The organism is Lactococcus cremoris subsp. cremoris NBRC 100676 (genome assembly GCF_001591705.1).
Taxonomy (GTDB): domain Bacteria; phylum Bacillota; class Bacilli; order Lactobacillales; family Streptococcaceae; genus Lactococcus; species Lactococcus cremoris.
The window spans coordinates 1-57,671 of sequence record NZ_BCVK01000004.1 but is presented as its reverse complement, the minus strand read 5'-3'; the positions used below and the strand labels follow the sequence as shown (position 1 = coordinate 57,671).

The 57,671-nt window shown below is 36.5% G+C and carries 55 protein-coding genes, 1 tRNA gene, 1 rRNA gene, 1 pseudogene and 1 riboswitch (1 of these 59 running past the window's edge); of the genes and pseudogenes, 48 read left to right on the top strand and 10 right to left on the bottom strand.

Annotated elements, in window-relative coordinates:
* The 3 genes from LLA01S_RS01195 to LLA01S_RS01185 all read left to right on the top strand — a co-directional run.
* Window positions 1–679, top strand: the 3' portion of a protein-coding gene (locus LLA01S_RS01195; RefSeq protein WP_061777703.1) for a helix-turn-helix domain-containing protein. It extends 161 nt beyond the left edge of the window; only the last 679 of its 840 coding nucleotides appear in the window; its start codon lies beyond the left edge, outside the window; its stop codon occupies window positions 677–679.
* Window positions 680–912: 233 nt separating this feature from the next.
* Window positions 913–2,757 carry a class III lanthionine synthetase LanKC N-terminal domain-containing protein gene (locus LLA01S_RS01190; protein WP_014573438.1) on the top strand — a complete coding sequence of 615 codons (1,845 nt, stop codon included), beginning with the start codon at window positions 913–915 and terminating at the stop codon, window positions 2,755–2,757.
* Window positions 2,754–3,974, top strand: coding sequence for an MFS transporter (locus LLA01S_RS01185; protein WP_021164810.1), 1,221 nt, complete (start codon window positions 2,754–2,756; stop codon window positions 3,972–3,974). Before LLA01S_RS01190 ends, LLA01S_RS01185 begins: the two co-directional genes overlap by 4 nt.
* Window positions 3,975–3,998: 24 nt before the next feature.
* Here LLA01S_RS01185 and mnmE read toward each other — a convergent pair whose 3' ends face one another.
* Complete coding sequence (gene mnmE, locus LLA01S_RS01180) at window positions 3,999–5,366, bottom strand: tRNA uridine-5-carboxymethylaminomethyl(34) synthesis GTPase MnmE (protein WP_021164811.1); 1,368 nt, start codon at window positions 5,364–5,366, stop codon at window positions 3,999–4,001.
* Window positions 5,367–5,664: 298 nt separating this feature from the next.
* Between mnmE and LLA01S_RS01175 the strand changes: the two genes are divergently transcribed.
* The gene (locus tag LLA01S_RS01175) at window positions 5,665–6,300 is read left to right on the top strand and encodes a hypothetical protein (RefSeq protein WP_014573435.1); all 636 of its coding nucleotides are present in this window, start codon (window positions 5,665–5,667) and stop codon (window positions 6,298–6,300) included.
* A gap of 230 nt (window positions 6,301–6,530) precedes the next feature.
* Window positions 6,531–7,259 (top strand): pseudouridine synthase, encoded by a 729-nt coding sequence (locus LLA01S_RS01170; protein ID WP_021164812.1) that lies wholly within the window; start codon window positions 6,531–6,533, stop codon window positions 7,257–7,259.
* A gap of 83 nt (window positions 7,260–7,342) precedes the next feature.
* On the opposite strand, the gene LLA01S_RS01165 is transcribed toward LLA01S_RS01170, so the two are convergent.
* Window positions 7,343–7,957 carry a TetR/AcrR family transcriptional regulator gene (locus LLA01S_RS01165; RefSeq protein ID WP_014573433.1) on the bottom strand — a complete coding sequence of 205 codons (615 nt, stop codon included), beginning with the start codon at window positions 7,955–7,957 and terminating at the stop codon, window positions 7,343–7,345.
* A 419-nt stretch (window positions 7,958–8,376) separates the two neighbouring features.
* On the opposite strand from LLA01S_RS01165, the gene LLA01S_RS01160 reads away from it, so the two are divergent.
* From LLA01S_RS01160 to rpiA, 6 genes are all read left to right on the top strand, one after another.
* On the top strand, window positions 8,377–12,678 hold the full coding sequence (locus tag LLA01S_RS01160) for a 2-hydroxyacyl-CoA dehydratase (protein WP_061777708.1): 4,302 nt from the start codon (window positions 8,377–8,379) through the stop codon (window positions 12,676–12,678).
* A 238-nt stretch (window positions 12,679–12,916) separates the two neighbouring features.
* Window positions 12,917–13,120, top strand: coding sequence for a hypothetical protein (locus tag LLA01S_RS01155; protein WP_011677278.1), 204 nt, complete (start codon window positions 12,917–12,919; stop codon window positions 13,118–13,120).
* A gap of 19 nt (window positions 13,121–13,139) precedes the next feature.
* Window positions 13,140–13,577 carry a universal stress protein gene (locus LLA01S_RS01150; RefSeq protein WP_011677277.1) on the top strand — a complete coding sequence of 146 codons (438 nt, stop codon included), beginning with the start codon at window positions 13,140–13,142 and terminating at the stop codon, window positions 13,575–13,577.
* Between the two features lie 62 nt (window positions 13,578–13,639).
* A complete protein-coding gene (locus LLA01S_RS01145) occupies window positions 13,640–14,845 on the top strand; it encodes an MFS transporter (protein WP_061777702.1) in 1,206 nt (401 codons plus the stop codon).
* A gap of 101 nt (window positions 14,846–14,946) precedes the next feature.
* The gene (locus LLA01S_RS01140) at window positions 14,947–15,630 is read left to right on the top strand and encodes a Crp/Fnr family transcriptional regulator (RefSeq protein ID WP_061777701.1); all 684 of its coding nucleotides are present in this window, start codon (window positions 14,947–14,949) and stop codon (window positions 15,628–15,630) included.
* 83 nt (window positions 15,631–15,713) lie between these two features.
* The gene (rpiA, locus tag LLA01S_RS01135) at window positions 15,714–16,388 is read left to right on the top strand and encodes a ribose-5-phosphate isomerase RpiA (RefSeq protein ID WP_011677274.1); all 675 of its coding nucleotides are present in this window, start codon (window positions 15,714–15,716) and stop codon (window positions 16,386–16,388) included.
* Between the two features lie 24 nt (window positions 16,389–16,412).
* Here the strand turns inward: rpiA and LLA01S_RS01130 are convergent, their stop codons facing one another.
* Window positions 16,413–16,853 (bottom strand): NUDIX hydrolase, encoded by a 441-nt coding sequence (locus tag LLA01S_RS01130; RefSeq protein ID WP_014573430.1) that lies wholly within the window; start codon window positions 16,851–16,853, stop codon window positions 16,413–16,415.
* Between the two features lie 291 nt (window positions 16,854–17,144).
* Here LLA01S_RS01130 and mreC point away from each other — a divergent pair, with 291 nt between their 5' ends.
* The 9 genes from mreC to LLA01S_RS01085 all read left to right on the top strand — a co-directional run bounded on the left by mreC (window position 17,145) and on the right by LLA01S_RS01085 (window position 26,698).
* Window positions 17,145–18,020 (top strand): rod shape-determining protein MreC, encoded by an 876-nt coding sequence (gene mreC / locus LLA01S_RS01125; protein WP_061777700.1) that lies wholly within the window; start codon window positions 17,145–17,147, stop codon window positions 18,018–18,020.
* Window positions 18,021–18,098: 78 nt separating this feature from the next.
* Window positions 18,099–18,626 (top strand): rod shape-determining protein MreD, encoded by a 528-nt coding sequence (gene mreD / locus LLA01S_RS01120; protein ID WP_032951382.1) that lies wholly within the window; start codon window positions 18,099–18,101, stop codon window positions 18,624–18,626.
* Window positions 18,627–18,729: 103 nt separating this feature from the next.
* A complete protein-coding gene (locus LLA01S_RS01115; protein WP_061777699.1) occupies window positions 18,730–20,064 on the top strand; it encodes a CHAP domain-containing protein in 1,335 nt (444 codons plus the stop codon).
* 121 nt (window positions 20,065–20,185) lie between these two features.
* A complete protein-coding gene (asnB, locus tag LLA01S_RS01110) occupies window positions 20,186–22,063 on the top strand; it encodes an asparagine synthase (glutamine-hydrolyzing) (protein WP_011677269.1) in 1,878 nt (625 codons plus the stop codon).
* Window positions 22,064–22,074: 11 nt separating this feature from the next.
* Entirely contained in the window at window positions 22,075–23,301 is a 1,227-nt protein-coding gene (locus tag LLA01S_RS01105) for a carboxylate--amine ligase (protein ID WP_011677268.1), read from the top strand.
* A gap of 31 nt (window positions 23,302–23,332) precedes the next feature.
* On the top strand, window positions 23,333–24,055 hold the full coding sequence (locus tag LLA01S_RS01100) for an aspartate/glutamate racemase family protein (protein ID WP_011677267.1): 723 nt from the start codon (window positions 23,333–23,335) through the stop codon (window positions 24,053–24,055).
* Complete coding sequence (locus LLA01S_RS01095; protein WP_061777698.1) at window positions 24,045–24,791, top strand: C39 family peptidase; 747 nt, start codon at window positions 24,045–24,047, stop codon at window positions 24,789–24,791. Before LLA01S_RS01100 ends, LLA01S_RS01095 begins: the two co-directional genes overlap by 11 nt.
* Before the next feature lie 110 nt (window positions 24,792–24,901).
* Window positions 24,902–26,041 carry a molecular chaperone DnaJ gene (gene dnaJ / locus LLA01S_RS01090; RefSeq protein WP_061777697.1) on the top strand — a complete coding sequence of 380 codons (1,140 nt, stop codon included), beginning with the start codon at window positions 24,902–24,904 and terminating at the stop codon, window positions 26,039–26,041.
* A gap of 129 nt (window positions 26,042–26,170) precedes the next feature.
* Entirely contained in the window at window positions 26,171–26,698 is a 528-nt protein-coding gene (locus LLA01S_RS01085; protein ID WP_011677264.1) for a YqeG family HAD IIIA-type phosphatase, read from the top strand.
* Between the two features lie 195 nt (window positions 26,699–26,893).
* On the opposite strand, the gene zwf is transcribed toward LLA01S_RS01085, so the two are convergent.
* Complete coding sequence (gene zwf / locus LLA01S_RS01080; protein ID WP_021212099.1) at window positions 26,894–28,405, bottom strand: glucose-6-phosphate dehydrogenase; 1,512 nt, start codon at window positions 28,403–28,405, stop codon at window positions 26,894–26,896.
* A 119-nt stretch (window positions 28,406–28,524) separates the two neighbouring features.
* Window positions 28,525–28,704: a hypothetical protein gene (locus LLA01S_RS01075; RefSeq protein ID WP_061777696.1), complete on the bottom strand. Its 180-nt coding sequence runs from the start codon at window positions 28,702–28,704 to the stop codon at window positions 28,525–28,527.
* A 183-nt stretch (window positions 28,705–28,887) separates the two neighbouring features.
* On the opposite strand from LLA01S_RS01075, the gene LLA01S_RS01070 reads away from it, so the two are divergent.
* The 14 genes and pseudogenes from LLA01S_RS01070 (at window position 28,888) to glnA (ending at window position 41,889) form a co-directional block, all read left to right on the top strand.
* On the top strand, window positions 28,888–29,739 hold the full coding sequence (locus LLA01S_RS01070) for a sulfite exporter TauE/SafE family protein (RefSeq protein ID WP_011677261.1): 852 nt from the start codon (window positions 28,888–28,890) through the stop codon (window positions 29,737–29,739).
* On the top strand, window positions 29,739–30,116 hold the full coding sequence (locus LLA01S_RS01065) for a DUF1634 domain-containing protein (RefSeq protein WP_011677260.1): 378 nt from the start codon (window positions 29,739–29,741) through the stop codon (window positions 30,114–30,116). Before LLA01S_RS01070 ends, LLA01S_RS01065 begins: the two co-directional genes overlap by 1 nt.
* A 190-nt stretch (window positions 30,117–30,306) precedes the next feature.
* Window positions 30,307–30,389, top strand: a tRNA-Leu gene (locus LLA01S_RS01060).
* 71 nt (window positions 30,390–30,460) lie between these two features.
* Complete coding sequence (locus LLA01S_RS12505) at window positions 30,461–30,667, top strand: hypothetical protein (protein WP_003132002.1); 207 nt, start codon at window positions 30,461–30,463, stop codon at window positions 30,665–30,667.
* 42 nt (window positions 30,668–30,709) lie between these two features.
* Window positions 30,710–31,591, top strand: a pseudogene (locus tag LLA01S_RS01050) (NAD(P)-dependent oxidoreductase).
* Window positions 31,592–31,754: 163 nt separating this feature from the next.
* Window positions 31,755–32,102: a YlbF/YmcA family competence regulator gene (locus tag LLA01S_RS01045; protein WP_011677259.1), complete on the top strand. Its 348-nt coding sequence runs from the start codon at window positions 31,755–31,757 to the stop codon at window positions 32,100–32,102.
* A gap of 115 nt (window positions 32,103–32,217) precedes the next feature.
* On the top strand, window positions 32,218–34,740 hold the full coding sequence (gene mutS / locus LLA01S_RS01040; RefSeq protein WP_021164823.1) for a DNA mismatch repair protein MutS: 2,523 nt from the start codon (window positions 32,218–32,220) through the stop codon (window positions 34,738–34,740).
* A gap of 109 nt (window positions 34,741–34,849) precedes the next feature.
* Window positions 34,850–35,545 carry a hypothetical protein gene (locus LLA01S_RS01035; protein WP_061777695.1) on the top strand — a complete coding sequence of 232 codons (696 nt, stop codon included), beginning with the start codon at window positions 34,850–34,852 and terminating at the stop codon, window positions 35,543–35,545.
* 129 nt (window positions 35,546–35,674) lie between these two features.
* Window positions 35,675–37,645, top strand: a complete 1,971-nt coding sequence (gene mutL / locus LLA01S_RS01030; protein WP_011677256.1) for a DNA mismatch repair endonuclease MutL — start codon at window positions 35,675–35,677, stop codon at window positions 37,643–37,645.
* A gap of 51 nt (window positions 37,646–37,696) precedes the next feature.
* Window positions 37,697–38,290 (top strand): Holliday junction branch migration protein RuvA, encoded by a 594-nt coding sequence (gene ruvA, locus LLA01S_RS01025; RefSeq protein WP_011677255.1) that lies wholly within the window; start codon window positions 37,697–37,699, stop codon window positions 38,288–38,290.
* A gap of 147 nt (window positions 38,291–38,437) precedes the next feature.
* A complete protein-coding gene (ruvB, locus tag LLA01S_RS01020; protein ID WP_061777694.1) occupies window positions 38,438–39,439 on the top strand; it encodes a Holliday junction branch migration DNA helicase RuvB in 1,002 nt (333 codons plus the stop codon).
* A gap of 144 nt (window positions 39,440–39,583) precedes the next feature.
* Complete coding sequence (locus LLA01S_RS01015) at window positions 39,584–40,021, top strand: low molecular weight protein-tyrosine-phosphatase (RefSeq protein WP_061777693.1); 438 nt, start codon at window positions 39,584–39,586, stop codon at window positions 40,019–40,021.
* A 100-nt stretch (window positions 40,022–40,121) separates the two neighbouring features.
* Entirely contained in the window at window positions 40,122–40,487 is a 366-nt protein-coding gene (locus LLA01S_RS01010; RefSeq protein WP_011836114.1) for a MerR family transcriptional regulator, read from the top strand.
* A gap of 61 nt (window positions 40,488–40,548) precedes the next feature.
* Window positions 40,549–41,889, top strand: coding sequence for a type I glutamate--ammonia ligase (gene glnA, locus LLA01S_RS01005; protein WP_061777692.1), 1,341 nt, complete (start codon window positions 40,549–40,551; stop codon window positions 41,887–41,889).
* Window positions 41,890–41,949: 60 nt separating this feature from the next.
* On the opposite strand, the gene LLA01S_RS01000 is transcribed toward glnA, so the two are convergent.
* Window positions 41,950–42,150: a hypothetical protein gene (locus tag LLA01S_RS01000; protein ID WP_021164829.1), complete on the bottom strand. Its 201-nt coding sequence runs from the start codon at window positions 42,148–42,150 to the stop codon at window positions 41,950–41,952.
* 217 nt (window positions 42,151–42,367) lie between these two features.
* Between LLA01S_RS01000 and LLA01S_RS00995 the strand changes: the two genes are divergently transcribed.
* Window positions 42,368–42,817 (top strand): hypothetical protein, encoded by a 450-nt coding sequence (locus tag LLA01S_RS00995; protein ID WP_011677249.1) that lies wholly within the window; start codon window positions 42,368–42,370, stop codon window positions 42,815–42,817.
* A gap of 33 nt (window positions 42,818–42,850) precedes the next feature.
* Here the strand turns inward: LLA01S_RS00995 and LLA01S_RS00990 are convergent, their stop codons facing one another.
* Entirely contained in the window at window positions 42,851–43,123 is a 273-nt protein-coding gene (locus LLA01S_RS00990; RefSeq protein WP_011677248.1) for a chorismate mutase, read from the bottom strand.
* 83 nt (window positions 43,124–43,206) lie between these two features.
* On the opposite strand from LLA01S_RS00990, the gene msrC reads away from it, so the two are divergent.
* From msrC to dnaX, 3 genes are read left to right on the top strand one after another with little or no spacing between them, the layout of a single operon-like run.
* On the top strand, window positions 43,207–43,695 hold the full coding sequence (gene msrC, locus LLA01S_RS00985) for a free L-methionine (R)-S-oxide reductase MsrC (RefSeq protein ID WP_011677247.1): 489 nt from the start codon (window positions 43,207–43,209) through the stop codon (window positions 43,693–43,695).
* A 31-nt stretch (window positions 43,696–43,726) separates the two neighbouring features.
* Complete coding sequence (locus LLA01S_RS00980) at window positions 43,727–44,368, top strand: phosphotransferase (RefSeq protein WP_011677246.1); 642 nt, start codon at window positions 43,727–43,729, stop codon at window positions 44,366–44,368.
* A gap of 45 nt (window positions 44,369–44,413) precedes the next feature.
* Window positions 44,414–46,075, top strand: a complete 1,662-nt coding sequence (gene dnaX / locus LLA01S_RS00975) for a DNA polymerase III subunit gamma/tau (RefSeq protein WP_011677245.1) — start codon at window positions 44,414–44,416, stop codon at window positions 46,073–46,075.
* 33 nt (window positions 46,076–46,108) lie between these two features.
* On the opposite strand, the gene LLA01S_RS00970 is transcribed toward dnaX, so the two are convergent.
* Window positions 46,109–47,575 carry an amino acid permease gene (locus LLA01S_RS00970; RefSeq protein ID WP_021164830.1) on the bottom strand — a complete coding sequence of 489 codons (1,467 nt, stop codon included), beginning with the start codon at window positions 47,573–47,575 and terminating at the stop codon, window positions 46,109–46,111.
* Between the two features lie 157 nt (window positions 47,576–47,732).
* A riboswitch (Lysine riboswitch) is annotated at window positions 47,733–47,914 on the bottom strand.
* Between the two features lie 182 nt (window positions 47,915–48,096).
* On the opposite strand from LLA01S_RS00970, the gene LLA01S_RS00965 reads away from it, so the two are divergent.
* The 5 genes from LLA01S_RS00965 (at window position 48,097) to LLA01S_RS00945 (ending at window position 51,301) form a co-directional block, all read left to right on the top strand.
* A complete protein-coding gene (locus LLA01S_RS00965) occupies window positions 48,097–48,951 on the top strand; it encodes an undecaprenyl-diphosphate phosphatase (RefSeq protein WP_021164831.1) in 855 nt (284 codons plus the stop codon).
* Between the two features lie 193 nt (window positions 48,952–49,144).
* Window positions 49,145–49,438 carry a 30S ribosomal protein S6 gene (rpsF, locus tag LLA01S_RS00960; RefSeq protein ID WP_011677242.1) on the top strand — a complete coding sequence of 98 codons (294 nt, stop codon included), beginning with the start codon at window positions 49,145–49,147 and terminating at the stop codon, window positions 49,436–49,438.
* A gap of 29 nt (window positions 49,439–49,467) precedes the next feature.
* A complete protein-coding gene (locus tag LLA01S_RS00955; RefSeq protein ID WP_011677241.1) occupies window positions 49,468–49,968 on the top strand; it encodes a single-stranded DNA-binding protein in 501 nt (166 codons plus the stop codon).
* Window positions 49,969–50,139: 171 nt separating this feature from the next.
* On the top strand, window positions 50,140–50,385 hold the full coding sequence (gene rpsR, locus LLA01S_RS00950) for a 30S ribosomal protein S18 (RefSeq protein WP_003131952.1): 246 nt from the start codon (window positions 50,140–50,142) through the stop codon (window positions 50,383–50,385).
* A 130-nt stretch (window positions 50,386–50,515) separates the two neighbouring features.
* Entirely contained in the window at window positions 50,516–51,301 is a 786-nt protein-coding gene (locus tag LLA01S_RS00945; RefSeq protein WP_021164832.1) for a metallophosphoesterase, read from the top strand.
* 72 nt (window positions 51,302–51,373) lie between these two features.
* On the opposite strand, the gene LLA01S_RS00940 is transcribed toward LLA01S_RS00945, so the two are convergent.
* Window positions 51,374–51,682, bottom strand: coding sequence for a DUF960 domain-containing protein (locus LLA01S_RS00940; protein ID WP_011836103.1), 309 nt, complete (start codon window positions 51,680–51,682; stop codon window positions 51,374–51,376).
* Window positions 51,683–51,720: 38 nt separating this feature from the next.
* Window positions 51,721–52,569 (bottom strand): MurR/RpiR family transcriptional regulator, encoded by an 849-nt coding sequence (locus tag LLA01S_RS00935; protein ID WP_011677238.1) that lies wholly within the window; start codon window positions 52,567–52,569, stop codon window positions 51,721–51,723.
* Between the two features lie 368 nt (window positions 52,570–52,937).
* On the opposite strand from LLA01S_RS00935, the gene gnd reads away from it, so the two are divergent.
* The 5 genes from gnd to LLA01S_RS00915 form a co-directional block, all read left to right on the top strand.
* Window positions 52,938–53,843 (top strand): phosphogluconate dehydrogenase (NAD(+)-dependent, decarboxylating), encoded by a 906-nt coding sequence (gene gnd, locus LLA01S_RS00930; protein ID WP_011677237.1) that lies wholly within the window; start codon window positions 52,938–52,940, stop codon window positions 53,841–53,843.
* A gap of 266 nt (window positions 53,844–54,109) precedes the next feature.
* Window positions 54,110–55,618, top strand: coding sequence for a gluconokinase (gntK, locus tag LLA01S_RS00925; RefSeq protein WP_061777691.1), 1,509 nt, complete (start codon window positions 54,110–54,112; stop codon window positions 55,616–55,618).
* A 136-nt stretch (window positions 55,619–55,754) separates the two neighbouring features.
* Window positions 55,755–57,023, top strand: coding sequence for a gluconate:H+ symporter (locus tag LLA01S_RS00920; RefSeq protein WP_439709038.1), 1,269 nt, complete (start codon window positions 55,755–55,757; stop codon window positions 57,021–57,023).
* Window positions 56,977–57,162 carry a GntT/GntP/DsdX family permease gene (locus tag LLA01S_RS13625; RefSeq protein ID WP_396420764.1) on the top strand — a complete coding sequence of 62 codons (186 nt, stop codon included), beginning with the start codon at window positions 56,977–56,979 and terminating at the stop codon, window positions 57,160–57,162. Before LLA01S_RS00920 ends, LLA01S_RS13625 begins: the two co-directional genes overlap by 47 nt.
* 315 nt (window positions 57,163–57,477) lie before the next feature.
* A 16S ribosomal RNA gene (locus LLA01S_RS00915) occupies window positions 57,478–57,671 on the top strand; the annotation flags it as partial.

Genomic DNA, 57,671 nt, shown 5'->3' with positions numbered 1-57,671 from the left:
TATTGATATTTCAATCGATGAATTTTCGGCAATTTTAACAAATGATGCTTCATCACTCTTATTTGAGCAAGCTGGAAGGTTAGAACAGGCTGGGAAAATTGATGAATTAGTCAAATTGTATGAAAATGAACGAAAAATATATCGAAAAACGAATGAAAGACAGCATCAATTAAATGCAATTGCACTAAAATCTATGCTGATTAATTATGGGAAAGTTAAAAGTCTGACGACAATTGAACAGGAGATCTTAGAAAATTATTTTTACGAAATAGAAGAATGGAAACCCTCAAATCTTCGATTTTTTGCGATTGCCTTAACGCAACTTGATAATAAATCCATTGTTTTTTATTTGGATAATATTTTAGAGCAAAATAATTTAGATAATAATTTAATTCTGATGATTTTGAGAAATGCAATCTATATTTTGTCGCATAATAATCAAACTGAAAAAGTGAAAAATTATTTAGAGCAGTTTAAGGTCCGGATTCCCCAGATTGGAAATATCGAAATCGGAATTTCATATGCAATACAAGAAGCAGATTTGTATGAAATGTCGGGTAATATTCAAGCCACGATTACCATTTTAAAACGTATTGCAAAAACTTATGAAGCGTTCTTTATGCCAGAAAAAGCAAAAATTTATCGCGAAGAAATAAAAAAATTGCAGCAAAAGTTGTGATTTTTTTATTATATATAGGAAATGATAAAAATCGATATTTTTTTGCAGTAAAATAAATTTATTAAATTAAGGAGGTTTTCAAAATGAAAGAACAAGTGATTGAGCTTAATCTTCTTCCTAAAGAAGTTGAAAATGAAGAAGATGTTAATATTACCTTTTATTGTCCTATTGTGGAAGTTTAATCTAAGTGTACCCGACCTTTTTAGGTTTGGGTTTTATTATAAGGAACAACTATGGGAAAATTTACTTATTTCACAACAGAAAGTTATAAACTTCCAAAATATGGATTTAAAATTCACGTATCTGCGACAATTGAAAGTTATGAAGAAGTTTTTGGATTAGCAACAAATTTTTTGTCAAAACAAGAAGTATTTTATAAATATCTATCAACTCGTGAGGATTTTATCGAAAATATTTCTAAAACTGCAGCTCCAGCAGAAAGTGGAAAATTATTTACCATTTATCCTGAAAATATAAAGGCTACTGAGAGGATTTTAGTGGATTTATCAGAGATTTTAGTCAAATTTGAGGGGGTCTATATCTTAAGCGATAGAAATTTTAATAATTCTAAAACGGTTTTTTATCGATTTGGTTTTTTTCAAAATATAGATGAATGTACAATCGTAAAAAATGGGAAAATTTGGGAAGACTTTCAAAAAACGTATTTTGATTTACCGGCTTGGATATCTGACCCCTTTTATCAAGAAAATAAGGAAATGAATGAAAAAAATAGGTTAAATGATTTAGATTTGACGAAAATTATCCGACAAAATAATGGAGGAAACATTTATTTTGGAACTGTAAAAAATCAAAAAATAATTGTAAAAGAAAGTCGGGCCAATATATTAACTTTTGTGAATTTAAAATCAGAAGAATTACGCGAAAACGAATTTTTTATGAGTGAGCTGTTAAATTCAGCTGATTTTTTACAACCAATTGAAAAATTTTCTGCTTGGATTAATCATTATTATGTTTATAAGTTTATTGATGGACAAACACTTAGAGAATTTCAAAGCAAATTTTCCTTATTTGATAATCTGACTGAGAATAAATTAGTGATTTTTTCAAAAATTATTAAACAATTAATTGAAATTTTGGGAGAAGCACATCATAAAATGGTAATTTTAGATGATATTCACCCCGATAACTTTTTGATTGACAAAGCTTATAAAATTCATTTTATTGATTTAGAATCTGCTCATAAGTTTAATGAATTGGAAAAAGTTACTGCAAAAACAAAAGGATTCTATTTAAAAATTTGGTCAAAATTGACGGAAACGGAAAAAGACCTAAGAAAAGTTGGTCAGCTGATTTTATTTCTAATTGGGCAATTAAATGTGTTCAATCAGCAAGAAAGAAGCCTTGAAGAAACGATTATTTTAGCTGCTAAAATCTTTGAGAGATTTGAAGTTGAAACAAATATTTCTGACTTATTAATTTATTTATTTACTGGAAGTTCTACAAAAAAAGCTTTAGAAATTTCTAAAAAACTTTATTTTTATAAATCAGATATTTTTTTACATATTTCTAAAGAGTACTTGGAAGAACCAAAGAACTTGGTCACATTTATCAAAGAAAATAAATTTGAACATCTAGGACTAAATGGTTTAACTGGTTATTTGTGGAAATTATCAATTTTAGAAAAAAATGAATTAATTAATGAAAAAATTGAATATTTACTTTCACAATTAAGTGATTCATTTTTACATTTATCTGGGAAACATTACTCTCCCTACATATTAAATGGCTCTAGTGGTTTGGCACTCTTTTTGCTGATCTATAATTTTGAAAAATATGAAAAGCAGATTATTAAAATAGCAAATGGAATGAATGTAAAATTTGCAAAATCAATGGATTTTGAGAAAGGGTTATCAGGAATTTCATATTTTTTATTAATACTCTATCAGAAAACTGGAAATAAAAAATATTTGTATTGGGCTGATGAACAGTTAAAAACTTGCGAGTTATTTGTTAAAAATAAAAAGCTATATAATTTTTATACTAAAAGATATGAAGAAAGCTTTTTAAAAGGTTATGAGGGATATAAATTTACCAAAGAGCTAAGGAGAAAACTATGAACTTACTAAGAAAAAATAAAACATTTACTTCCTTGCTGTCTAGCTCGATTTTTTCTATGTTGGGAACGAGTTTATTTAATATTGTTTTTCTGATTTATGCGAGTAGTTTGCCCAATCCAAAAATGATGATTTCGTTGGCCGAAATATGCCTGTTATTACCGGTTTTATTTGCCGCTTACACGGGTTTTTTAGCTGATAAAACAAAAAATAAAGCAAATTTTATGATTCGTGCGAGCTGGATTCAAGCGATATTATTCTTTTTATTGATTTTTTTGATGATGGAGAAAAATTTTATCACTTTTTTTGGCATAGCTGGTGTGAAAATTTTGACCGACCTGATTACCAGCTATAAATCTGGTTTACGCGCACCAATTTTACAAAATAATCTAAACGCAGAGGAGATACAACCAGCTTTTGGGCAAATACAAGGCCTATCATCTATTATAGAAATTATCGGGCAGCCTTTGGGGGTAACAATTTTGGCTCTTTCTCACCAGTCTTTTTCTTTGGTGGTTTTGATTAATGGGATTTTATATTTACTTAGTGGATTCTTTTTATTGATTTTCCGAAAAAATTTGACTTTTAAGACCGTTTATTTTGATGAAAAATTCAAATTTAATATCAAAGAAAGCTTTTCACAAATTCGTGATGTTATCACTGGAAATAATTCATCAAATTTTTTAGTGTTAGTTTTTTCATTAGTTTTTATCAACTTTATTTTGGCGGGTATTGGGCCTTTGACCAGCTTGGCAATGTTAAAATTTAATCCATTTCCCGTCAGTTACGGGACGGCTATCATGATTTTCAACGTTGTTTTGATGCTAGGAATGCTCGCGGGCTCATTTATTATGGGGGATAAACTAAAAGATTGGGAACTTCCCAAATTAATGATTGCTACCTTTTTGATGATTGCACTTTTTGCAGCTTTGGTGACTCATTTTGGTTTGCTTTCTCTGATATTCCTCTTTGCTTTGGCTTACATTTCCGCCAAAGCAAGCCCTAAAGTCAACCGGCTCATTATGGAAAACATTTCTTCGGAAAATTTGGGAAAAATTGGTGGAGGAATTACGACTATTTTTACATTTTCAGTACCATTTGGTGGAGCTATCTTTGTGTTTTTGGCAAATTTAATAGGCGTTGCTCTCACATTTTACATTATTTCTATTTTTGCTCTTCTTGTCTTTTTACTTTTACTATCAGTAATTTTTCGCCAATAAAAAAGAGTTCAATTGAACTCTTTTTTATTTCCCTAAACAAAATTGTGAGAAAAGTTGTGTAATCAATTCATCAGGAGCGGCTTCGCCTGTGATTTCTCCAAGTAATTGCCAACAACGTGTGACATCGACTTGAATCAAATCAACAGGTAAGCCAAGAGCAAGCCCGTTATTTGCTTCCTTGAGTGCTTTTAAAGCTTCTTCAACAAGCGAAATGTGACGAGCATTTGATAAGACGGTTGCGTCTTTGGCTTCAATCTCACCAGCGAAGAAAATTTGATTGATTTTTTCTTCAACAGCAGATAAATTCTCATTTTTAAGGGCTGAAATTCGAATAAAATCACCGGAAATTTGATTAATATCAAGTTTTTCGGGCAAATCAGTTTTGTTAAGTAAAACAATACGATTGGCATTTTTAGATAGCTCTAAAAGTTCCAAATCTTTATCAGTCAATTCCAGTGAGGCGTCCAAAACTAGCAAAACCAAATCAGCTTCGGCTAAGGCCTTTTTAGAACGTTCAACCCCAATCGCTTCGACTAAATCATCTGTTTCACGAATCCCAGCGGTGTCTACTAATTCAAGAGGTACGCCACCAATATTGGCAAACTCGGTAATAACATCACGTGTTGTTCCAGCAATGTCAGTGACAATGGCTTTTTCTTCACGTAATAATTGATTGAGTAAGCTTGATTTTCCAACGTTTGGAAGTCCAATAATGGCCGTTTTTAAGCCTTCGCGCAAAATTTTTCCGCGTTTAGCTGTTGATAAAAGATTTTCCAAAAGCTGTTCAAAATGAGCAGTCTTTTCAAGGAGCATTTGTGAAGTCATAGTTTCTACATCATCATACTCTGGATAATCAATATTGACCTCGACTTGTGCTAAACTTTCGAGAATATCTTGACGAATATTATTAATCATTTTTGAGAGACTTCCGTCAAGTTGTTTTACGGCAATATTCGCTGCTTTATCGGTTTTTGCGCGGATTAAATCCATGACAGACTCAGCTTGTGCCAAGTCAATCCGTCCATTTAAGAAAGCACGCTTGGTAAATTCACCAGGTTCAGCAAGTCTTGCACCATTACGTAAAAGTAATTGCAAGATTTCTTGTGTGACTGCAATCCCACCGTGTGTGTTGATTTCAACAATATCTTCACGAGTGAAAGTTTTAGGCGCACGCATGACTGAAACCATCACTTCGTCAACCAGACGTTCTTCTTCAAAGATGTGGCCGTAATTAATCGTATGGCTAGCAACTTGAGCTAAATTTTTTCCTTTATAGACAGATTGAGCAATTTTCAGGGCATCTGTTCCTGATAAACGAACAATGGCAATTGCTCCTTCACCAAGCGGTGTCGAAATCGCCGCAATCGTATCAAATTCTTGTGTTAATGTCATAAAGACTATTTTAACGCAAAAAGCTTGAATTTCCTAGCCTATTTAATTTATTTTTTTATAAAAAATAAAATTCTATTAAGCTTGAGTTTCCACACATAAAAATGCTGAAAAAGAGATTTCTGCGTTTAGGTTAAGCTGTCCAATTGTGATAGGGTGCTAAAGCGCCTAGTTGACTTACAAAATAAGAGTATAGTGGAACTACAATTCGAGGCAAAATGACTTGCTGAACCAAAAAAATTTACTATTTTTCTTCACCTTTTTTCCCATTTGTGCACACAATCTTGATATAATAGTAGACATGACTTATCAAGTAAAAATTATCTATCCAAAAGAAGAAGCAGCTGAAAACAACAAACTGACTGAACGGACTTTTAATGAGTTTATTGATGGACTCGAATTAGAAGAAGTCATCACGCAATATGAACAATTACTGACCAAGGGCTACTCAATCTCGGTCAATTTTGCTCCCCCTCAACTTGATGATAAAGGAACTGAACCAGATCCTTTTATGATTGCTGGACGCTTAGAGCTCGCGGGAATTCCTTATAAAGCCACTTTAAAATTAAAAGCAAGTGGTGATTATGAATCAATGGTAAAAATCGCTAAAATGATTGAACAGCAAGATTATGATTATGATATCTCAGCTAAATTGCAAATTCGCGAGAATTCATCGGTTGATTTTGAAAAAGAAGGTTCTTGGTTTGACAAAGATTATACCAAATATACCATTTTGCCCAAAGCAAGTAGTCAAGATATTGCTGACTTAAAGACACTCTATGACGCACTTGTTGAAGAGCATCAAAAGGTGACAATCAATATTAAAGCAAAAGTCAAAAAAGATGATGATGACAGTTTTGCAAATCAATTGGCAGCTTATCCACCTGAAACAATGGTTATTTTTAAACTTACAGATGCTGATATTTATGGAGAATAAAAAAAGTTACAGACCAGATTTCTGTCAGTAACTTTTATTTTTACTGACAGAATTTTCGCCAATAAAATAAGGAGTATCAATACTTGTAATAGGCTAAAGTGTGAATTCGCAGACAAAAGTCGCTCAAGTGATTTTTTAGATGCCTTAGTCAGCAAGCTGACAAGGACTACCCTAAGTGGGAAATTATCGTTCCCGCTTCGTTCGGTTATTAGCTATGCTATAATAAAGGCATGAGACTAGATAAATTTTTAGCAGAAAGTGGCCTCGGAAGCCGGAGTGAAGTCAAAGTTTTATTGAAAAAAGGGCGCGTGACCGTTGCTGGTGAAATTCAGCGAGATGGCAGATTTCAAGTGGATAAGAATTCCAGACAGGTGGCTTTTGACGGTCAAATTTTAGATTACCAAGAATATTATTATTACTTATTGAATAAACCGCAAGGAGTCGTATCCGCTACGAAAGATAATGTTTTTAAAACAGTTGTTCAACTTTTATCAGAAAAAGATGTTCGTAAGGATATTTTCCCGGTCGGACGTTTAGATAAAAATACCGAAGGACTTTTGATTTTAAGCAATGATGGGGCTCTTGGCCATGATTTAACTCAACCCAAAAAACACGTTGAAAAAGAATATTTTGCACGAATTGATGGAAAAGTTACTGACGAGATTATCAATAAATTTGCTGAAGGTTTGACTTTGAAAAATGGTGAAAAAGCAAGACCAGGAGAATTATTTGTTGAGAAAACTTACAAAGGCGATAGCCAATCCGGCTGGGTCAGTGAAATTCGAGTTATTATTCATGAAGGAAAATTCCACCAAGTCAAACGGATGTTTGAGGCAGTTGAGATGTATGTCCTTTATCTCAAACGAATTCGGATGGGCAATTTAGCTTTGGATTCAGATTTAGCTCTGGGAGCTTATCGTCCTTTAACAATCGAAGAGATTGAAAACTTAAAAAAATAAAAGTTACTGATGAAAATTCGAAGGTATCCGTAAGCTAAAGTGCAACGGCTATCCTCTGACAGAATTTTTCGTCAGTAACTTTTTTAATTTTCACGATTAATATTAACTCCAAGCACAGTCAGATGACCATTAGAAATTAATTTGATGATGAGATGAGCAAAATCCCGAGCGGACATTTGTGTCGAAGAAGAGACCCACCAATCTAATGTTCCGACCAAAATTGAACTAATATAAGAAATCACGAAGTCATTAGGAACTACAACATCTTTTTCTCTAACTTCCAATTTCTCAAATAACTCAGTATAACGCTCAGATAAAATTTCCAGAAATCTATTTTTCAAACGTTGATCATGTGCTCTGTCAGTAATCATTTGTGCAACCTCTGGTTTATCCTGAACAAATTCGTAAAAGCGACTCAGGACAGTTTCAATTTCCTTGACGTGAACATTATTTCCATCGACCAAATTTTGTTCATCCAAAATACCAGTAAAACTAGCCAAAAATTGGTCAATCAAACTATCATATAAATCTTGTTTGTCAGCATAATGAGCATAAAAAGTTGCTCGATTAATCATGGCTGAATCGGCAATTTCTTGAATTGAAATTTTTTCAAATTTTTTCTTGTGCAACAAAGTAAAAAAAGCCTGACTTATCAATTTTCTTGTTCGTTTTACGCGCAAATCATCTGATTTAACCATAAGAACCATCTTTCCATTATCTAGTGGGCAAAGAAATTATGTAATCTGCTTTGTCTAATTTTTCACATCATGCGATTATCTCCATTATAATCAAAAAAAAGCTTAAAGTCATTTAAGTATTTAGTCAAAACATTTTGTCATTCGATGTCAAAGTCTTTTAACATAATCAACAGCTTGTTTTAAATTGTCGTTTATGTGACAACCACGCCCTTTTTGCTGGTTGATTTTCTTATGACAAATGATAAAATGAACATATAATAAGATAAGCAACAGACCGTTTAAATTACTTTTTATCAAAATTCTGTGCCTAAAAGATAAATTAGATAAAAAATCTAATTTGCCGAAAAATGAATATTAAGGATTTAGAGGACTTGTTCAAGTGATATTTCTCACATAACTAGGAGACCATCTTGACACAAATTTATAAAACAGGGATTGACGTTGGTTCAACCACAGTAAAACTCGTCGTTTTTGACGAAAATTATAAACTCATTTTTTCACGTTACGAGCGCCACTTTTCTGACGTTAAAGCAGCAACCATTAAAGTATTCAATGATTTTATTGCCGAACACGGAGATTTAAATTTAGAATTAGCCATTACCGGTTCAGGAGGAATGGGACTTGCAGAAGTCATTGACGTTCCCTTTGTCCAAGAAGTGATTGCCTCATCCATTACCATCGAAAAATTCATTCCACAAACAGATGTCATGATTGAGCTTGGCGGCGAAGATGCCAAGATGACTTTTTTTGACAATGGGACTCAAGAATTACGGATGAACGGAACTTGTGCCGGTGGGACAGGTGCTTTCATTGACCAAATGGCTGCCCTTTTGAAAGTTGATGCTAATGGTGTCAATGAATTAGCTAAAAACTATGAAAAACTCTATCCAATCGCTTCACGTTGTGGCGTTTTTGCCAAAACTGACGTTCAACCCCTTTTGAACGAAGGAGTGCGTCGTGAAGATATAGCAGCCAGTATTTTCCAAGCTGTTGTCAATCAAACCATTGCCGGATTAGCCAGTGGTCGAAAAATCAAAGGCAATGTTGCCTTTCTTGGCGGACCTCTTTTCTTTATGAGTGAACTGCGCAAACGTTTCATTGAAACGTTGGATTTAAAAGAAGAAAATATTATCTTCCCAGAAAATCCACAACTTTTTGTGGCAATGGGAGCTGCTCTCTACGAAGAAACAAGCCAAAAAACAGCAACCGAACTCATTCATAGTTTGGAAACTGATGATTCTGATAGTTTAATTCCCCAAGATACTATGGATAAACTTTTTGAAAACCAAGCTGAACTTGATGAATTTCGTGCGCGCCATGCCAAAGCAACAGCTAGCTATAAAGAACTCAATGAGCATCACGGCGCGGCCTTTTTAGGAATTGACGCAGGTTCAACCACGACAAAACTTGTCCTTATTGATGACGCGGGAAATATTCTTTATGACCATTATGGATCTAACAACGGAGAACCACTTGAATCAGTTATTAATATTTTAAAAGATGTTTATGCTAAACTTCCAGCGGACGTTTACATTGCCAAATCAACCGTAACCGGTTATGGCGAACACTTGATTAAAGCTGGTCTTCACGTGGATTACGGCGAAGTTGAAACAATGGCTCACTACAAAGCTGCTGATTATTTCAATCCCGGCGTTGATTTCATTCTCGATATCGGCGGCCAAGATATGAAAGCCATGCGAATCCGTGATGGTGCTTTATCTAGTATTCAGCTCAATGAAGCTTGTTCATCAGGTTGTGGTTCCTTCATTGAAACTTTCGCCCATTCGCTCAAACATGACGTTCGTGAATTTTCACAAAAAGCGCTTTTAGCCGAACACCCAGTAAATCTTGGATCACGCTGTACCGTCTTTATGAACTCAAAAGTTAAACAAGTTCAAAAAGAAGGAGCAACAGTTGGTGATATTTCTGCTGGTCTTTCATACAGTGTCATAAAAAATGCCCTCTATAAAGTTATCAAGGTAAAACGTCCCGAAGAACTTGATAAGAAAATCGTTGTTCAAGGCGGAACTTTTTACAATGAAGCCGTATTGCGTGCCTTTGAAAAAATTTCTGAACGTGAAGTTGTCCGTCCAAGTATTGCCGGATTGATGGGAGCTTATGGTTGTGCTTTGATTTCTTTAGACAATGAAGAAACGCACAAAGAATCAGAGCTTTTAAAGCTTGATGAATTAGAAAAATTTACCACTCATAAAGAATTTATGGTCTGTGGACTTTGCGAAAATAACTGTAAAATGACACTGACGGTCTTCAATGATGGCAATAAATTTGTAACCGGGAACCGTTGCGAACGTGGAGCTGAAAAAGCAACAAAAGTTAAAGTCGCTAAAAAAGACAAAAAAGTTAATTTAGTTGATTATAAATATAAAAAACTATTCCGTTACCATAGTTTAAGTAAGAAAAAACAAACTCGTGGAGAGATTGGGATTCCGCGCGTGCTTAACATGTACGAAAATTATCCGCTTTGGCACACGATGCTAACAGACCTTGGCTTCCGTGTTTTTTTGAGCCCACGCTCAGACAAAGAACTCTTTGAAGAGGGAATTGAAACTATTCCGTCTGATACTGTTTGTTACCCAGCAAAAATGAGTCACGGACATATCATGGCTTTGATTAAACAAGGTGTGCCAACTATCTTTTATCCTTCAGTTCTTTTTGAACAAGAAGAACAAAAAAATGCTCAAAATCATTTCAACTGTCCAATTGTCCAATCTTATCCAGAAGTTCTTAAAAATAATATTGACGAAATTCGTGAAGGACAAGTCAATTATCTTCATCCATTTATTAATTTGGCAAATCCTGACGGTGTGGCAGTCAATATCCATAAGTCTTTGACGGCTCAAGGATTTACTGTCAGTCTTGAAGAAGTAAAAGCTGCCGTTCAACATGGTTTTGAAGAAATGGATAAATTCAAAGAAGACTTACGTCTTAAAGCCGAAGATTTACTGATGCAAATCAATTTGAACAATGAAAAAGCCATTGTCCTTGCAGGACGTCCTTATCATTTGGATCCAGAAATCAATCACGGAATTGCTGACATCATTACTCAAGAAGGATTCCATGTGCTGACAGAAGACTCTATCAGTCATTTGGCCGAAGTTTCTGGTCTGCGCGTGGTCAATCAATGGGTTTACCACAGTCGTCTTTATGCAGCCGCAAATGTTGTTTGCAAAAATAAAAATCTAGAACTTGTGCAACTTAATTCCTTTGGTTGTGGTCTTGATGCCGTAACGACAGACCAAGTTGAAGAAATCATGCGTGGACACAACAAGCTTTATACCGTTCTAAAAATTGATGAAGGTTCAAATATGGGAGCCGTTCGGATTCGCTTGCGTAGCCTTAAGGCAGCAGTTTCAGAGCGGACACGTCACAATATTGAAGCAACGACTGAAGTTCATGAATTAGTCCCAGAAACACCAGCATTCACAAAAGAAATGGCTAAAAAACATACCCTGCTCTTGCCAATGTTGTCGCCAATTCACCAAGAAGGACTATTGGATACAGCTTTTGCTGCTGCAGGTTATAATGTAGTTTCTCTGCCAGAAACAAATACTTCTGTAAATAACGGCTTGAAATTTGTTAATAACGATTCTTGTTATCCAGCCATTATTACTATCGGTCAACTTATCGAAGCTCTCCAGTCAGGAGAATATGACCTTGACAATACCTCCGTCATGATGACCCAAACCGGTGGTGGTTGCCGTGCAACTAACTATATTCCTTTGTTGCGTAAAGCTCTGATTGATGCAGGTTTCCCGCAAGTTCCAGTAGTTTCTCTCTCAATGGGAAATCAAGGGACAGAAAAAGGCTTTAAATTCACGGTTCCATTATTGACACGCTTTATGATTGCTGTGCTTTACGGAGATTTGTTTGAACGAGTTGTCTATCGGACACGCCCCTACGAAGCAGTAGAAGGTTCGGTCAATGATTTACATGCAAAATGGCTAGAAAAAGCTCGAAAAAATGTAGAATCAGGGTCAATCTTTGAATTTTATCGCAACATGAAAAAAATCGTTGCAGAATTTGACCAAATTGAACTTCTTGATATTCAAAAGCCACGAGTGGGTGTCGTCGGCGAAATCTTAGTCAAATATAGTAAAACTGCTAATAATGATATTGTTTCCATTATTGAAGAAGAGGGCGGCGAAGCTGTTGTTCTTGATTTAATTGGTTTTATGAATTACAGTTTATACAATCAAATCTGGAAAGCAGATGAGATTGCCTTTAGTAAGAAAAATAAACTCATGGCTAAAACCTTTATTGGAATCATCAATATGCTAGAAAAGCCAATGAATAAAGCTTTGAAGGCATCAAATCGTTTTGATTCAATAGAGTCAATTTATGACGTTGCATCCTCTACTGAAGAAGTGATTTCAATAGGAAATCACACTGGTGAGGGCTGGTTCCTTACTGGTGAAATGATTGAACTTTTGCAAAAAGGAGTGAATAATATTATTTGTCTTCAACCTTTTGGTTGTCTCCCAAATCACATTGTCGGTAAAGGAATGATGAAAGAACTTCGTCGTCAGTATCCAGGGGCTAATCTTGCGCCGATTGATTATGACCCAGGAGTTTCTGCTGTCAATCAATTGAATCGAATTCGTTTAATGATGACCACTGCTAAAAAAAGAATGAACAAAGTTTCTGATTCAGTTGAAAAATCAGAAACAGAGTCCAAATTAGAAACTGCTCAAGCATATTAAAAAGAAAATATAAAAGATACTGACAGTTTTGTCAGTATCTTTTATATTTTCTTTTTCCGAATAGTAACAAATGTTATCAATTCTTGGTATCAATTTTTGGTATCAAAGATTGATATCAAAAATTGTTGTCGCGCTTCGTATCATTTTTGTTTAGAATGATTGAGTAACTTAAAAACATTTGAGAACATCTGACCTTTGTTTCTCAAAAAATATTGTTATTTAAGAAAGGAATTTCAAAATGAAATTTGAATTTAAAGGACTCTCTTCATACGAAGAAAATTCAACACCAAACTATGTCGGCGATACAAAAGTACGTAGCGTCATTCAAGACTTTGTCAACATGGATGAAGCAATCGAATATGTTTCAAATCACCACGGTTTTGTAAAAACCGAAGATGGCAAATTTGCTTTTGAAGTAAGAAACATCTCTGCCATCGGTTAATTAGATAAGGATAGCTAGTATGGAACAAAAATATTCAAGAATTTTAGTTGGTATGGATGGTTCAGCAGAATCACTTAAAGCTTTCGATGAAGCAGTTAGAATAGCTAAACGTAATGATGCTGAACTTATTCTTGCTAATGTTATTGAAAAACGTTCATTTCTTGCTGTGAACACTTACGACACAATTGCCGAAGAACAGCATGAAAATGGGACAAAACTTTTATTGCAACAGTTTGCTAAGGAAGCCCTTGAGGAAGGATTAACTGATGTTAGAACCCTTCTGGAATATGGCTCACCTAAAGTAGCAATGGCAACAAAGATTCCCAAACAAGAGAACGTCGATTTGATTGTTATTGGCGCAACAGGGATTAGTTATATAGAGCGTGTAGTTGTTGGGTCAGTTGCAGCATATATTGTTAATCATGCCAAATGCAACACACTCATCGTTAGAAAATAACATATTTACTTAATTCACTTACAAAAAAGAGCAGAAGCTCTTACTTAGAAATGGAAAAAATCATGGAAAAAGAAAGTATTTTTACACCTACTTTCGTAATCAACACGCTTATTAGTTTTTTATTTTATATTGTTTTTTATGTCTTAACTTCTTCAATAGGAACTTATGCACTTCAACAACTGCATCAATCAACAGTTGTAAGTCTTTCCTTGTCAAGCGTTTTTGTTATCGGGGCCCTTATTGGTCGGGTCTGGACAGGGATTAATATCACACGTATCGGAATGAAACGTTTGCTTTATATTGGTGGAATTATTTTTCTTGTTTTAACCTTTGGCTATTATTTGACAACCAATATTCCCTTACTCTTTTTGATTCGAGTGATTCAAGGAGCTGGTTTTGGGATTGGGGCAACGGCGTCAGGAACAATTGCTGGACACGTTGTGCCAGCTTCACGTCGTGGTGAAGGGATTGGTTATTATGCCTTATCCGTTACCCTTGCAGCTGCAGTTGGTCCAGCATTATCAATCATGATTTATTCTTCACTTGGCTTTGGCTCTTTACTTGGAATTGCTCTTGGTTTGCTAGTTGTTACGTTCATCTTGATTTTCTTTGTTCGTGTCAAAGAATTTTCAGATGCAGAGCGTGCCTATGCTTTAGAACATGAACCCAAAGGGGTTGAGCGTTATATTGAAAAATCAGCTCTTCCTATCTCAATTATTGCATTCTTAGCTGGATTTATTGACTCGGCCATCTTAACGGGAATGGGTTCATTTTCTGCAGACCTCAAGATTCCACTTGCAGGTTCATTATTCTTTACCGTGTATGCAATTTTAATTTTTGTATCACGTCCATTTACTGGTCGTCTATTCGATACTAAAGGTGATAACTGGATCTTTAATCCAACCTTTATTTTCTTTGCTGTTGCCATGCTTCTTGTTGGACTTGCCGGATTCTTTAGCCCAGCCATTGGATTCGTTGTCTTGTTGATTGCTGGGGGAGCTTTCGGACTTGGGTACGGTGGTGTCGCACCATTTGGTCAAGCAATTGCAATTCGGGATTCAAGTAAGGACCGTATTGGTGTCGCAACTTCTACCTTCTTTGGCTTTTTAGACTTAGGGGTTGGTGGAGGACCAATCGTTCTTGGAGCGATTATTCCGATGTTGGGAAATGGGATGATAGGTTTCCGAAACTTATATCTTTATAGTGCGCCAGCAGTTGTAATTGTTTGGATAATATACTATCTTATTCACGGTAAACATCAAAAATAAAGCTCTGAAGTTTGATTTAAATGATTTACATAAAACATGTTATAATAAAGGGGCTACAGCCCTGTATATGGCGAAATAAATGAATAAAAAATAGCGAGTAGATGAGTTTTAAAATGAAAGAAATGGCAAACGTAAACATTGAATATCTAATCAATACACTGGAACAAAAAAAAGTGAGTATTGTAACACGCAAAAAACATAGTTATATCATGTATCAAGGGATTGAATCAGAATATATCTATGTACTCAAAGATGGTGTAGCGAAGATTAGCAATATTTTAAGAGATGGTCGTGAATTTAATATTGCCTATGTTGCGGAGCCAGACTTTGTTTCTTTATTGGAAGAGAAACAAAACGATGGAATTTCAGCATTATTTAATGTACGAATTGAGTCTCCAACAGCCAGTTTTTACAAAATTTCACGCAGTGATTTTTGGAATTGGGTTCGTGAGGATTTGAATTTATTCAGAGTTGTTGATGACTTTTATAAACGAAGACTAGCACTTAATTTAGAAATTCTTCAAAAGATGACAATCAATGGTAAGAAGGGAGCGGTTTGCGCTTGTCTTCACAGTTTGATTGATGATTTCGGAATAAGAAAAAAAGATGGAATTCTGATTGATTTTACTGTCACTAATGAAGATATTGCAGGTTTTTGTGGCATTTCTACACGAAATAGTGTTAACCGTATTCTTCATGATTTAAAGGATGAAAAAGTAATTGGAGTGATTGATAATAAAATTATGATTTATAATCCTCAATACCTTGAAGAATATATTAGTTAATATAAATAAATAAAAAAGCTACTTTAAGTAGCTTTTTTGCTATAATTAAGTCAGCGTGATATCGAAATATTCAAGGAGGTAAAATGGAAAATTTAAAAAAACAAGTTGGGATAAAAGCGGCTGAATTTGTTAAATCAGGAATGGTTGTCGGCTTAGGAACAGGGTCAACAGCAGCCTATTTTGTAGAAGAATTAGGGAGACGAGTTGCTGAAGAACAATTAGAAATTACAGGCGTGACAACTTCTAGTGTGACAAGTGAACAAGCAAAAGCGCTGGGAATTCCTTTAGCTTCAATTGATGAAGTAGATTATGTTGACTTGACTGTTGATGGAGCGGACGAAATTGATTCTCACTTGAATGGTATTAAAGGAGGCGGAGCGGCACTTTTAATGGAAAAAATCGTTGCCACTTACTCAAAAGATTATATTTGGATTGTTGATGAGAGTAAATTATCAGAAAATCTTGGTTCTTTTAAAGTTCCGGTAGAAGTTATTCGTTATGGCTCAGAGCAATTATTTAAAGAGTTTGAAAGAGCTGCTTATGCTCCCACTTGGCGTTTAAATGAGGAAGGGGAGAAATTAATAACAGATATGCAACACTTTATTATTGACCTTCATATTGCAAAAATTGAAAATCCCCAAAAACTTGCTGATGAACTTGATTTAATGGTCGGAGTTGTGGAACATGGTCTCTTTAATGATATGGTGAAAAAAGTGATTGTCGCCGGTTCTGACGGAGTAAAAATAATCAGTCAATAAAAAAATCGTCTTACTGACGATTTTTTATTTTTTCAACCATTCTTGAACTCCCCATTTATGGGAGCCACGTTTGAGTTTGCTGATAGCTGTTTCTGGATCAAACCAACTGATGTGATTGAAATCCTCGAGTGGTTTAGAATCAAAGTGAACATTTTTAGTCTCATAGATATAAGCAGGATTATAAAAATATTTATTTCGATGTGAACTATAAAAATACTCATCAGCTTGGCCTAGGAATTCTCCGATTTCAGCAGTAGCTCCCAATTCTTCCATAAGTTCACGGTGAAGCGCTTTTTCTTGATCTTCTCCAGCTTCAATTTCACCTCCGGGAAGAAAGTAAGCTCCGTTAGGGGCTTGAACAAGGCAAATTTCTTTGTTCTCTCTTGCTACAATTGAGTAGACGCCATATCTTGCTTGATAGTCTTTTCCTTCATTCTTTTCGCCAAAAACTGGAATATGATTCATAAAAATTTTCCCCCCAAATTGATTTACATGATAAAAGTTAAATATTTCATCATGTGAAAACCGCTTACAAAAATTTATTACTACTATTCTATCAAAATTCTGTCAAATTTGATAAAATAAGGTACGAGTAAGAAGAACTTATACAATGATCATAGTGAAAAAAAGATAATTCAAGAAGAGAGATGTTATAAGAGGTGTTTTTGCATTGGGCAAAAAGCGATGTGAAATCACATGGCTTTCGAACCTAAAAGAGAAGGGTTTGAAACATATTACTGAAGGGAACCTAGAATAGTGAAAAAAATTAACTTAAGTAAGCTTATTATTATTGCACTCATTATCATTATTGCAGCGATGTCAGCAATTTTTATTTCAGCCAAAAATTTTAAGTCCAATAAAAATCCGTCAGCAATGACCCAAACAATTAATGACGGGACGAGTTTTGTTGACCGAGTTCTTGTTGCACCAATCCATTTTGTACAAGACAAAGCAAATGAGCTTTCAAACTTGATGGATACTTATCAGCAAAATCAAAGCCTGAAAACACAACTAGCAAAATCAAAAGATGATGATAATAAATTAAGTGGTCTTGAGTCGGAGAATAAAGAATTAAAGAAAGCTCTGAAACTTCAAGAAACACTTACTGACTATCAGACAGTTGCAGCTAATGTCATTACTCGTGAGCCAGCGTCATGGAATGATACACTGGTTATTGATAGCGGAAGCAAGGATGGCTTGAAAAATGGCATGATTGTAATGGCGAATGTTGGTGTTGTCGGGCGCGTTACCCAAGTCAATAAAAGTAGCGCAAAAGTTGCTCTGTTAAGCTCATCTAAAGGAATTGAAAATAAAATTCCTGTCAGAATTGAAAGTGACGGTTCTCCAATTTATGGTATTTTGAGTAGTTATGATTCTCAACAACAAGCCTATGTTATTAAGAATATAGATTCTCAAGGAAAATTCAAAAATGGTGATTCGGTATTTACCAGTGGTTTGGGTACTAACTCAGGCAGTGAGGGTGGAACACCAAGTGGACTTTTGATAGGGACTGTCATTGGCGAAAAGCAAGACAGTGATGGACTTGGCAAAATGGTCTATGTTAAACCCGAAACGAATCTTTATGATATTAGATTTGTCTTTGTTATTAAGAGCAAAATTGACGGTCAGTAATTTAAAAGATGACTTTTTACAGGTTAAACATAAACATCAATTTGTTTAGAAAATAACTAGAATACAAGGAATTAAGTAGTGAGTCGATTTACATTTCAATTTTTTAGTCCAATTATTCTTTTTTTGTTAATGATTTTGGACGGTCAGATTACCCATCTTTTAACGGGGTTAAGCAGTGGGACGTGGGTACCAGTGAGTCATTTATTTTTGATTTTTCTAATGTATAGTGTCACTCAGCACAGACCAAGCTATATCGTTATCTTAGCGGCGATTTTGGGTGCAATCTATGATAGCTATTATTTAGGTATTTACGGAATTGCGACCTTATTGTTCCCACTTATTGCTCTTTTTGTATATAATATACAAATAACTATATTTACTAATCGCTGGACAAGGCTTTTTACAACAATTATTATTGTGACCGCTTTTGAGGTTTTTAGTGCAATCATTATGACAGCTTTCGGATTTGCCCAACTTCAGTTTATCAAATTTGTTGTTTACCAGTTAGCGCCTACACTCTTGCTCAATATTATCTTAGCTGTAGCCTTACAATTCCCTTTAGAAATCTTTTACAGATTAAAGAAAAGTCATGTAAGATACAATTAGAAAGTGTTTTGTAATCATAAAGAAATATTATGGTGGGGCAGGAATAGTATAATATGTTTATTCAACCGAACTTAATGGGAGGAAAAATTAAAAAAGAACAGTTATGAAAAAAAAGATTATCTCAGCTATTTTAATGTCTACAGTGGTACTTTCTGCTGCAGCGCCGTTGTCAGGGGTTTACGCTGACACAAATTCAGATATTGCTAAACAAGATGCGACAATTTCAAGCGCGCAATCTGCTAAAGCACAAGCACAAGCACAAGTTGATAGCTTGCAATCAAAAGTTGACAGCTTACAACAAAAGCAAACAAGTACTAAAGCACAAATCGCTAAAATCGAAAGCGAAGCTAAAGCACTTAATGCTCAAATTGCTACTTTGAACGAAAGTATCAAAGAACGCACAAAGACATTGGAAGCTCAAGCACGTAGTGCTCAAGTTAACAGCTCAGCAACAAATTATATGGATACTGTTGTTAATTCAAAATCTTTGACAGATGTTATTCAAAAAGTAACAGCTATTGCTACTGTTTCTAGTGCCAACAAACAAATGTTGGAACAACAAGAAAAAGAGCAAAAAGAGCTTAGCCAAAAGTCAGAAACTGTTAAAAAGAACTACAACCAGTTCGTTTCTCTTTCACAAAGTTTGGATTCTCAAGCTCAAGAATTGACTTCACAACAAGCTGAACTCAAAGTTGCGACTTTGAACTATCAAGCAACAATTGCAACTGCACAAGATAAAAAACAAGCTTTATTAGATGAAAAAGCGGCTGCAGAAAAAGCAGCTCAAGAAGCAGCTAAAAAACAAGCGGCTTATGAAGCTCAACAAAAAGAAGCAGCACAAGCACAAGCAGCTTCAACAGCAGCAACTGCTAAAGCTGTAGAAGCAGCAACTTCATCAGCTTCTGCTTCATCTAGCCAAGCACAAGCTTCACAATCGAGTTCAAGTACAAGTAGCAATAATACATCATCAAGTTCAAGCAGTTCTACTTCATCAAGTAGCTCTAGCTCTAACAATGATACAACACCAACACCAACACCAACACCAACACCTCCATCTACTGGTGGTAGCGGTATAAATAGTTCACCAATTGGAAATCCTTATGCTGGTGGTGGATGTACTGACTATGTATGGCAATACTTTGCTGCACAAGGAATTTATATCAGAAATATCATGCCTGGTAATGGTGGACAATGGGCTTCTAATGGACCTGCCCAAGGCGTACTCCATGTTGTAGGAGCTGCTCCTGGTGTTATCGTATCAAGCTTCTCAGCTGATTTTGTTGGATATGCAAACTCACCTTACGGTCACGTAGCTATTGTAAAATCAGTTAATTCAGATGGTACAATTACTATCAAAGAAGGCGGATATGGTACAACTTGGTGGGGACATGAACGTACTGTAAGTGCGTCTGGTGTTACTTTCTTGATGCCAAACTAGAAAAAAGTCTTAATAAATAAAAAATAGTGGTTTGATAGTGGGGAATAATTTTCCTTCTGTCAAATCATTTTTTATTATTGTGGTATAATAATAAGGAAAAATGATAAGGGGATAGATACAAATGTGTGGAATTGTCGGCTTTATTGACCGGATGGATCAAAATGATAAATCAAAAACTTTAGAAGAAATGATGGATACAATCGCTCACCGAGGTCCAAGTAGTTCAGGTGAATTTATTGACGAAGGAGCAGCAATTGGTTTTCGTCGCCTGAGTATTATTGACCTTGAGGGTGGAGATCAACCTATCTTTAATGAAGATAAAACTAAACTTATAACCTTTAATGGCGAAATTTATAATTTCCGTGAATTGCGTGAAGACCTTATCTCTAAAGGTCATGATTTTACTACTCATGCTGATACAGAAGTGCTTTTACATGGTTACGAAGAATACGGTGTAGAGCTTCTTCAAAAACTTCGTGGAATGTTTGCTTTCGTGATTTGGGATAGAGAAAAACAAGAATTGTTTGGTGCACGCGATCATTTCGGGATCAAGCCTCTTTACTATACTCAAATGAACGGAACTTTCATGTATGGTTCTGAAATTAAAAGCTTTTTGAAACATCCAAACTTCAAAAAAGAATTAAATAAAGAAGCTTTGAAACCTTATATGACTTTCCAATATTCTGCTCTTGATGAAACTTTCTTTAAAAATGTTTTTCGTATCAAAGAAGGACACTACTTTACATATAAAGATGGGGTTTTAGATATTAAGCCTTATTGGGATATGAAAGTTGATGAAAAAGATATGAGCTTGGAAGAATCAATTGATTTGATTGATAAGACCGTTTTGGGTTCTGTTGATGCTCATAAGTTCGCTGATGTTGAAGTGGGTGCTTTTGTATCAAGTGGTGTAGATTCTAGTTATGTTGCTTCAACGCTTCGTCCTGAACACACTTATTCTATTGGTTTCGGTCAAGGAACTTTCAATGAGTCTAAACAAGCCAAACAATTAACTGATATGATTGGTTTGAATAATACTTCTCGTGAAATTCATGGGGACGAAGCTTTTAAATATTTCCCACAAATTCAATATTATTTAGATGAACCAGATTCAAATCCTTCTTGTGTTCCTCTCTTTTTCCTTGCTGAATTGGCAGCTCGTGATGTACGGGTTGTAATGAGTGGTGAAGGAGCAGATGAGCTCTTTGCTGGTTATGAGTCTTATGGATTTAGTACCAATTCTCGCGCGGTTCGTGTTTTTGCAGAAGGTTTGAAGAAATTACCAAAATCTTTACGTTTCTCAATTGCTCGTGGAATTGAAAATAAACATTTCAAAGGACAAAAGCATCTATATGAATCACTTGCACCAGCTGAGGACTTCTTCATCGGGCAAGCAAAAGTATTTGATGAGTCTGAATCAGTTGAGCTTTTGAAAGAAGAATTTCAAGCGGCTCTAACAGTCAAAGAAATTGTTGGAAAAACTTATAAAAAAGCACCAGAAGGTTCTGAACTTCGTAAAATGCAATATCTTGATATGCACCAATGGATGCCAGGAGATATCTTGCTTAAAGCAGATAAAATGGCTATGGCACATTCACTTGAATTACGTGTCCCATTGTTAGACATTGAATTGATGCACACAGCCGAACAAATTCCTTCTAAATTCCTTTTGAATGAACACAATACAAAATATGCTTTCCGTCAAGCAGCTCGTCGTCATTTGCCAGAAGAATGGTCAAATCGTAAAAAATTGGGATTCCCAGTGCCAATTAAAGACTGGTTAAGGGAAGAGAAGTATTATAAAGTTGTTCGTCAATTGTTTGAACAAGACTTTGTTGCAGAATTTTTCGACCAAGAAAAACTTTTGAAGATGTTGGATGATAACTTTGCAGATAAAAATGATGCTCGTCGTAAACTCTGGACAATTTATTCATTCTTGACTTGGTATGATGTTTACTTCATCAATAATGGTGAAAAACCTGCTGTGGTTAATTTTTAAGGGAGGTTTTTGTGTCACAAACAATTGAATTTCAACCTATTCTGTTAGGTTCTGATATCAACGTATATGGAATGGCTCGTTCATTTCATGAAGAATTTGGGATTACTTCCCTTGCTTTAAGTGCTTCTGGATTGGCACCCACAAAGTATTCGAAAATCGTTGAAGTGCAAACACATGAAAATTTTGACCATGAGGAAACTTTTATCCAAGTTCTTCGTGATTTCGCAAGTAAACATAAGGATGATCATAAAAAATATCTTTTAGTGGCTTGTGGGGATGGCTATGCTTTACTTGCTTCGAAATATCGTGATGAACTTTCCGAATTTTTTGAAGTGCCTTATATTGAGTACTCTCTTTATCAACAATTAGAAAATAAACCTGATTTTTACAATATCTGTGAGCAGTATGGCTTGCCATATCCTAAAACGGTATTGGTTAATCCTGAATCAGAAATAGATTCTCTAGTGGACAGTTTAACTTTCCCTTACCCAATGATTTTAAAACCAGGGAATTCCATTTCTTACTTGGACGTTCATTTTGAAGGACAAAAGAAGGCTTTCACGATTGAATCAAATGAAGAAATGAAGTTAATGCTTCATCGTTGTTATGAAGCCGGTTATCCTGATGAAATGATTATCCAAGACTTTATTCCTGGTGGCGATGAAAATATGCGCGTTTTGAATGCTTATGTAGATAAAAATCATAAGGTAAGAATGATGTGTTTAGGTCATCCTTTGCTTGAAGATCCAAGTCCAAAAGCAATTGGAAACTATGTTGCGATTTTGCCTGATTATAATGAACAAGTCTATCAGCAAATTCAGGAATTTCTTGAGAAAATTGAGTACACAGGCTTTGCGAATTTCGATATGAAGTATGATCCGCGTGATGGTTCTTATAAACTTTTTGAAATTAACTTACGTCAAGGGCGCAGTTCATTTTATGTTACCTTAAATGGGTATAATTTGACCCGTTATTTGGTGGCTGACCGTATTTACAACGAAGCTTTTACTGAAACAGTTTATGGTAAAGGGACTAAGCTTTGGTTGGGAGTTCCTAAAAAAGTATTGCTTAAATATGTGAATCCGAGCTTTAAAGAGGAAATTCGTCGTTTTGTTAGCTCAGGAAACTATGGAACAACTTTATTTTATTCCAAGGATAACTCTCCTAAGCGTTACCTTTTGATGAAGTATGCTTTCCATCGTTATATTGGGGCCTTTAAAACATATTTTCACAAATAAAAATTAAGAATAAGAAGGACAGGGGGATGTGATGGAAAACTTCTTTACAATCTTGGGAGGAATGGGTACTCTTGCTACCGAAAGTTTTATTCATACTTTGAATAAACGAACAGAAGCTCATCGTGATCAGGATTATTTAAATTATATCGTGGTTAACCATGCGACGATTCCTGACCGGACAGAGTATATTAAAAATCCTTCATTAGAAAATCCGGAAGAAAAATTGATTGATGATATAAAAATTCATAGTCAACTTTCACCAAAGTTCTTTGTGGTTCCTTGTAACACTGCTCATTATTATTTTGATGAAATGCAAAAGGCGACAGAGATTCCAATTTTACATATGCCTCGGATTGCGGTTGATAGTATTGGTCGTCACTTTTCGGATGCTAAGAGAGTCGCTGTTTTGGCAACAGAAGGAACGATTTTGACGGGAGTTTATCGTGAGGCCTTGGAAGAACAAGGTTATGAAGCGGTAATTCCAGATGAAGAGTTACAAGAAAAAGTTAATCGATTGATTTATCAAGAAGTCAAGGAAAATAGAAATCTCAACTTTGAACTTTATCATGAAATTTTATCTGATGTTGCTTCTAAAATGAACTGTGAAGTAACGATATTAGGCTGCACAGAACTGTCAGTTTTGTATGATGCTTATGATTTAACAAAAGAATATAATATAATTGATGCACAAGCTGAAACTGTACATCGAACTTTATCCATGATGGGAAAAAATGACCTACTAGATGACAATTAAAAAGAAAAAACTTTTTAAAAAAAATATCGTAATTTTATTCGTTCTTGTGGCTTTGTTAGTTCTTGTGACCTATTTGTTGAATCCAAAAAATCAAGAGGACAAACAATTAAGCCCTGCATCCAAAACATTTTATAAAACGGATAGTCAAGGAAAAGATGATTATGTTTTAATGAAAACAGGAAATATAAATCAGCTTAACATTGGTGCTTACCAGGGGTGTGAAATTGTTTCTTTTTATAATGCTCTGGTTTATCTGGATAAAACGCAAGGGAAAACAGTGACTGATTGGATTGAAGATTTACCTTATGTTGGCTGGGGAGGCGATCCTAACAGTGGTTATGCTGGGAATCCGTGGCCAGCTGATGATGAGATTCCTGATGGAGGATTTCCGACAATTTGGCCAGCCGCTCTGATGAAATTCGCTCAAGATAATAATATTCAGGTGGCTGATTTGTCTGGTCAGAGTCTGGATGCAATTGAACAAGCTGTTCTATCAGAACATTTAGTTGAGATGTGGGTGACAATTGATTTTGATAGTCCTGATATTACTTATGATGAATACTACGGTTATAAGGTCGTGGTTAATACTCATGCAGTAATATTAGATGGCTACAATGAAGCGACAAAAGAGTTTCATGTAACTGACCCAATCAAAGGGAAATACTGGTTAGCTGAATCTACGGTTGCCTCAGTTTACAATGAAACAAATCAATTTGCGATTGAATTTTTAAAATAAAATTAGCACTCTGATAAAAAGAGTGCTAATTTTTTTGCCAAAAGTGGAAAAACGTGGTAAAATAGTGCTATTGAAAAATTGATTTAGTAAAGGAAGTGAGTAATTTAGAAATGAATAATACTGAATATTATGAACGACTGGGTGTTGATAAAAATGCCAGTCAAGATGAAATAAAAAAAGCTTATCGTAAAATGTCCAAAAAATATCACCCCGATTTAAATAAAGAAGAGGGTGCTGAGGATAAGTACAAAGAGGTTCAAGAAGCTTACGAAACGCTTTCTGATGAACAAAAACGAGCAGCCTATGACCAATATGGTGAAGCGGGAGCTAATGGTGGCTTTGGCGGCGGCGGTTTCGGTGGAGCTTCTGGATTCTCAGGCTTTGGCGGAGCTTCTGGCGGTTTCGGTGGTTTTGAGGATATCTTCTCAAGTTTCTTTGGTGGAGGAGGAGCGCAAGTTAATCCAAATGTACCACGTCAGGGTGATGATTTACAATATCGAATCAATTTAAAATTTGAAGAAGCTATTTTCGGTGTTGAAAAGCAAGTGAAGTATAATCGTGAAGAACTCTGTCATACTTGTGATGGCTCAGGAGCGAAAGCTGGAACGCATCCGGAAACTTGTCATAAGTGTGGAGGTCGTGGACAAATTAATGTTGTTCGTGATACACCGCTTGGTCGGATGCAAACTCAAACAACTTGTGATGTCTGTCATGGAACAGGTAAGGAAATTAAAGAAAAATGTACAACTTGTCATGGTTCAGGTCATGAAAAAGTTGCACATACTGTTAAAGTGACTGTACCTGCTGGTGTTGAAACTGGTCAAAAAATGCGTTTACAAGGTCAAGGTGATGCTGGTGTAAATGGTGGCCCTTACGGTGATTTGTATGTTGTCTTCCAAGTAGAAGCTTCAGATAAATTTGAACGCGATGGCGCAGAAATCTACTATAAGATGCCGATGGACTTTGTTCAAGCGGCCTTAGGGGATGAAGTTGAAGTTCCAACTGTACATGGTAATGTGAAATTAAAAATTCCTGCGGGAACACAAACTGGCGCTAATTTCCGTCTAAAAGGAAAAGGAGCTCCAAAACTCCGTGGTTCTGGTAATGGTGATCAATATGTCATTATTAATATTGTCACTCCTAAGAACATGAACCAAGCTCAAAAAGAAGCTCTTCAAGCTTTTGCCAAGGCAAGTGGTATTGAAGTTTCTGGTTCTGGTAAAAAAGGATTCTTTGATAAGTTTAAATAAGAAAAAGTCGCTTGATGCGACTTTTTTCTTCTGTCATTAATTTGATGATTCTGTTTACTGATGATAGAGCTGTCAGTAATTCTAGGGAGGAAAACAGGAATTTCTGTCAGTTTTTGATATAATAAGGGCATGAAAATTGATAATTATAAGCCTGATTATTTAGTGGAAGCTGTCTATCAACTGGATCCGAAACGTCTACAAGCACTAAATGTTCGTGCAGTAATGGTGGATTTGGACAATACTTTAATTGCCTGGGATAATCCTGACGGAACTCCAGAGCTTTTGGCTTGGCTTTCAGAAATGCGTGAGAATGGCTTGAAAGTTGTTGTTGTATCAAATAATAAACAAGCAAGAGTCGCTCGAGCTGTGGAAAAGTTTGGGGTTGATTATATCTGGCGAGCAATGAAGCCTTTTGCCTGGGGGATAAAAAAAGCTTTAAGATTACTTGATGAGCGTCCTGAAAATGTGATTATGGTTGGTGACCAATTAATGACAGATATCAGAGCTGCTCACAGAGCTGGCGTGAGAAGTATTTTGGTGAAACCTTTGGTCGAATCAGATGCTTGGAGTACTCAAGTTAACCGTTGGCGTGAACGACGAGTTTGGAGCAAATTGATAAAACGTGACGGTGAACCTGTGTGGAAAACAAGTCTATAAAAAAATTAAAAGGAATTTTACCTGTGGAAAAATAAATCCACAAGTAAAGTCCTTTTTTTATCCTATTTTACTATTGAAAACATAAAGTTTTCCACAGAATTGTGAAGTCTTTCCACAAATATGTGGAAAACTGTGTAAAAGTTTGTGGAAAACGTAAAAAAACCTATCTTGCTTACTGATAGGATTTTTTATTTATTATTTATCGTAGTAACCACGTTCTTGATACCAGACATCAGGCTGCCAAGCCCATTCATGCCCTTCTTTTTCGAGTAAATCAAAGGCAGCTTTAGGTCCCATAGTACGAGCGGCATAAGTTGGGAGTTCAGAGGTTTCTTTATCCCAAGCTTCGCGAATAACATCAATAAGTTCCCAGGCACGAGCGGCTTCTTCCCAGTGAGAGAAGTTCGTACCATCTCCATTAAGAACATCTAAAAAGAGTTTTTCATACGCTTCAGGAGAATTTCCAAGGAATTCACTGTCGTGACGGAAATTCAAGCGCAAAGGTTCTAAGTGGAAACCTTGACCGGCTGCTTTGCCGTTAACAGAAAGTGAAAAACCTTCTGTTGGTTGAATATAAATAGTTAAAATATTTTGTACAGACTGGTCATCGCAATTGTCAGCAAAAAGATTATCAGGGTCTTTTTTGAATACAATATTAATGCGAGTTCCTTTTTCAGTCATTCTTTTTCCTGAGCGAACATAGAAAGGAACACCTGACCAACGTTCGTTATCAATAACAAACTTCCCTGCGGCGAAAGTTTCAGTTCGGCTATCTGGAGCAACGGAATCTTCTTCACGATAGCCTGAGTAATCTTCGCCATCAAAGCGACCAGCTACATATTGACCACGTACAAAGTTATTTAAAGCTTCCTCTGGAGAATATTGACGCATGGTATTGAGTGCCTTAACTTTTTCTTTGACAATATGGGCTTCATCAAATTTTTGAGGTTTTTCCATCGCAATCAGACTGAGGACCTGTAAAACGTGATTTTGAATCATATCTTTCAAAGCACCAGAAGTTTCGTAATAACCTCCGCGGTCTTCAACGCCGATAAATTCAGCAAAAGTTATTTGGACATTGTCAATGTGCTGATTATTCCAAATAGACTCAAAAATAGGGTTGGCAAATCGTACAGCTGAAACAGCTTGAATCATTTCTTTACCGAGATAGTGGTCAATTCGGAAGATTTGTTCTTCAGTAAAAACTTTAGAGAGGCTGTCATTGAGTGATTTTGCAGTATTGTAACTTGTACCGAATGGTTTTTCGATAACGATTCGTTCAAAACCTTCACCTGTCAAAATATTTTCTGATTTGAGGTGTTCGGCAATAGTGCCAAAGAATTGGGGAGCCATGGCGAGAAAGAAAACTTGATTTCCAGCTGTTTTATATTGTTTACGTAGACTTTCGCCCAAGTCTTTCAAATTAACATAATGTGAACTGTCACTAACGTCATGACTTTGATAGTAAAAATGGCTTGCGAAGTTTTCGGCCTCTGTTTTTGAATTCATCAAATCTTTGATTGATTCTAAAACAACTTCACGATAATAATCATTTGTCCAAGGACGACGGGCTGTTCCAATTACGGCAAAATTTTCAGCCAATTCGCCTTTTTTGAAAAGACGAAAGAGTGAAGGGTAGAGCTTTCTCTTAGCGAGGTCACCAGTTGCTCCAAAAATGGTGAAAAGTGCTTGTTTTTGTTCGGTCATATTTTTTCCTTTTTTAAAAAACAATAATTTATTTACTGACAGAAATAAAAAGCTAGATATCATTAAAATTAGAAATCCTAATTCACTGACAGACTTATTAGAATTTCTGTCAGTAAAATTTAACCATTAGCATTACTTTCGTTGACATAGTCATGAGCATACTGTTCAATATCAGCTTTAAGTTCTGCTTTCATTTCTTGAAACTCAGCCTCACTATATTCACGTTCGGCTACTTTAGCATTATAAAAGCGAATGGCTAACTCCTGACGAAGTCGCGCTTCAAGTTCTTGTCTATTCATTTTAACCTCCAATAAGTTGCCTCAAAAACTCTTGTGAAGCATTAATCTTATAAGAATTATATCATAAATTGGTATTGTAAAAAATAGAATAAGATTTAAATGTTCTTGATAAGCTTCTTAATCAAACGAACAAGCAGCTTTAAAAAGTTTTTGGTAGAATAGGGATGTTAGATTGGAGAACACATGTCTTTATTAGTATTTACTCTGTTGATGTTACTTCTTGGTTTCGTCGCAGGGGTTTTTGGCTCAATTTTGGGTCTTGGGGGTGGAATTATTATCACGCCTGTTATTACGACATTTTTTGGTGTGGATATTAAATACGCCATTGGTGCAAGTATTGTTGCCGTTATTGCAACAAGTTCTGGTGCAGCCATTTCTTATTTGAAAGATGATATGATTAATGTCCGTACGGCTATGTTTTTAGAAATATTTACCACAATTGGTGGTTTAGTTGGTGCAGTCCTAGCTGGATTTTTTGATGCTACGATTTTGAATATCTTATTTGGTTGCCTTTTGATTTTCCAAGGCTACAATATGTGGCGAAAAATGCACAAAGGTGAAGAAGTCGTTCAAAATGTTGAGTCAGATAAAATAGCTGAAAAATTAAAATTAAACTCAAGCTATTATGATAAGCAACTTGGCAAAGAGATTCCTTACCAAGTAGAAAAAGTTCCTGGCGGTGCGGCTGTTATGCTTGGTGCTGGTGTGGCATCGGGACTTTTGGGGATTGGTTCAGGTGTCTTCAAGGTTATGGCGATGGATTCAATGATGAAAATGCCTTTAAAAGCGTCAACAGCGACTTCAAATTTGATGATTGGGGTGACGGCGGCAGCTTCTGCAACGGTTTATTTTTTCAATGGTTATGTTAATCCAAGTTTAGCAGGACCTCTTGCTATAGGGATTGTTGCTGGTGCTGCTTTAGGTTCAAAAATTATGCCTAAATTGCCAGCGAAAACAATTCGTTTGATTTTCATTCCAGTTATTTTAATTATGGCATTGCAAATGTTGCTTAAAGGATTGGGGGTATCATTCTAATGGTAAGTAAAGAATTGACAAAAGAAGAATTACTCAAAATAGAGCGAAATATCGGGAAAATTCTTCGTGTTGGTGTATTCGTGAGTACTACAGTCATTATTATTGGAATTTTGATGTTTCTTTTAAGTGGTCATTCAGGCTACGCTGAAGGAGTTTGGCCAGATAAATTTAAGGAAATTTTAAGTGGTTTAGTTGAATTTAAAGCATTGGCTTGGTTAATGACTGGTTTATTCCTCTTAATTTTGACTCCTGTTTTGCGAGTGGTTGCTTCAATTGTGGCTTTTGCTAAAGAAGGAGATAAACTCTATGTGGCAATTACAACTTTGGTTTTGATTATATTAATTGTTGCAATGTTTGTAGGGCATGGAGGTGCTTAGATAGGGCGTCATAGCGGATTTTCAACTTGCATTTTTTCTATGAAACTGATATTATAGAAAAGTGTTGTGGGGCTTATCTCTTACGGCTCATCAAGGTGAGTTACAAAAAGGATAAGGTCCCCCGAAGGGGAAGTGCCTTTGGAGTAGTCACTTAAGCGACTTACGTAAAAGGACAAGGTTATGACCCGAAGGGGAAGTGGTGGAATGGCAGACACGCATGCTTCAGGTGCATGTGCGAGAAATCGCGTGAGGGTTCAAATCCCTTCTTCCCCATGATTAAGTGGACGGTTGGCTGGAAGCTGGCCGTTTTTTGCTCTTTTGAGCTTTTTAAGAGATGGAAAATTATGACTAGACTAACAAGAGAAGAACTAGAGAAAATCATTGATGAAAATCCTTTACGTTCTTTATCAAGTATTGGCGAAGAAACAGGGAATTCACGAGTGGCTATTGAAAAATGGTTGAAAACTTATCAGTTAGATGAATATCGTAATCGGAAAATCAAACGTTTGCGGGGTGATAAAGCCCGTAAACGTCGTGATTACCAAAACTAAATTAAACAGATTTTAGAAGTCTGATAATTAAAAGGAGAGCTTATGTCAAAAATTGCATTTATTGGTACAGGCGTGATGGGAGCTGCTATGGCAGGTCATCTGATGGACGCTGGGCATGATTTAATTGTCTATAATCGTACAAAATCAAAAACGGATGGTCTTGTAGCGCGTGGGGCAGTTTATGCTGAAAATCAACAAAAGGCCGTATCCCAAGCCGATTTTGTTATTACAATTGTTGGATATCCTAAGGATGTTCGCGAAGTTTATTTTGGTACAGAAGGAATTTTTTAAAATGATTGTTCAGGAAAAATTCTTATCGATATGACCACAACTGAACCGACTTTGGCTCAAGAAATTTATCAAGAAGCCAAAAAAGCTGGTGCCTTTACACTTGATGCTCCTGTTTCTGGTGGCGATTTGGGGGCCAAAAATGCGACATTGACCATTATGGTTGGTAGTGATTTGGCAACTTATCAAAAAGCTTTGCCTTTGTTTGAAAAAATGGGAAAAACAATCACTCATCAAGGTGTGGCTGGGAGTGGTCAACATACCAAAATGGCTAATCAAATTTGTATTGCAGGAACAATGACTGGAATGACAGAGCTTTTAGCTTATGCCCAAAAAGCTGGATTAGATTTGGACAAAGTTTTAAATACTGTTGGAGGAGGTTCAGGTGCCACTTGGTCTTTAGCTAATTATGGTCCTCGTATACTCCGTGAAGATTATAGTGCTGGATTTTTTGTTAAGCATTTCATCAAGGACTTAGGGATTGCACTTGCTGAGGCTGATAAAATGAATCTTGAACTTCCGGCAACTAAAGGGGCAAAGGAACTTTATGAGCAATTAGCTGACAAAGGTTTTGAAAATGATGGAACACAAGCTTTGATTAAACTTTGGTGGCCAGAGGGACATCGCCCAGAATGATAAAGTCAAAATAAAAAAAGCCTGATTATTCAGGCTTTTTTTACAGATATCAAAAAACAGGTTATGGATTGATTGAAAAAATGTTATAATTATCTTATAAAGTCTAAGAGTTTTAATGAAAGAAATAATTAGTAATTAATGAAAATTGAAGGAGGGCTTGAGAATGCACTATGATGATTTAGTGGACTTGCTTGTTAAGAAAATTAAAAATCTCGATTATGTTAAAGAATTTCAACAAGCAGAAGAAGCATTGATGGCAAATCAAGAACTTTTTAAATCACAAGATGAAATGAAAAATTTACAAAAAGAAGCTGTTTTATATCAAAAAATTGGCAAAATACAGGCCTATAAAAAAACATCACAAGCTGCCCAAATGATTGAAAAACGAATCAAACATCACCCCTTAGTTGAGGATTATGCCACAAAATTAGAAGATGTGAATGATTTGGTGCAGTATATCACCGGTGAATTAGAAGAAAAAGTAAATCTTTTGCTAGGAACTGGTGAATAAAAAATGCTGAAGAAAATCTGTCAGTAGAAATGTAATGAAAAAATACTGACAGACTTGCTGACAGATAGGTTAGTATCTTTTGTCAGTATAATTTAGATGGGATAGGAAGAAAAAAATGGCTGAAAAAATTTCACCAGGAATGCAACAATATTTAGACATCAAACAGGATTATCCCGATGCTTTTTTGCTCTTTCGGATGGGTGATTTTTATGAACTTTTCTATGAGGATGCGGTAAATGCCGCTCAAATATTAGAGTTGACCCTGACTTCAAGAAACAAGAATTCCGAAAATCCAATTCCGATGGCTGGGGTGCCCCACCATGCGGCAACTGAATATATTGATAAATTGGTTGACTTAGGCTATAAAGTGGCAGTTGCTGAGCAAATGGAAGACCCGAAAAAAGCGGTAGGAATTGTCAAACGTGCCGTGACACAAGTCATTACACCAGGGACGACAATTGATACTGCAAATTCAGTTGATAATAATTTCTTAGTAGCGATTGATTTTAAAGCTAAACGTTACGCCCTCTCTTATATGGACTTATCAACTGGGGAATTCAAAGTAACGGAACTCAGTGAATTTTCAGCAGTCGTCGGGGAAATTGCCTCGCTCAAAGCGCGTGAGATTGTTGTTGGTTTTCCTTTAGATGAGGCTCAAGTAAAAGTTTTTGAAAGACAAATGAATCTTTTGATTTCAGAACAATTTGAGATTCCTGAAAATTTACTGATAGAATTATCAGGACTGACCGCCTTAGAAAATCAAGCCGCTTCAAAATTATTGGCTTATGTTAAAGAAACGCAAATGCGTGACTTGAGTCACTTACAAGAAGTTGAGCACTATGAAATTAAAGATTTTTTGCAAATGGACTTTGCGACGAAATCTTCTTTAGAGCTGACAGCAAATAAAAGAGAAAACAAAAAACATGGGACCCTTTACTGGTTGCTTGATGAAACAAAAACAGCGATGGGGACGCGCATGTTACGTTCGTGGATTGACCGTCCTTTAGTTTCAAATTCAGCTATTCAAAAAAGAATGGAAATTGTCCAAGTTTTCTTAGACCATTTCTTTGAACGTTCTGATTTAATAGAGGCACTTAAAGGAGTTTACGATTTAGAACGTTTAGCTTCTCGGGTTTCTTTTGGTAAGGCTGTTCCTGTTGACTTTTTGCAGCTGGCTAATTCCTTATCAAATGTGCCTGCCATCAAAAATATTTTGGAAGTTCTTGATGAAACGTCCTTAAATGAGTTAAGAAGCCAATTAGATGAAATTCCGGAATTGTCTGGCTTGATTAATTCTGCCATTAGTGAAAATGCCTCAAGAACGATTACCGAAGGGGGCATTATTAAAAAAGGCTACAATGTTCAATTAGATAAATATCGTGAGGCTCTTGAAAATGGAACTTCGTGGATTGCAAAATTGGAAGCAGATGAAAAAGCAAAAACAGGTATTTCTACACTGCGAATTGATTATAATCGCAAGGATGGTTATTATTTCCATATCACCCAAAGTCAGTTGAATAGTGTACCTGAACATTTTTATCGTAAGGCAACTCTGAAAAATTCTGAGCGTTTTGGTTCTCAGGAATTGACTGAAATTGAAGAAATTATGCTGGAAGCGCGTGAAAAATCATCTTCTCTGGAATATGATTTATTCATGGGACTTCGGGCTGAAACAGAACAGTATATTGGCAGACTTCAAGCTCTAGCCAAAACTATTGCTGAAATTGACTGTCTGCAAAGTCTTTCTGTGGTTGCAGAAAAACAAGGATATATCCGTCCGACGCTTACAGAAGGCTCAAGAATTGTTGAAATCAAAGGGGGACGTCATGCCGTAGTTGAAGCGGTCATGGGAGCTCAAGAATATGTCCCAAATGATATTGAACTGCCTGAACAAACTGATATTCAGCTCATCACAGGTCCGAATATGTCTGGGAAATCGACTTATATGCGTCAGTTTGCTCTGACAGTGATTATGGCTCAGATTGGATCTTTTGTCCCAGCCAAAACAGCTAATTTACCAATTTTTGATGCCATCTTTACACGGATTGGTGCCAGTGATAACTTGATTTCAGGGGAATCAACCTTTATGGTTGAGATGTCTGAGTCCAATCATGCCATTCAAAAGGCGACAAGTCGCTCTTTGATTATCTTTGATGAGCTGGGGAGAGGAACGGCAACTTATGACGGGATGGCTCTCGCTCAAGCGATTATTGAATATGTTCACGAATATATTGGAGCAAAAACACTTTTTGCTACTCATTATCATGAATTGACTGATTTAGACAAAGAACTTGATCATTTAGATAATGTTCATGTTGCAACTTTGGAGCAAAATGGAAATGTAACCTTTTTGCATAAGATTACAGATGGACCAGCCGATAAATCCTATGGGATTCATGTGGCAAAAATCGCTGGCCTGCCACAGACTTTGTTAGAGCGAGCAGATTTGATTTTGCAGAAGTTAGAAAATAAACCTTTACCAGCAAAAAAAATTGCTGACGAACAAGAACAACTCAGTTTATTTGATTTTGCTGAAAATTCTTCTGAAATTATTGAAAAAATAAAAGGACAGAATGTTGATAATATGACTGCAAGAGAAGCCTTGAATTTCTTGTGGGAACTTAAAGATTCACTCTGATTAGGTAACAAGCTTATTTTACAAATAAGTTAAGAAAAAACGCTATAATTGTTTAAAAGAAATTCATTTAAAAATGAATTGAGCGGAGCTAACGAAAAAAGGAGCTAACATGGAAAATGAAAAAGAGATTCAAGGACAAGAAATCAATGAGAGTCCTGAAAGACAAGAAGAGACAGTAGTAGAGGCGAAAACTGAAAATCAGACTTCACAAGAAGAGCCTTCTAAAGCTGAAATTGGAGAAGAAATAATCTCAGAACCAGTGATTGCAGAAGGAGAAGTTTCTGAGCCGGTGATTGAAGAAGCTGTCATTTCAAAACCTCTTCAAGAAGAAAGTGAAACTTCTGATTTTAGTTCAATTGTAAGTCCGGATTTATCTAAACAATCTGCCTACGCTGATATTCCCGTTCAGACTTTATCTGAAGAGGGGGATGAAATTAAGACCAAATGGAACTGGGGAGCTTTCGCTTTAACAATGTGGTTTGGGATTGCCAATCGCGCTTATTTGGGACTTTTGATTCTACTTACTTTGGTACCATGGGTAGGTTGGATTTTTGGGATTGTATGGATGATTGTTTTTGGTTTCCATGGTGAAAAATGGGCACTTGAAAACCGAGATAATAAATATCGTGATGAGGAAGAGTTCCGTAAGGTCATGGACGGTTGGAACCGAGCAGGATTTGTTGCATTCATTATTGGAATTGTATTATTTGTGATTTCAATTTTGATTCTTATTTTCATATTAGTTTTTGCTTTTAACAACTATAATAATTTTGATAATGGTTACCGCGATTTTGGAAACTACTAATTAATGCAAAAATGATAGACAATTTTCATCTTGTCTATCATTTTTTGTCAGTAAAAAATGAAAAGCGAGCCCTTGCTTTTTGTGTTATAATTAGAATTAATTTTATAAAAACAAGAGAGCGAGATTATTGTGGGAAAAATTATTGAACTAAATGAAGCGCTCGCCAATCAAATTGCTGCTGGAGAGGTGGTTGAGCGGCCTGCTAGTGTTGTCAAAGAATTAGTCGAAAACTCAATTGATGCTGGAAGCAGTAAAATTACCGTTAGTGTTGAAGAGGCTGGCCTGCGCTTAATCGAAGTCACAGATAATGGTTTGGGCTTAGAAAAAGAAGATGTGGCTTTGGCTTTGCGTCGTCATGCGACAAGTAAAATCAAAGATTCAGCTGATTTATTTCGAATTAGAACGCTCGGTTTTCGGGGTGAGGCTCTGCCGTCAATCGCTTCTGTCAGTCAGATGACGATTGAAACAAGTAATGCTCAGGAAGAAGCTGGGACAAAACTGATTGCTAAAGGTGGGACGATTGAAACTTTAGAACCACTTGCAAAGCGGTTAGGGACAAAAATTTCTGTTGCGAATCTTTTTTATAATACACCAGCAAGGCTCAAGTATATCAAGTCTTTACAGGCTGAACTTTCTCATATTACAGATATTATCAATCGTTTGAGCCTCGCTCATCCAGAGATTTCTTTTACTTTGGTTAATGAGGGTAAAGAATTTTTGAAAACGGCGGGAAATGGAGACTTGCGTCAAGTGATTGCTGCAATTTATGGCATTGGAACGGCGAAAAAAATGCGTGAGATTAATGGCTCGGACTTAGATTTTGAACTGACAGGTTATGTCAGTTTACCCGAGCTGACAAGAGCGAATCGCAACTATATCACGATTTTGATTAATGGTCGATTTATCAAGAATTTTTTGTTGAATCGAGCAATTTTAGAAGGTTACGGGAACCGATTGATGGTTGGACGTTTTCCTTTTGCTGTTTTATCAATTAAAATTGACCCTAAATTAGCAGATGTCAATGTCCATCCGACAAAACAAGAAGTACGTTTGTCTAAGGAACGTGAATTGATGACTTTAATTTCTAAAGCGATTGATGAGGCCTTATCAGAAGGGGTTTTGATTCCAGAAGCTTTGGAAAATTTGCAAGGTAGAGTCAAGGAAAAAGAGACTGTTTCTGTTCAAACGGAACTTCCTTTACAGAATAATCCTTTATACTATGACAATGTTCGTCAAGATTTTTTTGTCAGAGAAGAAGCGATTTTTGAAATCAATAAAAACGATAATTCAGATTCTCTGACTGAACAAAATTCTACTGATTATACAGTTAATCAGCCAGAAACTGGTTCTGTCAGTGAAAAAATTACTGACAGAACTGTCGAAAGTTCAAATGAATTTACTGACAGAACCCCAAAAAATTCTGTCAGTAACTTTGGAGTTGATTTTGATAATATTGAGAAGCTGAGTCAGCAATCAACTTTTCCCCAACTAGAATACTTGGCACAATTGCATGCGACTTATTTACTTTGTCAGTCAAAAGAGGGTCTTTATTTGGTTGACCAACATGCGGCTCAGGAGCGAATCAAGTATGAATATTGGAAAGATAAAATCGGCGAAGTGAGCATGGAGCAACAAATTTTACTTGCGCCATATTTATTTACTTTACCCAAAAATGATTTTATTGTTTTAGCTGAGAAAAAGGATTTGTTACATGAAGCAGGGGTTTTCTTGGAAGAATACGGAGAAAATCAATTCATATTAAGAGAACATCCGATTTGGTTAAAAGAAACTGAGATAGAGAAATCAATTAATGAAATGATTGATATTATTCTCTCATCAAAAGAATTTTCACTCAAAAAATATCGGCATGATTTAGCCGCAATGGTTGCTTGTAAAAGCTCAATCAAAGCCAACCATCCCCTTGATGCCGAGTCTGCTAGAGCTTTGCTTAGAGAATTAGCCACTTGTAAAAATCCTTATAGTTGTGCACATGGACGGCCAACGATTGTCCATTTTTCAGGAGATGACATTCAAAAAATGTTCCGCAGGATCCAAGAAACGCATCGTTCAAAAGCGGCCTCTTGGAAAGATTTTGAGTAAAAGAAAAGGACTGACAGCGGTCAGTTAATCAAAAAATTAGAAAAGTAAAAAATGTTTGAATATCTAAATGGAAAATTAGTTAAAATTTCCCCAACAAATATCGTGATTGACCTATCGGGAATAGGTTATCTTATCAGCGTAGCCAATCCTTATGCTTGGTCTGCTTTAATGAATACAGAAGTAAAGATTTATGTTCATCAAGTTATTCGGGAAGATGCACATAGCTTATATGGTTTTGTTAATGAGTCCGAAAAAGCTTTATTCTTGCGCCTGATTAGTGTTTCAGGAATCGGCCCAAAGTCAGCTCTAGCTATTATTGCGGCAGCTGACAATGAAGGTTTAATCAATGCTATCGATAATAGCGATATTAAGTATTTGACGAAATTTCCAGGAGTTGGTAAAAAAACGGCCATGCAAATGGTGCTCGATTTAGCTGGGAAATTTGATGCGACAGGAGCTGTTGGGATTTCCCTTCTTGATGCTGCGCCTGCTGGTAATCTGGCTTTAGAAGAAGCCATTGAAGCTTTGCAAGCTTTGGGCTATAAGGCGACAGAACTCAAGAAAATTGAGAAAAAATTGGAGCAAGAAGCCGGATTAACCAGTGAAGAATATATCAAATCAGCCTTAAAACTTATGATGAAATAAAAATTACTGACAAAAAATCTAGTTGTCCTGTGATCAGGCTGTCAGTAAAATACAAACAGCTAGAGAAGTAATTGTTATTCGTAAGTGAATCTTTAAAGTTGATAAAAGCCCTGACAGCACATGAATTTCTAAAAGGAAGTCGAAACGATGAATGATATATTAAATAAAGAGCCAATGGAAGAGGATTATGGCATTGAAAAATCTCTTCGCCCCCAATTTTTCAATCAATACATTGGTCAAGACAAAGTCAAGGAACAGTTAGAAATCTTTATTAAAGCGGCAAAAATGCGGGAAGAAGTTTTGGACCATGTTTTACTCTTTGGTCCTCCCGGACTTGGAAAAACAACCATGGCTTTTGTGATTGCCAATGAACTTGGGGTTAATATTAAACAAACCGCTGGTCCTGCTATTGAGAAACCAGGTGATTTAGTCGCAATTTTGAATGAATTAGAACCTGGGGATGTCCTATTTATTGATGAAATTCATCGGATGCCCATGCAGATTGAAGAAGTGCTTTATAGCGCCATGGAAGACTTCTACATTGATATCATGCTTGGTTCTGGTGACGGCTCACGTTCGGTCCATTTAGACTTACCACCTTTTACTTTGGTTGGCGCAACAACGAGAGCTGGGATGCTTTCTAATCCATTGCGGGCCCGCTTTGGTATTTCTAGTCACATGGAATATTATCAAGAGCGTGATTTAGAGGAAATTGTTAAAAGAACAGCCGATATTTTTGAGGTTGAAGTCATTGATAATGCTGCTATGGAAATTGCTTTACGCAGTCGTGGGACTCCGCGGATTGCCAATCGTTTACTTAAACGAGTGCGTGATTTTGCCCAAATCATGGGTGATGGACGAGTGGATAAAGTTATTACAGACAAAGCCTTGACAATTCTTGATGTTGATGCTGCTGGTTTGGATTATATTGACCAAAAAATATTGCGCACAATGATTGAAATGTATCACGGTGGACCTGTTGGAATTGGGACTTTGGCAGTAAATATTGCTGAGGACCGCGAAACTGTCGAAGACATGTATGAGCCCTACTTGATTCAAAAAGGATTTTTGATGAGAACTAAACAGGGACGTAAAGTTACCCAAAGAGCTTATGAGCATTTGGGTTACGTTTATAATGAAGAGGAATGATAGAAATTCTAAAAGGAAAAGTTTGTCAGATTTTGGCAAGCTTTTTCCTTTTAGAATTCTGTCAGTAATATCTGATGAAATAAGGTATAATAGAATAAATGCTCAAAATTAGTTAATCTATAAATTATATAAAGTAAGGAACTCATGGAAAAAATTGTTTTTGTCTGTTTAGGAAATATTTGTCGTAGTCCAATGGCAGAATTTGTCATGAAAAATTTAGTGCTGAAATCAGAACACGAGTCCGAATTTATCATTGAAAGTCGTGCAACATCTTCTTGGGAGCACGGTAATCTAATTCACAGTGGTACTCAAGAAAAGCTGAGAGAACAAGGGATTGACTTTGATATTCATAAAAGCAGCCAAAAAATTACTAGCATTGATTTCTATGCGTTTGATAAAATTATCGCAATGGATGAATCTAACTTAAAAAATCTAAGGGAGATGGCGCCCGCTGGAACGGCTCATAAAATTGAAATGCTTTTAGATAATGACGTTCCAGACCCTTGGTTTACGGGAGATTTTCAAGAGACTTATCAACTAGTTAATGCAGGTTGTCAAAAATTATTAGATAAAATTGTCTAATAAATTTCAAATAAAAAGAACTGATGTGAGAAAATCTCACATTGAAGCTTGACTTTGCGAAAGACAAGGTCTATAATGATACCTATGGAGGCGAGATTTGGTGAAAGAACGTGAATTAAGACGCTCTATGGCGGTACTTCCAATAGGAACTGTCATGAAACTCACTGACTTAAGCGCAAGGCAGATTCGTTACTACGAAGAGCAAGAGCTTATTTTCCCAGAGCGAAGTGACGGTAATCGTCGCATGTATTCGCTCAATGACATAGATGCCCTTTTTGATATTGCTGATTTACTGCAAGAAGGCAATAATATTGCGGATATCAAGGAAATTTATGCAAAAAGGGATGCTAAAAAAGCTCAAACTTTATCTATCGGAGAAGTCCACCATGCACTTGAACGCGAATTTGCCCAACAAGGGAGATTCGGGACTCCTAATCCCACTCATTTTACCCAACCGCGGATGTAAATTTGGTTGACATAATTTGTCAAGCAAGTTTACAGCGAAAATTTAACTAGGAGAGTAAAGCATGACAATCACAGCAGCAGACATTCGTCGCGACGTCAAAGAAAAGGATATCAAATTCTTGCGTTTGATGTTTACAGACATTCTTGGAACACTTAAAAACGTTGAAGTTCCAGCAACAGATGAACAATTGGACAAATTATTTGAAAACAAAATGATGTTTGATGGTTCGTCAATTGAAGGATTCGTTCGTATCAATGAATCAGACATGTATCTTTATCCAGACCTTGACACTTGGATTGTTTTTCCTTGGGGTGACGAGTATGGTAAAGTCGCAGGTGTAATTTGTGATGTTTACACTCCGGAAGGTGAACCTTTCGCTGGTGACCCACGTGGTGTCTTGAAACGTAACCTCAAATCAATGGAGAAATTAGGTTTTAAGAACTTTAACCTTGGGCCTGAGCCTGAGTTCTTCCTTTTCAAACTTAATGAAAATTACGAACCAACACTTGAAGTAAATGACAAAGGTGGATATTTTGACCTTGCCCCAACAGACCTTGCAGGAAATACAAGACGTGAAATCGTTAATGTATTGACAGACCTTGGATTTGAAGTGGAAGCTTCTCACCATGAGGTAGCTATCGGTCAACATGAAATTGACTTTAAATACACTAATGCTTTAAAAGCGTGTGATAATATTCAAATCTTTAAACTTGTTGTTAAAACAATTGCGCGTAAACATGGTTTACATGCAACGTTCATGGCAAAACCAGTTCATGGGATCAATGGTTCTGGAATGCACTGTAACATGTCTTTATTTACTGAAGATGGTGCCAATGCTTTTGCTGATCCAGCTGGAGATATGGGACTTTCAGATGTTGCTCATAGCTTTATCGCCGGACTTTTGAAACATGCTTATAACTTTACAGCCATCACAAACCCAACTGTTAACTCATACAAACGTTTGGTTCCTGGTTATGAAGCCCCAGTTTATGTTGCTTGGGCTGGACGTAACAGATCGCCTTTGATTCGCGTTCCTGCTTCACGTGGTTTGTCAACTCGTGTAGAACTTCGTGCCGTTGACCCAACAGCAAATCCATATCTTGCTTTGGCTGTTCTTTTGGCAGCAGGTCTTGACGGTGTTGAAAATAAATTGGAAGCACCAGAAGCAATTGAATCAAACATCTATGTGATGACTGAAGAAGAACGCAAAGCACATGGAATTACAGATTTGCCTTCTACTTTACACAATGCGGTTAAGGCTTTGCGCGAAGACACAATCGTAACGGAAGCACTTGGCGAACACGTTTTGGTTAACTTTGTTGAGGCGAAGCGTATCGAATGGGCAAGCTATGCACAATTTGTATCACAATGGGAAATTGATAATTACTTAGAACTTTACTAATATATAAATATATAAAAAACACTGACAATGTCTGTCAGTGTTTTTATTTCATTCAATTTTTTAATCAATTTCAGTAATTATCAAGACGTTGAAAGCAGTTTTTCCGTCTTCAGCAATTAAAAATCCTTTGTGGTCTGCAACGTAATCAATTGCTGCTTGAAAATCAGCGAATTCTTTAACGATTGAGCAAGTGTTTACTGCGCCGACATAATTGTTTTCAGAGTCCTCGTAGTAATTGATTCCTTTAAATTTAAATTTCATAATAAAAAGTCCTTTCTTTGTTATAGTTTTATTATAGCAAATGGCCCTTATTTTTTATTGATAAAACTTTACATCAGGTTTGAAGTTACAAAAAGAGCCAGATTTTTTGAAAATTTCACAAAGTCAGTGTAAACTTGAGATAGGTTTTATGAATTTAAAAGGAGAAAGGAAGCGAATCCTAATACTTTTGATAAAAAGTAGGTTTGCATAGGAAAATATGGAACTTAATAATTTGAAAGATTCACTGACTACTTTGAAATATGGTGAAATTGCTACAGTTGCAATGATTGACCGAGGGGCATATGCGGAAATTGAGGAGTCGATTGAAGCAGAAACTAAAGATGATTCAAAGGTCGATTCAGGAGTTTTTAAAGAATTGGCTGCAATAGTTAAGGATAAAGATGAAGATTTAGTGGTAGTTGGGCGCTCAGATATTGACCGTGCTTTAACGACAGAAGACTTTGCTCACTTTATTGGTCAAATGACTAAGGAAAAACACATTGTTTTGGTTGAGTGTCTTTATTTAGGAACGACTGAAATCAAGGGATTTTTAAATGCTTTGAAAGAACAGGGCCTTTTAGAAAATAGTAAATTGATTTTACTTGATTTACCACAATTAGAATATATGATGTTGCGAGACAGTTTAGCTGGACAATTTAAATTATAAAAAAATTACTGACGAATTTTTGTCAGTAACTTTTTATTTTTCTCGTTTTTCTTTTTGATAGAGACGAGAATTTTTCATTATATCTTTATATGTATTAATAATTGTTTCTTGATAAGCAGGATTTTCAGTATTTTTTCGCGCTAAATCCAAAACGGCTTGTTCGCGTGAAGCATCTAAAATAGTAATTTCTTGCTTTTGTTTTTCTTGGCTAATTTCTTGAACAATTGTCATACGTTTTTCAAGAAGTCGAACGATTTCTTGGTCCACTTGATCAATATTGTTTCGAAGTTCTTCTAGTTTATTCATGGTTTTTATTATATCAAAACTAATCTAAAATTTGCCTTTAAAAAATGATATAATGAGTTATATTATTTTTGAGGAGCAACAAGATGAATAAACAAGAAAAAATCGAAGGTTATGAGTTGCTTAATTTGCAACTAAAAGCACTGTTGAGTGAACAAAATTATACACTCTCGAATTTAGCAAATGCAAGTAGTTTGCTTTGGAGCTTCTTGCCTGAGCAAGTCTACACTGGTTTTTATCTATATAATGGGGATAAACTAATTTTAGGACCCTTTCAAGGTTCAGTTTCTTGTGTTGAAATTGTGATGGGTAAAGGAGTTTGTGGAGAAGCAGCTCAAACTCGTCAAACAATGATTGTTGAAGATGTAAAAAAACACAAAAATTATATTTCCTGTGACGGACGTGCGATGTCTGAAATTGTGGTACCAATGGTTAAAGATGGCAACTTGGTGGGAGTTCTTGATTTGGACAGCTCTGAGGTTGGTTTTTATGATGAAATTGACCAAAAATACCTTGAAGAATTTGCTAGTATTTTATGTGACATGACCGATTTTAAATTTTTCGAAGTAGGTTAAGTCAAAAATTTGAAGAATATCGGAGAGAAAAATGAGTGAAATAGTTAAAAAGTTTATTGCTGACCGCTTTGATGGAAAAAAAGGATTTTCTGTAAATCCAGATAACATTGGTGATTCTCGTGAATTTGCACAAGAATTAGGAAGTTTTTTGTATCAATTGCATCATCTACCAACAAAAGAGGCGGGAGTACCTAATTTTGGAAATGCTTTTGCTGGTTCTGACTTGATTTTCTTTGAAGCAGAAATGATAGAGCTTTTGAAACTTTATCAAAAAGTAGTCCCTGCCGATTTATTGCAAGAAAAGTTCGATTTTGCTGCAAAAACAAAATGGACAAAAGCGCCCGTCTGGGTTTTAGGCGAATTGATTCCGCAAAATTTAATTGTTTCTGACGGAAAATTAGTTAATGTAAAAATTACTGACAAAGCTGTTAGTGGTGATCCAGCATATGATTTGGCGATTGCCTGGACAATTTTTGACGAAAAAAGTCGTAAAATATTTTTTGCATCTGCTGAAGCAGATCAAGCAACGATTGATAGAGCGAGAATGTTTGCACTCAGACAGGCGTTAAGAAACTATCAGTCACAAGATATTGATGAATTGATTCAATCTCGTGATGCCTCGACAGAAATTTTGAAAGATTTAAATTATAGCCTCGGACAAGATTTGTACTAAACGGCGATTTAAAAAGAATAGTAAGTAAAAAATTGGAAGAGAAAAATGGCATATCAAGCATTATATAGAAAATATCGAAGTCAGAGATTTGATGAAATGGTGGGACAAGAAGTTGTAGCGACGACGCTTAAAAATGCGATTGTCAATCATCAAATTTCACATGCTTATCTTTTTTCTGGTCCAAGAGGAACAGGGAAAACCTCTGCAGCTAAAATTTTTGCCAAGGCAATTAACTGCCCTAATCAAGTGGATGGAGAACCTTGTAATAATTGTTTTATTTGTGATTCAATCACAAAAGGAAGCTTAGATGATGTTATTGAACTTGATGCTGCTTCAAATAATGGGGTGGATGAAATTCGTGAAATTCGCGACAAGTCAACTTATGCGGCAAGTCAAGCAACTTATAAAGTTTATATCATTGATGAAGTGCATATGCTTTCGACAGGCGCCTTTAATGCACTTTTGAAAACCCTTGAAGAACCTACAGAAAATGTGGTTTTCGTTTTGGCTACGACTGAATTGCAAAAAATTCCAGCAACCATCATCTCAAGAGTTCAACGCTTTGCCTTTAAATCAATCACGACGGCCGATATTCGGACTTATTTAGGAAAAATTCTTGGGGACGAAGGGGTTGAATTTGAAGATAAAGCCCTTGATGTGATTGCTAAAGCAGCTGAGGGCGGGATGCGAGATGCTTTGTCCTTGCTAGACCAAGCCTTATCTTTTTCAGCAGGAAAATTGGAAGAAGAAGACGCCTTGCTTGTCACAGGCTCAATTGCGGCGGATGCTTTAGTGAGTTATGTCTCAGCACTTTTTGAAAATGACGAAGAAAAAGCGCTGACAGAACTGGATAAGATTTTTGCCGAAGGTAAAAATATGCTTCGTTTTACAGAAGATTTACTTGCCTATCTTCGCGATTTGCTTTTGGATAAGAATGCTCAATATGAACGCAATCAAATTTTTTCTTGGATAGATATTGCGATTGAGAGCTTGAAAACGATAAAGGAAACAACACAAACGAAGATTGCGGCAGATGTCATGACTATGCGTTTGGCCGAAGTGGGTCAAACACATTTGCTGACAGCTTCGCAAGCAGAAGTTCCTAATGAAATAGGTGCTGAAATTGCTGCCCTAAAAGCAGAAATCAATCAGTTGAAAGCTCAGATTTCAACAGGTCAAGTTCAAGAAAGTTCAGATTCTCAAAATAATCCTTTAACACGAGAAGTTAGAGAACGTCCAAAAGCGGTAGCGCCTAAAAAACGACAGATTAATAAAGATTTAATTTATAAAGCTCTGGCTGAAGCAACAAATGAGGCTAGAAAGGCTGCATTAAGCGCTTGGCCTGAACTTGTTGCCTCGGTGACTAAACCGGCAGACCGAGCTTTACTTAATAATACCTCTCCAGTCGCTGCCTCAGAGAACTTTGTTGTTGTGACCTTTCCTCATGAAAATCTTGCAAAAAGAGTCAGTGAAAACGAAGAGTTGCAAAATTTTTGTGGTAATCTCTTAAGTTCGATTATTGGTTTTGCTCCAGAAATAATTTCGCTTGCTGAACAAGATTGGCAAGAAGTTCGAGCAGAATATGTGTCTAATCTAAAATCAGAGAGCCCCCAAGAAGATGAAGAGCAAGAAGACGAAAAAATAGATGAAACAGTTACATTAGCTAAAGAGCTTTTTGGTGAGAAAGTTGTTGAAATTAATGATTAATAAATAAAAAAGCCGCTCATTGAGCGACTTTTTTTAATCTTTATGACGACTTAAATCTACATCTTTTAGTGGAATAAGTTTTGTTTTGTTTTTAAATTTATAACCTAAGTAAAGAATAAAGAAGAGTGGAATTGCGGCATACATGACCACCCCTTGCACCCAAGTTTTTCCAAACAATAACATTGGGTCTTGACCTAACGTTACTAAAACGGTCATAATGAGAGCTAAAATCGGACCAAATGGGAAGAGTTTAGCATGATAAGGAAGTTTTTTCACGTCTTTTCCTTGAGCAACATAAGCCCGACGGAAGCGGAAATGGCTAATCGCAATTCCAATCCAAGCAATGAAACCAGTTAAACCAGAAGCAGAGGCTAGGAAAGTAAAGAAGCTGACCCCATAAATTGAAGTTAAGAATGTGAGCAATGCAACAGCGGTTGTTGCCAACAAGGCGATGAAAGGAATCCCGTTTTTAGAAGTTTTTGAGAAGATTTTTGGTGCACCACCATCTTTAGCCAAAGAATAAAGCATTCGAGTAGAGGCGTACATTCCAGAATTGGCCGCAGAAACAACAGATGTTAAAACAACGGCATTCATGATAGAGGCTGCGATAGAAAATCCAACACGTTCAAATACAATTGTGAACGGACTTTGAGCTGCCGAATTACCACCGACCAAATGTGGGTCTGTGAATGGAATGATTGCTGCCATTACAAATATCGATAAAATATAAAAGACAAGGATACGCCAGAAAATCGAGTTCATGGCTTTGGGAATTGATTTTTCTGGATTTTCGGCTTCACCAGCAGTAATTCCGAGTAGCTCTGTTCCTTGGAAAGAGAAACCAGCAACTAAGAGAACACCAAGAATTCCTCCACCAGTCGTGAAGCTACCAAGTCCTCCGACAAATCCATGATTACCAACTGAAAGATTTTTAGCGACATCAATATGTCCGCCCATAATTCCAAAAATAGATAAGAAGCCAATAATCAAGAATAAAACAACGACGGTAATTTTAATGGCTGACAACCAATACTCTGTTTCACCAAAAGTTTTAACTGATAAGGCATTGATTGAAAAGACGATAATCAAAGCAATCAGTGAAAAAATCCAACTTGGAACATCAGGTAACCAGAATTTGATACAAAGAGCAACGGCGGTTAAATCAACTGCTACTGTAATTGCCCAGTTTAACCAATAATTCCAACCTAGAGCAAAACCAAATGCTGGATCAACATAACGTGTTCCATAGTCTGAAAAAGAACCAGACGTTGGTAGATAAGTGGCCATTTCGCCGAGTGAAGTCATGAGGAAGTAAACCATTGCTCCGATAAGAACATAGGCAGTCAGTGCCCCAAATGGTCCTGCCGTGTGAATGACATCGCCTGAAGTGAGAAATAAACCAGTTCCGATTGTCCCACCAAGGGCAATCATGGATACATGACGTGATTTTAAGCCGCGTTTTACTTGCGTCTCAGTAGTTGAGTTTGAAGAATTTTCCAAAATTCTCTCCCTAATAAAATTTATTCTACACCGACTTGTTAGACTCAGACTTACCCTCACTCCTGTTTAGTTTAGAAAAGTCTGAGAAAAACAAAAAAAGCAATCCTACTAGATAGAATAGATTGCTAAAGGTCCGACAAAATTTTAAAAATTTTCTTGAACGAATAGCCCTCCGCATGGTTCTTAACCATTTGCGACAGTCTAGTGAGTTTTCCTCACTAGCCCAAGAACTTTGCTGAGCGTCAAAATTCTTTCGGCAACTTCTCCCCCTCTAATACGCGTCTTTGTTGTGCTCCAACTCGGCGTAGATTCATATCAGTTGCGACCTCTATCGATGTGTTAGTTGTAATTCTAGCGCAATTTTGGAATGATGTCAAGGATGAGAATGTAAAATTAGTTACAAGTAATCAGTTTTTTTGTAAGTTTATTCATTCCCCTTTATATGATATACTTAGAAAGTAAGACTGCTCTGTCAGTCGATAAAAATCAGTCTTTTTACTGAAATTTTCTAGGAGCAAAATATGGATTTTATTCGTGCCATTATTTTAGGTATTATTGAAGGGATCACTGAGTGGTTACCTATTTCTTCAACGGGGCATTTGATTATCGCTGATGAGTTCATTCGGCTTAATCAATCAGCTGCTTTTAAAGAAATGTTTGATGTTGTGATTCAATTGGGAGCGATTTTGTCGGTCGTTGTTTTATATTTTCATAAGTTGAATCCATTTAATAAGTTAAATCCCGCTGACAAACAAAAGACACCACGTGAAATTCAATTAACTTGGCGTTTGTGGTTGAAAGTTTTGATTGCCGCTTTACCGGCAGCAATTATTGGATTGCCACTTAATGATTGGTTAGATAAGCATTTTTATCACTTTGTTCCGGTTGCCTTTATGTTAATTATCTATGGGGTAGCCTTCATTGTTATTGAACGACGTTGGGTACCGAATCATGAATTTTCCGTGATGGACATTGACCGCTTGCCATATCGTGCGGCCCTTTATATTGGTTTGTTCCAAGTGTTATCTTTGCTTCCGGGAACTTCACGTTCTGGCGCGACTATTGTGGGTGCCTTGTTAATTGGAGTAAGTCGTGAAGTTTCTGCAGAATTTACCTTTTTCCTAGGAATTCCAGTCATGTTTGGAGCAAGTTTTATCAAAATTCTTCACTTCTTTAAAAATGGAAACTCTTTAAATCTTGAGCAATTTGGCGTCTTACTGGTTGCCTGTCTGGTTGCCTTTGGGGTATCAATGATTGCTATTAAGTTCTTGACGGATTATGTGAAAAAACACGATTTTACTTTCTTTGGGAAATATCGTATTGTCCTAGGGATTGTTCTCCTTATTTATGCAGCCTTTAAAGCCTTTTTAGGATAAAAGTTAAAAAGATAACAGTAACCATTTTCTGGAGGCTGTTTTTCTTTTTAAATAGATAATAGTTACTGCCCAATAGTTTTAAATCTATTCTTGCGAAAAACAAAAAAAAGTGATAGAATATAACTCTGTGGGAAAAACTCACAACTTGCGCAGGACTCAACCTGCGTCATTAGTCCAAAAGGAGGAAAAATCAATGACTAAATACGAAATTCTTTATATTATTCGCCCAAACATTGATGAAGAAGCAAAAACTGCCCTCGTTGAACGTTTCGATGCTATCTTGACTGAAAACGGAGCTGCAAATCTTGAGTCTAAAGACTGGGAAAAACGCAAACTTGCTTACGAAATCAATGATTTCCGCGAAGGTATCTACCACATCGCAACTTTTGAAGCTGAAACAACTTCAGAAGCTTTGAGCGAATTTGACCGTCTTGCTAAGATCAACCTTGACATTCTTCGTCATATGATCGTTAAAGTTGAAGCTTAAGAGCTTTTATTTCTAAGGAGAAGTTCATTATGATTAACAATGTTGTATTAGTGGGACGCATTACTCGCGATCCTGAACTTCGTTACACCCCTCAAAATCAAGCTGTTGCTACTTTTTCATTGGCTGTAAATCGTCAATTTAAAAATGCTAACGGTGAACGTGAGGCTGATTTCATTAACTGCGTTATTTGGCGCCAACAAGCTGAAAATTTGGCAAATTGGGCTAAAAAAGGAGCTTTGATCGGTGTAACTGGTCGAATTCAAACACGTAATTATGAAAATCAACAAGGTCAACGCGTTTATGTGACTGAGGTTGTGGCTGATAGTTTCCAAATGTTGGAAAGTAGATCTGCTCGCGATGGTATGGGAGGCGGAGCTTCTGCCGGTTCATATTCTGCACCAAGCCAATCTACAAATAATACTCCACGTCCACAAACGAATAATAATAGTGCAACACCGAATTTCGGTCGTGATGCTGACCCATTTGGTAGCTCACCTATGGAAATCTCGGATGATGACCTTCCATTCTAATAGGGCGGAATAATTGACGCTAAAGCGCCTAATTATTTCACGGAAACCGCTATGGCGGATTTCCTAGTCCTCTTATTAGTTATTATGAAAAGCAGAATCGGCTTTTCATAATAACGTCGTACCTAGAAAACTTTAAACAGGCATCTAAAAAATAATATAAGGAGAAATAAAATGGCACAACAACGTCGTGGCGGCTTCAAACGCCGTAAAAAAGTTGACTTCATCGCTGCAAACAAAATCGAAGTCGTTGACTACAAAGACACTGAACTTTTGAAACGTTTCATCTCAGAACGTGGTAAAATCTTGCCACGTCGCGTAACTGGTACATCTGCTAAAAACCAACGTAAAGTGGTTAATGCAATCAAACGCGCGCGCGTAATGGCTTTGCTTCCATTCGTAGCTGAAGACCAAAACTAATAAATGAAAAGACTACTTTGGTAGTCTTTTTTTATACAAAATTTACTGACAGCTTTACTCAAATGATTTTGTCAGCATTTTTTTAATTAATGCTATGTTTTTGTCAGTAAATTTATGATAGAATAGACAAATGATTGGATTGATAATAGGAGCATTGCTCTTGATTTTGTTAATTTATGGTGTTTTTATAGAACCACATGTCATGAAAGTAAGACATGTAAAAATCGCTCAAAAACAAAATATAAAAATTGCTCATTTTACCGATACGCATTTTGCTTGGCATACAAGTAGTCGACGATTTATAAAATTTGCTCGAAATATTGCTGACGAAAAACCAGACTTAATTATTTTTTCTGGTGATTTGTTTGATAAGGTTGCTTGGGCAAAAGATAAGAATTGGAGTGAGTTACTGGTGATATTGTCAGGGCTTAACGCTCCTTTAGGAAAATTTGCGATACTTGGTAATCATGATTTTGATGATGAAAAATCTTCTGGCTTTGTTGAAGGGTTTTTAGAAAAAGCTGGATTTACTCTTTTAAAAAATAGATCAGTATTAGTGGATAATGCTCAAAGGACATTATCTGTTTCCGGTGTTGATGACTGGCGCGAGGGGCAACCCGACTTGGAGCTTTATCCGCTTGAGGCGTCTTTTTCGCTTTTAGCACTTCATGAACCTGATACTGTTTTAGATATGGAAACAATCAATCAATTTGATTTGATTTTATCGGGGCATAGCCATGGTGGACAAATTCGGATTGGAAATTGGCGACTACATAACAAGGGTTCAAGTAGTGCTGATGGTGGATTGTATCAACTGAATGAACGGACAAAATTATATGTGAACCGTGGGATTGGCTTGACTTTCTTACCCATTCGTTTTGGGGTGCCGCCAGAAATTGTCTATTATGAAATTTAAAAAAACTGTCAGTAATTTTGACAGTTTTTTTTATTTTTGAAATTACTGACAGATGGATTGAGTTTTCTGTCATTACATTTCTCGTGCAGTCATGATTGTTTCACGTCCCATATTGTCCACTGCTCGATAATGAAGTGGCCAATCAGGATTAAATGGATAGCCAAAATCAACTAGAACAGTGGTTGGGCTATTATCTTGAGAGAAACGAATCGAAAGTAAATTATCAGAGTTGACTAAGTCAAAATTAATAATGGTTTCCATCGGAAAAACGCCTTTTAAGTGATGGTCAATAATGAACCAAAAAGCATCGATTACTTCTCCAGGAATAGACGCGACGGTATCAAAACTTGCGTAGCGTCGTCTAGTGTTAGAAAATGCCATAAAATCACATCCTTTCTCTAAAATGAAATGGATAAATTCTAAGAAATACGTGAATCGCTAATTACTTTTCGGATTTCAGATAAAGTTCCCTCGGAAACATCTTTCATTTTCATTCCATACATCATGAAAAGAGCATCGAGTAAACTAATTTGAGAAACGGTCGAAGCTACTGCCTCGGGTCGGAAAGAAATTTCTTCAGAAATAGAAATGAGCGCCACATCAGCAGCCTTTGCTAAAGGAGAGCTGGCAAAGGAGGTTAGTGCAATAATTGGCACACCCCGACTTTTCAAAATTTCGACTAAATGCATCGTATCTTTGTTTTTTCCTGTATGTGAAATCACAAAAGCACAATCTTCGCTTGTCAATTTTGCGGCTTGCATTTGTTGAAAATGGAAATCCTGATGATAGACACAGTGTAGAGGCATTCTCAAAAATTTATGAAAAGCAATCAAAGCGACAGCGTTTGAACCACCTAAACCAAAAAAACCACAAGTATTAGCTTTGAGTAATATTTCCATTGTTTGGTCAAGTTGTCTGTTACTAATAAGATTTAAAGTTGAATTTAGTGATGAAATATTGCCGTTGAAGTTTTTTGTCAGTATTTCTTTATAATCATCAGTAGGTGAAAGTTCGCTAAAAAATTCATCATCTCGCGTTGAATCAGTGGCGTGAATGGCCAGCTTCAATTCTTGGAAAGAATTAAAGCCGATTTTTTTGGAAAATCTGGAAATTGTAGCGGTTGAGACTTGGGTTTTCTGAGCAAATTCTTGAATTGACAGCATCGCAGCGCTATCAATATTTGCAATTAAATAGTCAGAAATTGCCTGGTCTGATTTACTGAGGTTATCATAATAACTTCGGATTCGGCTGATTAAAGTACGCGACATATCAAGCCTCCTTCTAATTGACTACATTATACCATAGCCAGTAACACGAAACAATATTTCGTGTACTGGCTATCATCTTATTATGACCGAACGATGCGAAAACGATAATTTTCCGCTGAGTGAGTAATAAGGTATCTAGGAAGCTCGCTATAGCGACTTCCGTCTGCGCGTTCACGCTTTAGCGTGTTATAAGCAGTGATACTTATACCATAAATACGATTCCCCGATTTATAAGAAATTCCGAATTAGTCACTTGAAATTGTTTTGACAAATCAGAAAATATTTTACAAAAAATATTGTTGACAAATGAAAAAAATTACTTATACTAAAGTTAGCAAAAAGAAAGCGATACCACGGAGGAAAAAGTGATGAAATTTGGTATGATTGGTTTAGGGAAAATGGGAATGAATCTTGTGAAAAATGCAGTTGATCACGAGATAGAAGTTGTAGCCTACGATGTTAATGCTGAGGCTGTGGAAGAGGCTGGGAATTATTCAGAAAAAATTACAGCAGTTAAAAGCATTGACGAATTACTGGCAGAGTTGTCAGAGCCAAAAATTATTTGGTTGATGCTTCCAGCTGGGAAAGCAACAAATTCAACAATTGAATTACTATCAGAGAAGCTGTCAGCAGCTGATATCCTTATTGATGGTGGAAATTCTAATTACAAAGACAACTTAGAACAAAATAAATTACTGACAGAAAAAGGAATCAAATTTTTTGATGTTGGAACCTCTGGTGGAATGGCTGGGGCTCGTCAAGGTGGTAACTTTATGATAGGTGGCGACGATGAAAATTCTTGGTCAGTGATTGAGCCTATCTTCAAAGCAATTTCAACAGAAAATGGTTATCTTTATACAGGAAAACTTGGAAGTGGTCATTACTTAAAGATGATTCACAATGGAATCGAGTATGGCATGATGCAAGCCATTGCTGAGGGTTTTGAAATTTTAGAACAATCACCATTTGATTATGATTATGAAGCCGTGGCAAAATTATGGAATCACGGGTCAGTCATCCGAAGCTGGTTGATGGAGCTTGCACAAGATCAATTTTCCAAAGACCCTAAACTTGACCAAATTATTGGCCGCGTACAATCCTCAGGAGAAGGAAAGTGGACCATTGAAGAAAGTTTAGATTTAGGCGTTCCGGCTCCGGTTATCGCCTTATCCCTGATGATGCGCCAACGTTCATTACAAGAAGACACAATGACTGGTAAAGTCGTTGCTGCTTTACGTAATGGTTTTGGTGGACATGAAGTAGAACAAAAATAAGTTACTGACGAAAAGTTGAGTAGGTCCATAAAAGCTTTGTGTATGGTTATCCTCTGACGGCTTGTTCATTGCACTAGGTTTCTTAAAATCTACCGAAATGAAGCAGGCGATAAGGCTCTTATCGACGTCAGTAACAAAATAATCAACTGACAGAAATTCCATAGAAGACAGGCGTTTAAGTGCTTAAGCTTCTTGGGTGGTAAGTTCCAGTTTATAATTTGAACTTGGACCTGTCAGCAAATATATATAGAAGAAAAGGAGCGCCAATGCAATATTTAATAGGCGTAGATTTAGGGACAACGGCGACCAAGGCAGTGCTTTTTGAAAAAGATGGTAAGATTATTGCAAGTAGTAGTCAAGCCTACCCTCTTCATCGTGATGCTAGCGGAATGGCAGAAGAATCACTCGAAGAAATTTTTGAAGCAGTCTTAGTAACCATTCGAGAAGTTTCAATTAATTTAGAAGACGAAGACGAACTCCTAGTAGTTTCCTTTAGTACACAAATGCACTCACTGATTGCTTTTGATGAAAATTGGCAACCACTTACAAGACTAATTACTTGGGCAGACACGAGGGCTGTGAAATACACAGAACAAATCAAAGCCTCTAAAAAAGGATTCGATATTTATCGGAGAACAGGAACCCCTCTTCATCCGATGGCTCCTTTATCTAAATTTATGTGGTTACAAGCGGAATACCCAAGTATCTATCAAAAAGCAGCTCATTACTTGGAGTTGAAAGGTTACATTTTTCAGCGACTTTTCGGAACTAATAAAATTGACTTATCAACGGCAACAGGAACCGGTGTTTTCAATATTTTTGAACTTCAGTGGGATAAAGAAGCGCTGGAAATGACTGGGATTAAGGAAAGTCAGTTACCAAACGTGGTTGAGCCTTATGAAATTGAAGAAAATCTTCCGCACGAATATGCAAAAAAAATGGGGATTCAAAGTAGCACAAAATTTATTTGGGGAGCAGCTGACGGACCTTTATCAAACTTAGGAGTCAATGTCATCAAACCGGGTGTTGCAGCCATAACTATTGGAACATCTGGGGCCATTCGAGTGGTGACCGACAGACCAAAAACAGATGAAAAAGGACGTACCTTTACATATGCTTTAGACAGAGAGCATTGGGTAGTGGGTGGTCCAGTTAATTCTGGAGGTGATGTTTTCCGATGGGCTCGTGACCAGATTTTTGATGGAAAAATCACTTTTGATGAAGTCACTGAGCTTGCAGCAAACATTTCACCAGGAGCTGACGGTCTGCTTTTCCATCCTTACCTCGGTGGAGAACGGGCACCGATTTGGGATGCTAATGCCAGAGGTTCATTTTTTGGCTTGAATTATGGTCATAACCGAAGTCACATGGCGCGTAGCGTTCTTGAAGGAGTTATTTTTAATATCTATATGGTTGCTCTTAGTCTTGTTGAAGTAGTGGGTGACTTCAACATGATTCAAGCAACAGGAGGATTCACAAGTTCTGAATTATGGACACAAATTCTTGCAGATATCTTTGAACAACCGATTAATGTTCCTGAAAGTCGAGAAGCTGGTTGTTTAGCAGCAGTTATTATGGCTGAGAAAGCATTAGGGCTCATTGACGACATTAGTGAAATTGAAAAGATGGTAGGGACTAACCAAACTTACCAACCCAATCCAGAAAATTTCAGTATTTATCGAGAAATAAGTCCAATATTTATCCGACTTTCTCGCTCGTTTTTAGCAGAATATGAAAATATCGCGAATTTTCAAAGAAAATTTGAAAAAGACTAAATTTAGATTCTAAAAAACTCAATACCTACTATACTTAAGATAAAGCAAGTATTGAGTTAAATTTTAAATGCAAATTGTAAGCGCAAGCAACTGATGTTTACACAATGTCTTCAAGATTTTTGAAAGGAAAAAACAAATGATTGATTTACTTGTACTTTTAATTGGAGTGTTAATTCTTCTGTTGATGATTATCAAATTTAAGATTAACACCTTTGTATCACTAATTGTTGTAGCGGTTCTAGTTGGGTTGGGTCTTGGGATGCCCCTAGGACAAATTCCTGTTTCCATCCAAAACGGAATAGGAGGATCATTAGGAGAATTAGCAATCGTCTTTGGTTTTGGTGCGATGCTTGGGCGTTTAATTGCTGACGCTGGCGGTGCCTACCGAATTTCCAAAACTCTCATTAATAGTTTTGGTAAAAAGAGAATTCAATGGGCCATCATGGTTGCCAGTTTTATCATTGAAATTGCTATCTTCTTTGAAGTAGGTATGGTTCTATTGATTCCGATTGTCTTTGCCGTTGCCTTGGAAGCCAGTGTACCTTTGATTTATCTTGGGATTCCGATGGCTGCAGGGCTTTCAGTTACGCATGGCTTCTTGCCACCGCATCCAGCACCTATTGCTATTGCTGGTGTACTTGGTACAAATCCCGGGACAGTTCTACTTTACGGGATAATCGCGGCGATTCCTACAGTTATTATTGCCGGTCCAGTTTTCACAAAAATTGCTAGAAAATGGGTACCAGAAGCTTTTGTTGTAAAAAATAAACTCTCTGCTTTTGGTGAAATAAAAGAGTGGAAACTTGAAGAAACACCAGGCTTTGGAATATCTATCTTGACAGCTCTTATGCCAGTAATTTTAATGGCAATTAGTACAGTTTATTCTATTGCGACTAATGATGGGAAACCCTTTGCCGCAGTAACGACAAGTGCGATGAAAGCTGGTAAAGTAGTTACGACGACGACTTATCCTTCAAGTATTGTTGAAAATGTGATGATGTTCATCGGAAATCCAGTGTCAGCAATGATTATTTCCCTGCTCTTTGCCTTAGTTACTATGGGTTGGATGCGCCGTAAGAAAAATTCTGAAATTGCTTCTTCAATTGCGGATTCAGTTAAATCAATTGCCATGCTTTTATTAGTCATTGGTGGAGGAGCAGCGCTCAAACAAATTCTTATTGATGGTGGAATCTCAGTTCAAATCGCTAATATGTTTAAAGATTCACCCCTTTCTCCTTTATTGCTTGCTTGGATTATCACAGTTATCTTAAGGGTTGCATTGGGATCAGCGACAGTGGCTGCCCTAACAGCAGCAGGTCTAGTTCCTTGCTACAGCATCTCCAAATACAGCAGCTTTGATGGTTTTGGCGATAGGTGCCGGTTCAATTGCAGCTTCACATGTTAATGATGCTGGATTCTGGATGTTTAAAGAGTATTTTGATTTAGATGTGAAACAAACCTTAAAAACATGGACAGTCTTAGAAACAATTATCGCAGTAGTAGGTTTAGGAATGGTAATGTTGATGAGTATTTGGATTCACTGATAAAAAAATAAGTCATTTTTTGACTTATTTTTTTATTTTCTCTAAGCCAGTGGTAGCACGCGATAAAACGCTATCAAAGTTCGTTAAAAACGAACGAAAGTAAAAGAAATTCTAAAAAGTTACATTAAATTCTTGACAGGGAGAAATAGATTTGATAGAATATAATAGTTGTCGCGAGAGACGAGCGTTGAAGCGCGACAAGCTAGACCATTGAAAACTGAATAAAGAAGAATGACTCATGTGATGTAGCAATACATCAAAAATCTGTCAATCAATAATGAAAGACAAGCCAGTCACTTCGGTGACTTAAATACTTTATTTGAGAGTTTGATCCTGGCTCAGGACGAACGCTGGCGGCGTGCCTAATACATGCAAGTTGAGCGCTGAAGGTTGGTACTTGTACCAACTGGATGAGCAGCGAACGGGTGAGTAACGCGTGGGGAATCTGCCTTTGAGCGGGGGACAACATTTGGAAACGAATGCTAATACCGCATAAAAACTTTAAACAC

Bases quoted from the DNA above. Each gene is read 5' to 3' on its own strand.
- LLA01S_RS00935 (WP_011677238.1), bottom strand. From the start codon at position 52,569: ATGTCGCGTACTTTAATCAGCCGAATCCGAAGTTATTATGATAACCTC.
- LLA01S_RS01015 (WP_061777693.1), top strand. From the start codon at position 39,584: ATGGAAAAAATTGTTTTTGTCTGTTTAGGAAATATTTGTCGTAGTCCA.
- rpiA (WP_011677274.1), top strand. From the start codon at position 15,714: ATGGAAAATTTAAAAAAACAAGTTGGGATAAAAGCGGCTGAATTTGTT.
- LLA01S_RS01190 (WP_014573438.1), top strand. From the start codon at position 913: ATGGGAAAATTTACTTATTTCACAACAGAAAGTTATAAACTTCCAAAA.
- LLA01S_RS01095 (WP_061777698.1), top strand. From the start codon at position 24,045: ATGACAATTAAAAAGAAAAAACTTTTTAAAAAAAATATCGTAATTTTA.
- gnd (WP_011677237.1), top strand. From the start codon at position 52,938: ATGAAATTTGGTATGATTGGTTTAGGGAAAATGGGAATGAATCTTGTG.
- LLA01S_RS01100 (WP_011677267.1), top strand. From the start codon at position 23,333: ATGGAAAACTTCTTTACAATCTTGGGAGGAATGGGTACTCTTGCTACC.
- ruvA (WP_011677255.1), top strand. From the start codon at position 37,697: ATGTTTGAATATCTAAATGGAAAATTAGTTAAAATTTCCCCAACAAAT.
- LLA01S_RS00940 (WP_011836103.1), bottom strand. From the start codon at position 51,682: ATGGCATTTTCTAACACTAGACGACGCTACGCAAGTTTTGATACCGTC.
- LLA01S_RS00920 (WP_439709038.1), top strand. From the start codon at position 55,755: ATGATTGATTTACTTGTACTTTTAATTGGAGTGTTAATTCTTCTGTTG.
- LLA01S_RS01175 (WP_014573435.1), top strand. From the start codon at position 5,665: ATGACTTATCAAGTAAAAATTATCTATCCAAAAGAAGAAGCAGCTGAA.
- LLA01S_RS01130 (WP_014573430.1), bottom strand. From the start codon at position 16,853: ATGAATCATATTCCAGTTTTTGGCGAAAAGAATGAAGGAAAAGACTAT.
- gntK (WP_061777691.1), top strand. From the start codon at position 54,110: ATGCAATATTTAATAGGCGTAGATTTAGGGACAACGGCGACCAAGGCA.
- asnB (WP_011677269.1), top strand. From the start codon at position 20,186: ATGTGTGGAATTGTCGGCTTTATTGACCGGATGGATCAAAATGATAAA.
- LLA01S_RS01170 (WP_021164812.1), top strand. From the start codon at position 6,531: ATGAGACTAGATAAATTTTTAGCAGAAAGTGGCCTCGGAAGCCGGAGT.
- LLA01S_RS01140 (WP_061777701.1), top strand. From the start codon at position 14,947: ATGAGTTTTAAAATGAAAGAAATGGCAAACGTAAACATTGAATATCTA.
- LLA01S_RS01145 (WP_061777702.1), top strand. From the start codon at position 13,640: ATGGAAAAAGAAAGTATTTTTACACCTACTTTCGTAATCAACACGCTT.
- rpsR (WP_003131952.1), top strand. From the start codon at position 50,140: ATGGCACAACAACGTCGTGGCGGCTTCAAACGCCGTAAAAAAGTTGAC.
- LLA01S_RS13625 (WP_396420764.1), top strand. From the start codon at position 56,977: ATGGTTTTGGCGATAGGTGCCGGTTCAATTGCAGCTTCACATGTTAAT.
- rpsF (WP_011677242.1), top strand. From the start codon at position 49,145: ATGACTAAATACGAAATTCTTTATATTATTCGCCCAAACATTGATGAA.
- LLA01S_RS01085 (WP_011677264.1), top strand. From the start codon at position 26,171: ATGAAAATTGATAATTATAAGCCTGATTATTTAGTGGAAGCTGTCTAT.
- LLA01S_RS00995 (WP_011677249.1), top strand. From the start codon at position 42,368: ATGGAACTTAATAATTTGAAAGATTCACTGACTACTTTGAAATATGGT.
- LLA01S_RS01075 (WP_061777696.1), bottom strand. From the start codon at position 28,704: ATGAATAGACAAGAACTTGAAGCGCGACTTCGTCAGGAGTTAGCCATT.
- LLA01S_RS01155 (WP_011677278.1), top strand. From the start codon at position 12,917: ATGAAATTTGAATTTAAAGGACTCTCTTCATACGAAGAAAATTCAACA.
- LLA01S_RS01000 (WP_021164829.1), bottom strand. From the start codon at position 42,150: ATGAAATTTAAATTTAAAGGAATCAATTACTACGAGGACTCTGAAAAC.
- glnA (WP_061777692.1), top strand. From the start codon at position 40,549: ATGACAATCACAGCAGCAGACATTCGTCGCGACGTCAAAGAAAAGGAT.
- msrC (WP_011677247.1), top strand. From the start codon at position 43,207: ATGAATAAACAAGAAAAAATCGAAGGTTATGAGTTGCTTAATTTGCAA.
- LLA01S_RS01065 (WP_011677260.1), top strand. From the start codon at position 29,739: ATGGTAAGTAAAGAATTGACAAAAGAAGAATTACTCAAAATAGAGCGA.
- dnaX (WP_011677245.1), top strand. From the start codon at position 44,414: ATGGCATATCAAGCATTATATAGAAAATATCGAAGTCAGAGATTTGAT.
- LLA01S_RS00945 (WP_021164832.1), top strand. From the start codon at position 50,516: ATGATTGGATTGATAATAGGAGCATTGCTCTTGATTTTGTTAATTTAT.
- LLA01S_RS01185 (WP_021164810.1), top strand. From the start codon at position 2,754: ATGAACTTACTAAGAAAAAATAAAACATTTACTTCCTTGCTGTCTAGC.
- LLA01S_RS01035 (WP_061777695.1), top strand. From the start codon at position 34,850: ATGGAAAATGAAAAAGAGATTCAAGGACAAGAAATCAATGAGAGTCCT.
- zwf (WP_021212099.1), bottom strand. From the start codon at position 28,405: ATGACCGAACAAAAACAAGCACTTTTCACCATTTTTGGAGCAACTGGT.
- ruvB (WP_061777694.1), top strand. From the start codon at position 38,438: ATGAATGATATATTAAATAAAGAGCCAATGGAAGAGGATTATGGCATT.
- LLA01S_RS12505 (WP_003132002.1), top strand. From the start codon at position 30,461: ATGACTAGACTAACAAGAGAAGAACTAGAGAAAATCATTGATGAAAAT.
- LLA01S_RS01070 (WP_011677261.1), top strand. From the start codon at position 28,888: ATGTCTTTATTAGTATTTACTCTGTTGATGTTACTTCTTGGTTTCGTC.
- LLA01S_RS00955 (WP_011677241.1), top strand. From the start codon at position 49,468: ATGATTAACAATGTTGTATTAGTGGGACGCATTACTCGCGATCCTGAA.
- LLA01S_RS01150 (WP_011677277.1), top strand. From the start codon at position 13,140: ATGGAACAAAAATATTCAAGAATTTTAGTTGGTATGGATGGTTCAGCA.
- mnmE (WP_021164811.1), bottom strand. From the start codon at position 5,366: ATGACATTAACACAAGAATTTGATACGATTGCGGCGATTTCGACACCG.
- LLA01S_RS01115 (WP_061777699.1), top strand. From the start codon at position 18,730: ATGAAAAAAAAGATTATCTCAGCTATTTTAATGTCTACAGTGGTACTT.
- LLA01S_RS00965 (WP_021164831.1), top strand. From the start codon at position 48,097: ATGGATTTTATTCGTGCCATTATTTTAGGTATTATTGAAGGGATCACT.
- LLA01S_RS01045 (WP_011677259.1), top strand. From the start codon at position 31,755: ATGCACTATGATGATTTAGTGGACTTGCTTGTTAAGAAAATTAAAAAT.
- mutS (WP_021164823.1), top strand. From the start codon at position 32,218: ATGGCTGAAAAAATTTCACCAGGAATGCAACAATATTTAGACATCAAA.
- LLA01S_RS01165 (WP_014573433.1), bottom strand. From the start codon at position 7,957: ATGGTTAAATCAGATGATTTGCGCGTAAAACGAACAAGAAAATTGATA.
- LLA01S_RS00980 (WP_011677246.1), top strand. From the start codon at position 43,727: ATGAGTGAAATAGTTAAAAAGTTTATTGCTGACCGCTTTGATGGAAAA.
- LLA01S_RS00990 (WP_011677248.1), bottom strand. From the start codon at position 43,123: ATGAATAAACTAGAAGAACTTCGAAACAATATTGATCAAGTGGACCAA.
- dnaJ (WP_061777697.1), top strand. From the start codon at position 24,902: ATGAATAATACTGAATATTATGAACGACTGGGTGTTGATAAAAATGCC.